This window comes from Cognatundibacterium curvum (assembly GCF_014284235.1).
In the GTDB taxonomy this organism is placed as follows: domain Bacteria; phylum Pseudomonadota; class Gammaproteobacteria; order Burkholderiales; family Burkholderiaceae_D; genus Undibacterium; species Undibacterium curvum.
This window is the reverse complement of sequence record NZ_JACOGD010000003.1, coordinates 346,030-403,700: the sequence shown is the minus strand read 5'-3', so window position 1 is coordinate 403,700 and position 57,671 is coordinate 346,030. Positions and strand designations below refer to the sequence as shown.

Here is a 57,671-nt window from a genome sequence, read left to right as displayed (position 1 = left end):
TACTGGCCACAGTCACGCTATTGCCGATAGGTGTGTTGAGCTCATGCGCAACCCCGGCCACCAGTGAGCCCAATGAAGCCAGTTTTTCCTGACGTATCAGTTCGGTCTGCATCAGACGCAAGGATTGCAAGGCAGCTTCCAGCTCCTGATTTGAGCGCTCCAGATTCTCGGTACGACGCGCCACCCTTTGCTCCAGCTCTTCGTTGAGCTCACGCAGTGCCGCTTCGGCTGCATTCTGGCGCGTGACATCCTGTGGTGTAATGATGAAGCGCTGCTCGCCATCGGCTTCATAGCGGCGCGCTGACAACAGACAATCATGAATATGGCCGTTTGCATCGCGTAGCCGTGCCGGAAAAGAATCGACTTGCGGCTGATTACGCAGCATGTCATTGAAGGCCGTCAATTGCTGGCTATCGACCCAGATATGCGTACTGCTGTTGAACGAGTGATCCAGCACCTGCTCACGCCGGTAAGCAAATAAATCCAGCCAGGCATCATTCACCGCTTCGATTTTCCTGCCATGCAAATTCAGCAAAGACAGCGGCAGCGGTGAACGCTCAAAGATTTCTGAAAACTTATATTCAGCCGTTCTGAGGGTCGCTTCCGACTGTCGCAATTTGCGCATCTGAACCGAGAGTATCCACATCACAAAACTCAGAATACTGACCACCAGTACAGTCAATGCGACCCGCGTTTCCATACGCTGATTCCATTGTGCGAGCATGCTGTCAAAGTCGCGTCCATAGACTATAGTGAGCGGAAAATTCTCTACTTTACGATAGGCATATAAGCGCGAAAATTCATCATCGAGCCATTCTGCATCCTCAAAACTGCCTTCAATATCTGACTGACTGAGCTTTTTAGTTGCGTTGGCCTGGCTGACATCACGGTCAGCAAAACGGGCTTCAAACGGCGAGCGTATCACCACATAGCCGGGGTCCAGTATCAGTGCCACCATCGCATTATTTTCACTCGCAACACTGGCATACAATCCGGCAAAATAAGCAATCCGGATATCGGTGCTGATAATGCCTACCTGTTGCTGGTGACGGTCAAAGATATTGCGCGCAATCGGCAACACCAGCTGGCTGTCATACGGCGAGTGATAAGGGCGTCCGATCACGACTTCACTGTAATCAGGCGCATTCAGCAAAAACCGGACATCCTGGCGGTCTGCCACATTCGTGCTATGCGCTGGAAAATCCGGCGAACTGACCCAGCTATTGCCGCCCAAATCGATATAGCGCAGGGATTTGATGTAACGGTTATCCTGGATGTCATAGGACGCGATGATTTTCTGTATCGCGCCTTGATCATGCGCAACAGCCGACACAGCCGCCGCGACTGCATCCAGTTTCTGCACCCCATCCTGCATGGTTTGCGCCACATGCTCTTCCAGTATCCGCACGGCGACATGCGCATTGGTGCGTTCTGCATCCAATGTCAGTGTTCGGTCTTCACGCATACTCAGGTAAGTTTGCGTCACTATCACAGCGACAATCAACAGGGTGACCGCCAGCAGATTGATGTGCTGAAAACGGGAAAATACTTGCTTCATCTTGAACTGCATTGGGTCACCTGGTTACGGAAAAACCTGTTTTTTTTGACTGACACTGCGTAGAAACTGCTTAAACCTGACTTATCTGACCCGACCTTCGCGCCAGGCCTGCAACAATTTTTCATAGGCGATGGTTTCGCCCTGATTTTTCTCCTGTGGAATTTTCTTCCAGGGTGCACCTTTATCGCTCAGATAACGTGACTCATCCGACTTAGGATTCAGGCGCGGCGCGCAATGCTGCATGCCTTGCGCCTGTAGTTCACCCAACTGTTTATCCATCTGCGCCGCCAGAGTATCGAGCGCCTCTTTGGGACTGGCTTCACCATTGATGGCCGCAGCGACATTGGTCCACCATAAAGTTGCCAATTGCGGATAATCCGGCACATTACTGCCGGTCGGGGTCCAGGCGATGCGCGCCGGGCTGCGGTAAAACTCGATCAAGCCACCGTAACGGTCGGCATTGCGGGTGAAATATTCGTGCCGGATATCGGACTCGCGGATGAAGGTCAGCCCGGTGATCGACTTTTTCAGGGATACGGTTTTCGAGGTGACGAACTGCGCATACAACCAGGCCGCTGCTTTCCTGTGCACTGGCGTGGACTTAAAAAATGTCCAGGACCCGACATCCTGGTAACCATTCTGCATACCGTTTTTCCAATACACACCATGCGGCGAAGGTGCCATGCGCCACTTAGGTGTGCCGTCAGCATTCATCACCGGCAGGCCCGGCTTAGTCAGCGCTGCGGTAAACGCGGTATACCAAAAAATTTGTTGCGCAATCTGTCCCTGCCCGGCTACCGGACCGGCTTCCGAAAAATTCAGCGCCTTTGCCTGACGCGGCGCATAGTCATTCATCCATTGCAGGTATTTACTCAAGGCATACACAGCGGCCGGTGAATTGGTGGCACCGCCACGCGCCACACTCGCACCAACCGGTGTGCATTGATCGCTGGCGACCCGTATACCCCATTCATCGACTGGCAAGCCATTCGGCAAGCCCTTATCTGCCACCCCGGCCATAGACAACCAGGCATCGGTAAAGCGCCAGCCCAGCGAGGGATCACGCTTGCCATAATCCATGTGCCCATACACAGGCTGGCCATCGATTTCACGCACATGTTTGGAAAAAAATTCGGCGATATCTTCATAAGCCGACCAGTTCAGTGGCACCCCAAGCTCATAGCCGTAGCGCGCTTTGAAACGTTGCTGCAGATCTGGCCGCGCAAACCAGTCGGCACGAAACCAGTACAGGTTTGCGAACTGCTGATCAGGCAACTGATATAGCTTGCCATTGGGTGCAGTAATGAAGCGCAAGCCGATAAAATCCTTCAGATCGAGGCCAGGATTGGTATAGTCCTTACCCGCCCCTTTCATGAAATCGGACAGTGCTTCAATCACGCCGTAGCGGTAATGGGTACCGATCAGATCAGAATCTGATATCCAGCCATCATACGGACTGTTATTACTGTAAATGGCTTTTTGCAGGCGCTGCACCAGATCGCCTTCCGGCATGATTTCATGCACTACCCGGATACCGGTGATGTCAAAAAAAGCCTGGCTCAGCACATTGGCTTCATAGACATGGGTATCGATGACTTCTGATACAACCCGGATTTCTTGTACGCCCCGCGCTTTGAGTCGCTGCGCCGTTTGCGTGAACCACTTCAGTTCATCGCGCTGCTGCTCGCGCGTCAGGCTGGATGGCTGAAACTCCTTATCTATCCAGCGTTCTGCCGCTGCGGGATGCGCGGCAAGCTGCAAAGGTAAGCTTGAAACACCCATTAAATACAGCAATGCGCACAACCGGACTGACTTCATAAGCACTCCAGAGCGGAACAGCAAACAATCATGCAATCGTTGAAAGATAAACAGGACGGACAGTAAGCCTGTGCTGCGGTCTGATCCATGCCAGGAAAATTCCTGCCTCTTTTTTCAAAAAAGAAATTTTTCCTGGAAGGAAAATATGCATCCGATTATAAAGCGCGTATTTACGGGTGACAAATTTATGCAATCTGGAAACAACGCATCAAAACAAAAGCACAAATGAAAACGCGGAACCTGAGTACAGGTCCCGCGCCGGAATTGGATCGGTGGCTTGCCCACCAGAGTGGGCCCGCACACCTTGCTACCGTCATACATATCGGTTGTATGTACAGCAGCTGAGTTGAATCATAGCAAAGAATTATGACATTGACATGACTAAAATCAAATAAATGTGCTTTTTTGCAAACAAACAACAGTAGCAGACTCAGTTAAACGGGTAAGCCGGAGTCTTTCCCTCTATATCCATCCAGATTCCTGTCTCTACCTGATTTCCTTTACCCGGAGCCAGCGCATACAGGCTCAGCGGCGCCACGTCCAGCTTCAGATCAGCGACAGAATCCAGCGATTTCTGGTCGAGCGGCAAACCATAGGCAAAGAAATAGTTACGCATATCCTTACCGATAATTTTAGAACTCAGTACATACACCAGATCATGGTTAGTGATGGTGTTGTTGGAATAGCGTCCCATGCCGTACTTGGCTGCATTTGCCACAGTCCAGTCTTTTGCCACCAGACGATCACCCTTGGTCAGCAAGGTCAGATATTCGATGGTGGTATGCGGTGTGGGTTTGGCCATCCCGAGACGGTAGCGGGTGTATAAAAAGCCGAGCTGGAAATGCATGGCGCGCATCGCATTCTGATCATCGCTGTCCCACAATTTCTTTTGCATGATGGCACGCAGTGCTTCACTTGTGGCGCCGCTAGCGCGGCTATCGACCATAAACTGATACAATCCCTTATGGTTGATACGATCACCACTCACGTCGATACCTGTCAATCCAAACTGGCGTATCGCTGAAGCGGTAGACAGAATATTGTTATCGCATTCCACCACACAACCAGCGCTGCCAGGCGGCACGATGTGATGTACGCGCTGCACGGTGTTGTGACCGAGCTCATGCCACCAGCCCCAGCCAGCGGAAATTCCGGCGAAACCATCAGAAGGATTACCTGAACACAAGAATCCGCAGGTGGCGATCCAGCCGATGAAATGTTGTACGCCGGGTGCGCGATGCAGATCACCGTCACAAGTCCAGCCCAGGGTATCGCATACCGATTTAACGTTATCCGACATCGCCATATTGCTGTAACCATTCGCGATATGATTGGAATCGAAAATACGTGCACGCAGATTATTGAGAATGTAGTCACGTGGATCCGTATTACCAATCACGCTGAGTGCATAGGCATTGGTCTGATGCACTTCACCGCCAACAAACTTCGATGTCTGCCAGCCAAATACTTTGGACTTGATGACGGCAGATGCCGCATCAATCTCAGCCTGGGACATATCCTTAGTGAAATCAAAGTGACCATATTTAGCGGCACCTTTGACACGCAAACGCACGACTTTTCCTGCTGCCAGGCCACTGTAGTTTAGATAGATCGGACCACCAAAAGGCGTGGTGAATACATTGTCGCTAGCCACACGCAAAGGAACTGAGAATGACACCGGACGACGCGGGCGACCATACTTGGTATTATCATTCACCGGGTCACCCCAGGTTCTGGCGTATCCAGTCTGCATACCCAGTGTACCGCCTGCTGCATCGGCCACCTGTATGGTGACGGTTTTACCCGGGATCGCAGCGCGGCCTATTGCGGTGGTACCACTACCCTGTGCAATCGTGACATCGATATCCTCAAAGTCTGCACTGACTGGCATCGTTAATGCCTCTTTCGGCATGTAATCACCATAACCGGCTGGTGCTACCGTGGTGTTGGCACGGTTATACACCACCCAGGAATCCGCCGCATAAGTACGCAAGAAATCACTGGCTGTCGCCTTCTGATCTGGCGGCAACTGACCATACTTGACTGCATTCGGCCGCCACAAATCTGCCCACAATACCAGCAACTTATGCAAGTCCATACCTGCCTGCTGAAACAGATTCGCGCCACGTCCATGCTGGCCGGCCAATTCATTCATTAACTGAGTGACTGGCGTAAGTGGCGTTGAGTCAGCTTTAAAATCCCAGCTCAGTTTTTCATCCTGCAGCTTTTGTAAAGTCGGAATTAAGGCACCCATTTTATCTGCACGTGCAATACTGTCTGCAACAGTGCGGCCAGCAGAAATACCCAGATCTGCGGCAGAACCGAAGTAATTCCCCGGATAACCACCCACATTCATGCCCATGGCATTCGCCACCTGACGACCACCGGCAGATTCTATCCAGCTAGGCGCGAAATACATCACATGCTTACCGGCTTTCATATAGGTTTGTACCTGGGAAGTCAGCGTAGCACTGTCTTTGGTACCGCCACCGAACACTAGTAAATCCGCACTCTGCCAGCAGGTATTGGCTGCATCGCTAAGGGCGCAGCTGATTTCCTGACCTTGAACACCAATCTTTTTCAGATAAGCGTTGACGTTAGCTGCGCCATACCCCGTCACCACAAATTTCACCGTAGCAGGTAATGCCGTATCCGGGTCACCTGTCAGCACCCAGTTGAAAGCACGCAAAAACATAGGCTGATGCTGCTGCTGTGTGGTTGTGCCTGCCATCCACGATAATACGTCCGCACCATAGGCCATGCCACGGCCAGAGCCCAGGGTACTCAGTGCAGCCATGCCATTACCACTGTCAGACGACAGGTAACTGATGCCTGAAGTGGAGTTGAGCAATCCTATCTCTATAGAATTACCGGTGTAGGTCAGCGTCTGATCCAGCTCCGCGCCATTTTTGCGAAAAATCTTACCCAGAGTACCGACCTGACTGAGTTGGATCGCAGCTGCATTGGCCTGCGCTTTTTGCAATAAAGTGAGTTGCAAGCTGCTATCCAGACCCGATACATCACCAGACTGCATCGCGGCCGCAATCTTTTCATCCGCTGTGGGAACACGCGGAGGCTGCACCACCCCTTCGCCGCCTGAGGATGAAGTAGAACTGGTGCTGCCGCCGCTGCCGCCACCGCAAGCGGCCAGCACCAGCAAGAGGGGGAGCAGTCTGAGATAGGGTAAATTTCGCATATTCGTGTACAGATTCCAGGTGTTTGAAAAAGCATAGGCGCAATCGCCGATTGATGACAAAGTTTACTAATGGAAATATCTGCCGTCTATTGCACCTTAGTGCAAACCTGCGGCAAATCTAGTCTTGCTTTTGCGCCAAATCATGGGTTTTCCAGCAGCCCCGCAGCAAAGTCTTGGTAAAATACGGATCCGCGCAGACTGCTGTGCCTCAGAATTCCAGCCCTCCCCTTTTCGCAATGCAAACACTCACCTCAAACGCAGGCCCAGTTGCAGTAAGCCACAACAAATCTCGCGACTTCAGCGAACTGTGCTCACTCGCCAGTCAACACATCGCAGGTATCCTGGAGCATGCTTTTTGCCATACCAGTCAACAGCAAGCGCTGATTGTCTTTGATACCCAGTCCGCACTGGCCAGCATACTCAGTCAGGCTTATCAGCACTGCCTGCCCCAGGCGAAGTGTCTGCATTTCGGCACGGTGCCGGCACAAGAAATACTGGATGCGATTGCGGCATTACAGAAATCTGATCTTGTGATCCTGGTGCAGTCCACTAATTTCAGACTGGAAGCCTACAGGCTGCGGGTGGAACTGTTTAAGCGTGGTTTAAAAGTGATAGAGCATCCGCACCTGGGTCGCATGGATGGAGAGGAAATCAGCTACTACATAGACGCACTGCAGTATGACCCCGGCTATTACCGGGAAACTGGCAAAGCGATCAAGCGCATCATTGATCAGGCCAGCCAGGCTGTGATTGATAGTGGCGATGGTGCGCAGCTGGTGTTTGGCGGTGGCTTGGAACCTGCCAAGCTGAACGTCGGTGATTACAGCGGGATGGCCAATGTCGGTGGCCAGTTCCCTATCGGTGAAGTGTTCACCGAATCTGTCCGGCTGGAAGATGTGAATGGCAAAGTTCGTATTTTTATTTTCGGCGATACCAGCTTCCGTATCAACGAACCGCCCCTGCCCATCACGCTGATTGTGCAACAGGGTCAGGTCGTTGACACGGAAAACAGCACCGAAGAATTTGATCGCGTACTCGCCAACATCCGTGCTGACGATGGTGTAGTCTGGGTACGCGAGCTGGGCTTTGGCCTGAATCGCGCGTTTTCTCAGGACAGAAAAGTCATGGACATAGGCACCTACGAACGTATGTGCGGCATCCATTTATCGCTGGGTTCCAAACATGGCAGTTACGCCAAGCCCCATATCAAACGTGGCGAAGGCAGACACCATGTCGATGTATTCGCTATCACCTGCTCAGTACGCCTGGATGGACAGGAGCTTTACCAGGATGGCCGCTGGTCAGTCTGACTCACACAGCGTAGCGTGCAGATTGAACTGCGGCTTTACGGTATCGTCACGCATCAGATCCAGATTGCGCCAGCCGCCATGCTGCAGCAAAGACTCTATTTTTTTCAAGGCGCGCAGCAAATCCATCTGGCGTTCAACGATAGGGGCGAATCCATATTGAATGATGTTACGGATCGCAAAGTCACTGCTCAGCCCCAGCGGCAACAGAGCCTGTACGATCAGATAAGCTTCCGGATGCAACAGCGCCAGCCTGGCTTCTGCCGGCTTATCTGCCGACTCAATAAAGGCCATATCAAAGCCAGCATTGGGCAGCATTTCATTAATTTTTTTGGCCAGATAAAAACGCATCGCCGGGGTTGCTTCACTCCCCTCAAATACCAACACGAATTCATGCGCCGGAATGGAGGTAATTGCGTTGCCGGAATGGGCAAGCACACCAGGACGGCCATCTGAAGTTGACAGTAAATAATTAATTAATTCAGCATCGACAGACATGTTGGTCTTTTTCATGATAGAGGCAGATCAGGGTTGATCAGAGTTTCCAGCCAGAGTCTAACGACTCACAGGCACGAAAACTATTGCACTTTGGTGCAATCCAGAAAAAAAACCAAACTTGGGACAGGCTGCGAAAGAAATGACTGAAGTGCCCATTTCTTTCGCATACACTTTGATGAATCAGGATAGCGGGTTAAGCATCACACCACCGAAGCTGGCTGGCGTCTAAGCTGTACCTAACCGAGATCAATCTGAAAAGCGGATTGAAGAAGCAAAATTAAAGTCGCGTCATTTTCCAGGTGCCGGTATAGCCATTGCTCAGTTTGAGCGTGCCACTGCCACTCACAAGCGTATCGAGCTTGCCGGTAAAAGTACCATTGATCCCATTGGCAGCCGGTGTGCTGAGTGTGAAGCTCAGATCACCTTCATTGCTCACGCTGGCGTTTAACAACCGCGTCGTGAAATCTGTGGTCAAACCACCGGCACTGAGTTCAAATAATTTGCTGACAACACCGTTGTGATCAATTTCAATAAAATTAGTGCGGGTATCAGTCCCTATCGTCAGATTCCAGCGACCGGCAAATCGCGGTAAAACCTTGACACCCGCATTGCTGATACTTAGCCGGCCTATCAGTTCAGAGCTCATGCTCAGATTTTTACTGCCGCCCGGGATTCCAGATTGAAAGTCAGCATCAAAGCCTGTCGCCACGCATTTAACATACTGACCGCTGACCGTATCGCGCCAGCAGGTACGGCTCAGGTCTTTACTCGTCTCAGCGAAACTCTCGCTTGGCGTAGTACGGTTAGTCACTTCCTTTAGCGTCGCCACTTCCTTTAGTGCAGTGAACTTACCAGCAGCGACCGTCACATCTTCTACCGCTGCCACACTTCCGGTATCGCGGACTGTTTTGTAAGTACTGACAGCAGAACCGGAATTGCAAGCTAACACGGCATTGACATCCCAGTTCTGCCCAACAGCATAGGGGGATTGCACGGTTTGATAAGGCTGCGCAAACGAACAAGGCAATACAGACGCTGAGCGCGGGGAAAACAGGAGCTCTGCGCCATTTGCATCGTAATAACTGGCGTAGGAAAAGGTGGCAGAGGTGTTCGTACCAGCAAAGAAGTATCCGGTTTTGGGTAACTTATCGTTGAGTATGCTCGCGCTGCCAGTCGCATTACGATACGGATTCCAATATACTTCGGTCGAATAATAAGTCCAGCTCGAACCCTTATCATCTTTCACCTGGTGTTGATAAGTAAAGCTATCGCCCGCGAGCGGTACCTGTCTCTGGAACGTCTTTTGTTGTACTGGCGGCTCGGTCGCACTACCGCTACCACTGCCAGTAGCTCCACCACCTCCGCCACAAGCTGTCAGCACTAATCCGGAAACAATAAAACCCAACAGGCCACTGACAGATTGCAATTTTTGCTGATACACGATTTCTGACTCCAAGTTGTTTATATAATAAATTTTTAATGATTATATAATTTTAAACCCGGCAAGCAAAGCCAGACCCGGCAACTCCAACTTGCAGAACTTTCGCTGCCGCTGAAACATATGCAGAACAATCTCAGGTAATTTCAGATTCCAGCCAGCAGCGTATTGCCTGCCGTATGGAGCGCAGCAGCACGTCCTTCTGTACCGGGCGGATTAATAAAGAAATGTGATCAGACTCAAGCGCAGCAGCAAGCTGGGGATAGCAAACCTGGTCGACTAATAACAGTACTGGCATATGCAAGCTCAACTGCCGGATTTGCTGCAATATCGCACCAGTCTCCACCTCGCGCCGGCTCAAAGCCAGCAAGGCGCAAGTGCCACCCGCTTCGGGTCGTGGCAATCCAAAATCATCAAGGCTGCTGAAACTACGCACACGATACTCTCTGGCGCCCAGCACCAGGCCAAGCACCGCGCGCTCATAATCATCACTGCCAATGATATTGACATGAGTAAGCTCAGACGGATTCAACATAAATACCTGCAATACAGCATAGACACGCCTATCTGGGAGGCCCAGTACCTGAAAGGCGCCAGTGTAGGCAGCCTGAGCAAACCGGTCTATCGTACTTTGGTGCAAAATCAGGAATATTTATTTGAAACTAACGCCCTGGCATGTTCTACCTTGAGCAGGTCGCTACTCAGGTTTTATCCATATCAAAAACCCCCAGCTGGGTTGCGCGCAATACCAGCTCCGCCAGGGTCTCTACCTGCATTTTTTCCATCACGCTGCTACGCTGCGCCTTGATAGTGCGCTCGGAATTGCCGAGTTCATAGGCGATCTGCTTATTGAGCTTGCCGCGTACGACCAGATGAAATACTTCGAGTTCGCGTTCAGTGAGCAAAGAATAGCGATAGCGCAGCTCTTCCAGCTGCACTCTGGACTGATGCGCTTCTTCGTAACGCTGATGCGCGGCATTGACTGCCTTGAGTAAATCTTCTTTCTGCACAGGCTTACTCAAAAAATCCTCGGCACCTGCCTTAATGGCGCGCACACTCATGGAAATATCACCGTAAGCAGTCAGGAAAATCACCGGAACCGGACATTGCCGCTTATTCAGGAATTCCTGTACCTCCAGACCGCTCAGGCCAGGCATATTCACATCCAGCAAAATGCAACTGACTTCAGCAGGCAAATCTGCCTGAAAAAAATGGGCACCCGACTCATAGGTAAATACCCGAAAACCGCAAGCCTGCAGCAATATGCCCAGCGCGGAGCGCACTGAGGAATCATCATCGACCACATGTACAATAGGCGGTAAGCTGGCTTGCATTATTCGCTCCTGATCAATGGCAATTTGAAACGCATGATGCCACCGTTTAAGCGATTCTCTGCCCAGATATGGCCGCCATGCGCCTGCACAATAGAAGCACTGATCCATAATCCCAAACCCACACCTTCAGGCTTGGTAGTAAAAAACGATTCGAATACCCGTTCCACGCCCTCGTCAAAGCCAGTGCCGCTGTCCAGAATAGAAATCCTGACGTGATCGCTTCCATACAACATGGTCTCAACCGTGATACTGCGTTCACGCCCTTTTTTGCGGTCTATCGCGTCCATACTATTGAGCAGCAAGTTAACCAGTACCTGTTGCATCTGCACGATGTTGAGCGAGACGATCATGCCATCTGCACCTAATTTTTCCTTGATACTGATACGCCGCACTTTGGCTTCTATCGATAAGAAATGCAGCACTTTACGCACCAGCCAGTTCACATCTGCCGGCACCAGTTCAGTATCGGATTTCGTCAGCAAACCCTGCATGTTTTTAATCAACTCATCCGCCCGCAAATTATCGCGCCGTATATTCTGTAACGTTTCCTGCACCAGATCGAGCGTGGGCGGCTCACGCTTCAGAAATATCTGTGCAGCCTCCACATTACTCAGGATCGCAGCCAGCGGCTGCATCAGTTCATGGCCGATGGCTTCATTGTAGATAGAGGCCGTCATCTTGCGGTTCATTTGGGTAATCTGCCCCAAGACCTGACGCGAGGCATCAACTGCGTGCGCATGTAAGCGCCGCTCTATGACCAGTGCAACGACCGCAATCAGCAAGACCAGCACCAGAGCAAAGGTAAAAATGAGTTGCCAGCGATAGGCTTCCCATATGGTAGGTGTATAAAAACGCAGCTCACTGCCGCTGGGATATTGCCCGGGCTGAACCTGCCAGCGCAGCACTTGATTTTTATCGAGCAGCGGTGTGAATCCGGAACTGAGTATCTCCTGCCGTAAAGGCTTGCCAGCCAAAATAGACGTTGCCAGTTCAGCGGTTTCCCTGCCTTGTTCAGCATAGGCAAAGCTCAGCGCGGCCAGCGGCCCCGTTCCGAGTACGGCTGCATCGTCAACCAGCACCGGACGCATAGACGACGTAATCACTTGTGCCAAAAACTCGCTGCCTGAGGAGCGCCCGGTCGCAATATCCGCGCTCAGCAAACCCTGATACACCACAGCATCCGGCGCTAAATTGCTGAGCACTTCCTTTACAACATCAACAGACTGGCCACGCAAATCCTGTACATTCAGCTTGTCAGCCATACCATTCAAACGCGAAGGCAGGAAGGTTTTATTGGTTTCAGGACCAGGCGCATTGCCGATCAAAACCAGCTGTTGCGCATCAGGAAACAAGGCTTTCGCGACACTGACCACATTCGAAAAATTTGCCCGCAATACTTTGCCGGTAAAATTCGACGGCAGATTCATCTGTACCACATCAATATCACTGGTCAGTGCAAACACCACCGGCGTGCCAGGCCACAGATTTTTTTCATATTGCAGCAGGTAGCGCAATGCCTGCTGACCAAACACCAAAATCATGTCCGGATTTTGCGTACGGTATTTTTCTTTGAGCCATTTGCTCAGGTTTTGCTTATATGTTTCCTGCGGAAACTGGGAGATATCCAGATTTTCATGAAAAATCGTGTGCGGCCCGGATTTGCGTAACTCCGTCTTTAAGGCACCGTAAAATTCCTGCAAAGAAGCGCTGGACCCCATGTCTGGACTCAACAGCAAAACCCGCTTACCCTCCGCAGACTGCGCCTGTACTGACACAGCCAGACTGGACAGGATAAAGAGCAGTAAAAACAAGACTTTTTTCATGAGCAGGCAAAATAATGAAGCACTGGTTTGAGCGATTGCGCCATGTGCGCTGATCAGCCAAACCAGAAATTAATGTTATTGCAATATGCGAAGCTATTATCAGCAGCAACATTAAGAATGATGACAAATAATTTCCATTGGGAAATTGTGGTCAGGCATTATCAGGGATTTTCCAAACCCAGGCAAAACAGCTGTTGTTTTCGCTCCATCTGTGCGCGCGCCTCAGCCATCAAGGCTGAGCTGGTTTTCAATTCGTCGCAACAAAAGCGAGATTTAAATATCAACAATGCCAGCCCCTAATTCTTTGCCTGCACGAAAAAAGCCAGCTATTCGCTGTTAGAATATCGCCCTTGTTCCTTACATTCAAAAGTGCATCAACATGACCCGTAAGCTGTTCGTTACTACCGCCCTCCCCTACGCTAACGCGCCTTTCCACCTCGGTCACATCATGGAATACATCCAGGCTGATATCTGGGTACGCCATCAGCGAATGTCGGGTAACGAAGTGCATTTCGTCGGCGCCGACGACGCACACGGCGCACCGATCATGATTGCAGCAGAAAAAGCTGGCCTCACGCCTCAGGCTTTTGTAGCCGGTATTGCGGCTGGCCGTAAGCAATATCTGGATGGCTTCCATATTCAGTTTGATAACTGGCATTCGACCGATGGCGAAGAAAACCATGCGTTGTCGCAGGATATCTACCGTAAATTAAAAGCAGCCGGCTTCATCACCAGCAAAACCATAGAACAGTTTTATGATCCGGTAAAAAACATGTTCCTGCCGGACCGCTATATCAAAGGCGAATGTCCGAAATGTGGCGCTAAAGATCAGTATGGCGATTCCTGCGAAGTTTGCAGTGCGGTCTATGCGCCGACTGAAGTCGTGAATCCGTATTCTGTGCTGACCGGCGCGACACCGGTGATGAAATCCTCAGAACACTTCTTCTTCAAATTATCTGACCAACAATGCGTGGATTTCCTGCGCAACTGGGCCTTACAAGACAATCGCCTGCAATCCGAAGTGGCGAACAAGTGCCGTGAATGGCTGGAAGGCGAAGATGGACTGGGCGACTGGGACATCAGCCGCGATGCGCCGTATTTTGGGATTGAAATTCCGGATCAGCCGGGCAAGTACTTCTATGTATGGCTGGATGCACCAGTGGGTTATCTGGCCTCATTGAAAAATTATTTCGGCAAAACCGGCCGTGATTTCGATGCATTCATGGCTGACCCCAGCACCGAACAGATACACTTTATCGGTAAAGACATCACCTACTTCCATACGCTGTTCTGGCCTGCGATGCTGAAATTCTCCGGTTACAAAACACCGGACAATGTGTATGCACACGGCTTTGTCACCGTATCCGGCGAAAAAATGTCTAAGTCGCGTGGCACCGGCATTTCGCCCTTGCGCTATCTGGACATAGGCATGAACCCGGAATGGCTGCGCTACTACTTTGCGGCCAAATTGAACGCCAAAGTCGAAGATCTGGATATGAACCCGGAAGATTTTGTCGCCCGCGTCAATTCTGACCTGATCGGCAAATACATCAACATCGCGTCGCGCGCAGCGGGCTTCATCACCAAGCGCTTCAACGGCGTCATCAGCACCGACTGGGCAACGCCAGACGATGCCTTCCTGGGCAATCTGCGCAAAGCTGCACCTGAGATTCAAGCCTTGTTTGAAGCCCGTGAATACGGCAAGGCACTGCGTCTGGCCATGGAACAGGCCGACCTGGTGAATGCCTATGTGGATGCCAACAAGCCTTGGGAGTTAGCGAAGAAACCGGAAAACGATGCCAGACTGCAGGAAGTCTGCAGCCGTCTGTTAGAAGCTTTCCGCATCCTGACCATCTTCCTGAAACCGGTCTTGCCACAACTGGCAAGCCAGGTTGAAGCCCAGTTAAATATCGCTGCGCTGCAATGGTCAGATGTCGCGACACCACTGCCACATCTGCATACCATTCATCCGTATGCGCATTTGATGCAACGCGTTGATCCTAAGATTTTTGATCAGTTGTTTGATGCGCCAACCGCACCTGCAACTGCCGCAACTGCAGAAGCCGCAACAACGACTGCAGCTGTCACAACTGCTACAGGCACAGCGAGTGACATAGAACCGGTTGCAGCAGAAATCAACATTGCTGATTTCGCCAAGATCGATTTGCGGATTGCGAAAATCGTCAATTGTGAACACGTAGAAGGCTCAGACAAATTACTGCGCTTAACGCTGGATGTTGGTGAAGGCCGCACCCGCAATGTGTTTTCCGGTATCAAATCTGCCTATCAGCCAGAACAGCTGATCGGTAAGCTGACGGTGATGGTCGCGAATCTGGCACCACGTAAAATGAAATTCGGCCTGTCCGAAGGCATGGTGCTGGCTGCCTCTGCCGCAGATGAAAAGAATAATCCTGGTTTGTACATCATGGAACCGTGGCCAGGTGCGCAGCCTGGTATGCGGGTTGGCTGATCTGTATGGAACTGGTGATACGCGAAGCCAGTCCGGACGATGCGCAATTGATTGCGCATCTGACCCGGAGTTGCTGGGCCGATAAAGTGGCGCCTACGTCGAGTGGGCATCGCGAAGCAACTGAACAGGTTCAGCACGAGTTATTGCAGGGTGGCGGCTTTATCCTGTATATCAACGATGAACCAGCAGGCTCAGTGCGCTGGCTGCCGGTAGATATGGATGCCGGCATCTGGGAAATGCGTCGCATGGGTGTGTTACCAGCCTTCCGTGGTCAGACCCTGTCACAACATTTGCTCGAAGCCGTCATCCTTGCGGCGCAAACTGCAGGCGTGGAAGAACTGCGATTAGGCGTGCGCACCGATCAGCCAAGATTACTCGATTTGTATGCGGCCTATGAATTCGAGCTGGCACCGGAACTTGACTATGCGCATGCGAATCCAAACGAACCTAAACCTAATGTGATGCGGCGCTTTTTAAGAAACTGAGTGCATTGTAGTAGCCACTCAGCCGCAGCAATTTCCTCACTCTGATGCCAACCAGCTATGCCGATGAACACTATTCCTGAACGCTTGCAGGCGCTGCGCCTGGCGATGCAACAGCAGCAGATCGACGCCTGCCTGATCCCTTCTGCTGACCCCCATTTATCTGAATACCTGCCAGACCGCTGGCAAGGCCGCAGCTATTTTTCCGGTTTCACCGGTTCGGTCGGAAATCTGGTAGTCACCCATGATTTTGCCGGACTATGGGTAGACAGTCGCTACTGGAGTCAGGCCGAGCAGGAATTAGCTGGCACCGGCATCAGCATGATGAAAACCATGTCTGCCGCCGCGACCCTGCACATAGACTGGCTGGCACAGCACATGAAAGCAGGTCAGGTAGTGGCAGCCGATGGCATGGTGCTGGCCTTAGCCACCGCACGCCACTTGCAACACAGCCTGGCGGCGCAAGGCATCACCCTGAAAACTGACACGGATTTACTGGAACAAGTCTGGACTGCGCGGCCAGGCTTGCCGGACGCCGCTGTATTTGAGCATCAGGCGCCGTTTGCGGCGGTGAGCCGCGCTGACAAACTGGCGCAACTGCGTACAGATATGCATAAGCTGGGTGCCGATCACCATTTCGTGTCTACCGTCGATGATCTGGCGTGGATACTGAATCTGCGCGGTGCCGATGTCAGTTATAACCCGGTATTTGTAGCACATGCCCTGATCAGCCAGAACCAGGTGCAGCTGTTTATCGCACCCGGTAAAGTTCCCTCAGATTTAGCAGAGCAACTGCGCGCAGAACACATCCATCTGCGTGACTATGCAGAAGCTGCCAGCGCCTTAAGCCAACTACCCGCCGCTAGCCGCGTACTGATCGATCCACGCCGCATTACCTTTGGCTTCCGTCAGGCGATAGCGACCAGCTGCAGCGTGATCGAAGCCATCAACCCTTCGGTGTTCAGCAAATCGCGCAAAACAGCGGCTGAAGCGCAGTTCGTACGCGAAGCGATGGAGCAGGATGGTGCCGCGCTGTGTGAATTTTTCAGCTGGCTGGAACAGGCACTGAAAAATCAGGAGACGATTACTGAACTAACGATTGATGAGCAGATTTGCGCGGCGCGCGCACGTCAGCCACATTTTATTTCACCTAGCTTCGGCACGATCGCTGGTTACAATGCCAATGGCGCGATGCCACACTACCGTGCCACGCCAGCTTCACATGCAAGGATTCAGGGCGATGGTTTGCTGCTGATCGACTCTGGTGGCCAATACCTGAACGGCACCACCGATATCACACGCGTGGTAGCGATAGGCAAGGTGTCAGAGGCACAGAAACGCGATTTCACGCTGGTGTTGAAAGGCATGATCAATCTGTCGCGCGCACACTTCCCGCGCGGCACGCTGTCACCTATGCTGGACAGCCTGGCACGTGCACCGCTGTGGGCTGAGAATATCAATTTCGGTCACGGCACCGGCCATGGCGTTGGCTATTTCCTCAATGTGCACGAGGGCCCGCAAAGCATTTCCGGTGCGCAGCCGGAAGCACATATGGCGATGCAGGAAGGGATGATCACCTCGAATGAACCTGGCATTTACCGGCCTGGAAAATGGGGTGTGCGGATCGAGAACCTGTTACTGAATATCGCGGCGGAAGCCAATGAATTCGGGGATTTCCTGCAATTTGAAACCCTGACTTTGTGCCCGATCGATGTACGCTGCATCCTGCCTGAATTGCTGAACCATGAAGAGCTGCAATGGCTCAATCAGTACCACCAGCAAGTGTGGCAACGCCTGTCACCACGCCTCTCTGGCGCAGCCAGCGACTGGCTACGCCAGGCGACACAAGCAATCTAAGCTGTTCAGTTTGCGGCACCGGCTTCGCCTGGTGTCGCAGTCTGCAAGCAGGATGACCAGCCACGCACCAGCCGCAGAAAATGGCCAAGCTGAGCCGAAGCCGATTTATGGGCATGGTAAATCAGCGAAAAACGCCGCTCACAGGGCGCGAATTCAGGATGCAATTGGATTAAGCGCCCAGCCGCCAGCAATTCCTGCACCACCGCCACCGACAGGCAACTCAATCCCAAACCAGCCGCCACGGCATACTTAATCGCCTCAGAATTCCCCAACTCACCGGCACAGCGGAAAGATTGCAACTGCTGCGACAAATACTGCTCCACCGTTTCGCGGGTACCGGAACCGGCTTCACGCAATAACCAGGCTTCTTTTTGCAAGTCGGATACCGAGCAGCGCTGCCCTGCAGTCTGTGCCAATGCGTGTTGCGGATGGCAGACCACGATCAATTGCTCCTGCAGCCAGGGCTCGACCACAATACCAGCCTGATGACATTCGCCTTCAATAAAACCTATGTCTGCTGCGTAATTCTCTATGCGCTGCACCACATCGCCAGTATTACCAATGAATAAGGATGGCAGACCAGAGGTCTTACTGGCGGCTACCGTAGATTGCAAATGCGCGAACAGATCAGGTAAGTAATAATTCCCTATAGTGGTACTTGCCGCGATACGCAAGCCCGGCCAGGCTGCGTCGGGCTGCGCAAACTGCGCCTCCATCGAGCGCACCGCATCCAGCACCAGATGGGCCTGTGGCAACAGCAACCTGCCGTTTTCATTCAACAGCAGTCCCTTACCGACCCGGTCAAACAATTGCACCTGCAAGGCAGCTTCCAATTCATTTAAAGCAGCACTGGTGGCAGATTGTGACAGAGCGATTTTCTGACCCGCAGCACTGGTCGTGCCCGTTTCTGCAATCCCTAGAAATACCTGTAACTGACGCAGGCTTAAACGCATTATCAACCTCTTTTTTAGCTTAATAAAAGCAAATTAATTTGTTTTATTAATTTTATCGCTTTCTATATGATGTTTGTGAACCAAACAGCTTGTTTTTAGAACTTGATATGCGAAAAATGATACAAACCCATGCCAGCGGCCTGTTGCTGAGTCTGCTGATGGCAGCTCTTAGCCTGACGCTGGCGCAAAGCGAGCAATTACAAAGCTGGGGATTGGGCAGCCTGACACTGGCGATATTGCTGGGCTTAATACTGGGTAATTTACCCTTGGCGGCCAGCCGTGCCCAGCACTGGAACGCCGGTTTGCAATTCAGCAAACAGCAATTGCTGCGCGCTGGCATCGTGCTGTATGGCTTACGTTTAAGCCTGCGCGACATTGGCAATGTCGGCCTTCCTGGCTTACTGGTCGACCTGGTCATGCTGATCAGCACGCTGTGGCTGGCGGCTTTCCTGGGCAGGCGCGTGTTTCGTCTGCCGCGTGAACTCACTTTGCTGATCGGTGCAGGTAGCGCCATTTGTGGCGCAGCGGCGATACTGGCTGCCGCACCGGTGTTGCGTAGTAAGGAGGAGGACACCGGCATTGCGATTTCCGGCGTGGTGTTTTTCGGCACCTGCAGCATGCTGCTCTATCCCTTATTCTTTCAATCGGAACTGCTGCTGAGCTGGTCTGGTCTGACGCCCGCTGGCATCGGTATCTACACCGGTGCCACGCTGCATGAGGTCGCACAAGTGGTGGTCGCAGGCAAAGCAATGACGCCGCAAATCGCCGATGTCGCCATCGTGACCAAGATGATGCGGGTGATGCTGCTCGCACCGGCATTGTGTGTGCTGGCATTACTGGTCAGCCCTGCACGGCAAACCGGCGCGGCTGACAATACGAACTGGCGCGTGCGTCTGGCCGATATCAGCATTCCCTGGTTTGCAGTCCTGTTTGTTGTGGTGATCCTGATGCAGTCCGTGCTGAGCATACCCTCTGCGCTGCGCCAGTCGTTCGTGCAGCTGGATCAGATCCTGCTGTCAGCCGCCATGTTTGCACTGGGGTTCAGTACCCGCCTCGCCAGTTTGCGCAAAGCTGGCTGGAAACCATTGCTGCTCGCAGGCAGTATCTGGTGCTGGTTAATGCTGGGTGGTCTGCTCATCAGTCAACTGATCTTGTGATGAACCCTGACTAAACCTAACCCCACTTTATTCAGGCGGCATGTCAGCGATAAACTGACGTAAAGCCTGATTCATTTTTTCCAGTTCGCTCACAAACTGACGAAACAGCTCAGGCGTCTGACTAAAATCGGCCTGTTTGCCTTTTTGCTCCAGTGCATAAGCGATATTCTCTGGCGGTTCGGCACAGAAATTTGCGACCAATCCTTTCAAAGTATGGGCGGCTCTGTGCAATAGCTCCGCATCCTGAGTCGCAATTGCTGTACGTATTTCCTCTACATGTTGCTGGTAAGTCTGCAAAAAAGAATTGGCAATAATCTGCACAATTTCACGATCAGCGCGCAGCAATGCCGCGTGATAGTCAAAGTCTGACCGTTCACCTGCAAACGCAGCTTCATTATGAGTATCAGATCTCCGGTCGGGAATCGTCATCATTGCCCCTTGAATTACTTGTAATTGATATTGATCGAGCAGTTCTTTGAGTGAAGCTGCTTTGATCGGTTTGCTTAAGTAGTGGTCCATGCCAGCTTCCAGGCATTTTTCCCAATCGCCAGGCATGGCATTGGCTGTCATGGCGATGATAGGGATACGGGCAGTCCGTTTTGCATCCCGTTCCAGCTGGCGTATGTACATCGTCGCTTCGACGCCGCCCATCAGGGGCATCTGCATGTCCATCAATACCAGATCAAAATGCTGGTGCGAAATCTGGTCTATCGCGATTAATCCATTTTCAGCGATGGTGCTGCTATGCCCCCACTTCTCCAACAGTGAGATCACCAGCTTTTGGTTGACCGAATTATCTTCCACGACCAGTATCCGTAATGGCTGTAACGGCGTGATGCCAGGCTCCGCCGGCAACGACAGTGGCAATACATGCCGGTCTATACCAGCCATCACTGCAGCTACCGCATGGAACAGTTCAGACTGACTGACCGGCTTACTCACATAATCGTGTATGCCCACCTCGCGGCAAAGGCAGGCATGTTCATACGCCCCGGCTGACGAGAGCATGATGATTTTCTGCTCATAACTACCATCAGGCTGACGCAGGCGTTCTGCCAGCTCAAAGCCGCCTGTCTCTGGCATACAGATATCGAGCAAAATCAGATCTAAAGGATGCTGCTGCTCTGCGGCGTCAGCCAGTTGCCGCAGCGCCTCTTCTGCGCTTTCCGCAGACTGAGGCAGCATGCCCCAGGCAATCAGCGTATCTTCAAAAAAATGCCGGTTGATGGCGTTGTCGTCGACAATTAACACGCGCAAACCATGTAAACTGGCCGGCGCCACTGTCGTCTCTAAGTTGCTACCCACGCCCAGAGTCAGTGTAAAAAAGAAACTGCTGCCCTGGCCAGGTTCGCTGAGCACTTCCAGCTTGCCATGCATGCGCTGCACCAGCCGCGAAGAAATGGTCAAGCCTAAACCGGTACCGCCATATTTGCGGGTAGTTGACGCATCCGCCTGACTGAAGGCCTGGAAAATACTGGCTTGCTTATCGTATGGGATCCCGATGCCGTGATCCCTGACGGCGAAAAATATGTCGACCTTGTTGACATGACTGGCGACCAGGCGGACTTCCAGCACCACTTCTCCGGCCTCACTGAATTTGATGGCATTACCCACCAGATTGGTAATGATCTGTCGTATCCGGCCCGGATCACCGATCAGTATTTCAGGAATGCCAGGGTCTATCTGATACACCAGCTCCAGTTTTTTCTCATTCGCCTTCAGCGCCAGTGCCTTGAGCGATGAGGCAAGCAAATCGCGGATAGAGAAGTCGATTTTTTCCAGAATAATTTTTTCGGATTCGATTTTGGAAAAATCCAGTATATCGTTAATGATAGCCAGCAAAGCGTCGGAAGACAGCTTCACTAATTCCAGGTATTCGCGCTGCTGCGGTTGTAAAGGTGTGTCCAGCGCCAGCTCAGTCATCCCTATGATGCCATTCATAGGCGTACGTATTTCGTGACTCATGGTCGCGAGAAACTGGCTCTTGGCTTTATTGGCCGCTTCCGCTCCTTCTTTAGCCTTAATCAGTGCTGATTCAAATTCGAGACGCTCGGTAATATCCCTGCAAGAACAGTAGATACTGCCATCAGGCAGCAAGGCGGCATTCAGCTCGACCGGCACGGCACTGCCATCTTTAGTTACCAACCGAACTTCTGCGCGCAAACGCTGACTTTGCATCAGCTGACACATAAACCTCAGCTCCGAGGGATCGGCGCGCTCATCCACAAACAGATCATGAATTGAACTGCCTATCAATTCCTCACGTTGATAACCAAGTAAAGTCAGCACCAGATCGTTGGCGTAAGTACACTTCTCATCGGCACCCGCAACGAATACAGCATCAGCTGCATTGTCCAGCAACATACGTTGCTTCATCTCGCTTTCGCGCAAAGCCTGATCAGTCGCGAGACGTGCCGAGATATTCTGGAAAGCACCAACAGCACCGACTATTTTCCCCTCTTCAAAAATCGGCGACACCACAATCGCAGCAGGAAAGCTCTTACCGGTTTTATGCCGCAAAAAAGTCAGATCGGAACGGAAGGCTTTTCCTGCAGCGATATACAAACGTATTTGCTCAGAAATGTCCATCACTGCTCCATCCACAGGTAACTCTGGCTGCAGCAGCTTATGCAATTTCTGCCCCATAATTTCATCTAACTGCCAGCCAAGTAACTTCTCAGCCTCAGGATTAATGAAAGTGCAGAGCCCCGCCGCATCAACGGTATAGACGCCCTCGCCCAGTGTGTTCATCACATTCTGCAATAAGGTCTGACTCGACTCTATCTTTTCACGTAGCGCAAACTCTTCTGTTATATCAGTACGGATGGAAATAAACTGATAAGGTCGCTGATCCTCATCCAGTAAGGGAACGATAGTTGCGTTGGTCCAGTAAAAACTACCATCTTTCGCGATATTTCTGATTTGACCGTGCCAGACTTTGCCAGACAAAATCGTAGCCCACATCTTATGAAAGAACTCTTTGCTATGCAGGCCAGAATTCACGATACGGTGGTTTTTCCCCATCAGCTCCTGCGAACTGTATTGACTGATGGTACAGAATTTTTCATTGGCATAAATCAGCGTACCTTTGGCATCGGTAATGCTGACGATCGCATGCTGATCCAGTGCGAACTGCTGCTTGCCCAGGTCAGCCATCGCTTCCTGTAATTCGTTGCGCGTGGTTAGCAGTTCATTCACCAGGATAGATAATTGTTGCGATAAGCCTTCCAGACTCGCATCATCATCGCTGAGTTGACGGCCAAGCTGGCCCAGCGCCTCATTCGCGGTCTGGCGCAAAGCGCTCAACAATTGACGGCGCTGATCCGCATCTGCCCTTAAAGTTTCATTAGCGTGTCCCAGTTCCTGCGAGCTCAGCTCCAGACTGCGCTTACCCAGCTCCAGATCACGATCCGACTGTACATAGGCTTCGTCTACCTGCGTAAAAAATTGCCGCATCCCTTGCAATGCACGCCCAGCCAAAGGCGGACAATCAGCCGATGTCGAGAGCGCTTCAAACTCTTGTAGCAGTTGCTGAAGCTGCGCCTCATCCGCAATCCCCAATAAGCGTTTGTATTGACGCTGAGAGAGCTTATGCGCCATCACATACGCTCAGCCATATAGCTGATGGTCATGGTCTGATTGTGCAGGCTGCAGACTTGCAATTGATAGCCTGGACAAATCTCTCCATTGGAATAAAAGCCGCATATCACTGTATGCTGGCCCATCAGGTCCTGCACGACTTCCACTTCCTCATCCACCCGACCGCCCATCACCAGTTTTCTGCCTACGCAGCTGACCAGCATCGCCAGCGCCTGACCGGAATACGGCGCATCTTTGGGCAAAGCCGCGCTGGCAGCAGTTTCTGCCCCATCCACCAATTCATTGGTTTGCGCATGCATGAGGCGCAAATAACCATCGGGATTAATCGAGCCAGCCAATATCAGGCTACCATCCTGCTCATTGATGCCGAGTATGGTACGTATCTGCCCCAAAGATTCACGCAAATGGCCAAGCATCTCAAACGGAAATAACAAACCTGAACCGGGTAAGTCAGCCGCATAGTCACCCAGATATTTTTTATAGATATCGAGCGCGGGGGCACCGTCCAGTTCGTACAGTATATTGTCTTCGCAACGCGTTACCTTGCGTACCGGCCCAAACGGACGCCAGCCGCCATAACTGCCATGCGTAAAAGTCAGACTCTCGCCATACAGACCGAGCGCCACAATCTGCGCATCAGAAACTCCGGCGGGACCCAGCGTATAGGTGCGCGAAAAACTGCCATTATCACCCGCCAGGCCACCCGTGACAGGCAAGTCCTGCCCCAACTCTGCCACGATGCCATCGATCAGTGCGCTGCCATTGATACCAACTCCCTGACCAAATACGCTGACCGCACGCAAGCCATCTTTATTCAATTGCGCGGCCAACGCGCGTCCGGCCTGCGCACTGTGCTCCATGTCGGGCAAGCTGGCAGTAACGATCTGAAACCGCGCGCTATCGAAATGTATGCCAGTCACCACAACACTTTGTGCACTCACACCCTGAGCAGAAATCTCACCGGCAGTCGAACAGCCCAGCAAGTGGGCATGCGGCAGGCAAAGTCGCAAACGAGGGAAAAAATCGGGATTTTCGAAATGTGCTATCGAGGCAAATATCAGCACCAGCTGTGGTGAAATGGCAGCCACATCCTCCAGCTTCCATTCCGCACCGGGTGTACCATATAAAATTTCCTGAGCAATTTTCATAGCAACCTCATTGTAAAAAACGGGGATGATCAGCGCATTTCAAGTGGTGTTTGATGCCAGCCTGTATCTGCATCAGGTCTGTATCAGGTCTGTATACCCCACTCTGCACCAAAGGCTTTTTGCTGCGATAAATCTTCCTGATACTGATTTTTAATTGTCATTATCTCGCTCAAGCCCGCCATAAACGCATCCACGCAGGCAGGGTCGAAATGCTGCCCTGAACCTTCACGCAAAAATTCCAAAGCGCGCTCAGTTTCCCATGCCGCCTTATAAGGGCGTTCAGAAGTCAGCGCATCAAACACATCGGACACCGCAACGATGCGGGCAAACAGAGGAATATCTTCACCCACTAAGCCTTGTGGATAGCCGCTGCCATCAAATTTTTCATGGTGCGCCAGCGCGATGACGGCACCGGCATTCAACATTTCAGACGAGCTGCCAGCGAGAATTTCATATCCCAGACGCGAATGGCGCTTCATGATCGTGAACTCTTCCGGCGTTAACCGGCCAGGCTTGAGCAAAATACTGTCCGGAATGCCGACCTTGCCTATGTCATGCATGGGTGCGGCTTCGAGTATCAGTTGCTGATCATCGGTGGACAGTCCCAGACGGGCTGCAATGATTTTGGAATAATTTGCCATACGGATGATGTGCGCACCGGTTTCAGGATCGCGCGAATCCGCTGCGCGCGATAAGCGCAATATGGTCTCTCTCTCGCGGGCACGAATTTCTGCAGTGGCTTTCTGCACCTCGACATTCAGCCAGCTGGCCCTGTCTTCCAGAAAGCGCTGGCTGCGCCGCAAGGCCAGCATATTCTTTGTTCTGGCCAGGAATTCGATGCGGTCTATCGGTTTGATCAGGAAGTCGGTGGCGCCGACATCCAGTGCCTGGTAGCGCAGTTCCAACTCGCTGTTGGCAGTGATCATGAGCACGGGAATATCGGCGCAGCCTGGCAACTGGCGAAAATGACTGATGAAGGCCACACCATCCATCTCAGGCATCATATAGTCCACCAGCACCAGGTCGGGCACTTGACTAGCGCACCAGCTCAGTGCTTTGGCAGGCTGAGTGAAACTGATGGAACGGCAACCGTCCAGTTTTTGTAGCAAATGACACAGCAGGGTCACGTTAATCTGCGCGTCATCCAGCACCAAAACATTCATTTCCATCGAACATTCCTCAAAAAAGAATTCCAGATGTCTGGATGACACTGATTTTACTACCAGGAATCTTTTTTGAGTGTACCGTATTTACTCAGACTAAATATTTACGACAAGAAATTTAAACTAAATCAAGCCAAATGACGCTAAAGCTGGCTGTTGCCAGCGCATGCGTACTCAGTGCTGCTGATGTAAGACTGTGCCGGGAAACTGGACTGCAAAGACACTGCCAACTTCGGGCGTCGATTCAATAAACAATTGTGCATTGTGGCGCAATAACACATGTTTCACGATAGCCAGGCCGAGACCGGTTCCCTGGGTCTCACGCGAACGGCTCTTGTCGACCCGGTAAAAGCGCTCAGTCAGCCTGGAAATATGCTCTGAACTGATGCCGATACCATTGTCACGCACGCTGAACTTCGCTCCCTGCTCCACATTCTCCCAGCTGATTTCAATCCGTCCACCCTGTGGTGTGTAGCGAATCGCATTGGTGACCAGATTGGTCAGTGCACTGCGAATTTCATCGGTACTGCCTTTGACATCCGGCCCATCAACACTGAGGCTGAGCTGATGACGTCCGGCTGATAAGGCTTCTGCTTCCTGCAAAATCTGCTCCAGCAGGCCACGCATATTCACAATTTCCGAGCGTAACAAGTGATCGACTGACTCCAGACGGGTCAAAGTCAGCATATCCTCGACCAGACGCTGCATGCGCTCACCCTGCTCGGACATCAGCCTCAGATGCGCGTTACGGGTCGGTATATCGAGGTCTGGCTGCAAAGATGCAATTTCCAGAAAACCGTTAATCACTGTCAGCGGGGTACGTAATTCATGCGAGGCATTGGCGATAAAGTCACGTCGCATCATGTCGATACGCTGGGATTCAGTCACATCGTGGGTCACCAGAATCTGACGCCGGTTTTCAAACGGGATGATATGCGCGATCAGCTTTCTGTCGCGGAAAGACAGGGTCAGCGGGGTTTCGTAGCGACCCAGGATAATGTAATCCATGAACTCAGGGCTGCGCACCAGATTGGTGACGCGCATACCCTTATCCTGGCTCAGGCTCAAGCCCAGATGATGCTCAGCAGCCGGGTTACACCATTCCAGGAATAACACATCATCCATAATAACGACGCCATCCGGCAGCAGCGTCATCGCCTGGCGGAAGCGCGCCAGCCATTCAGTCAGCTCGGCCTGATTTTTTTCATCGCCACGACGCAGTTTGTACAAACGAGAAAACACATCAGTCCAGGCACCTGAGCCATCGGGCAAGCGGGAGCTGCTGGGATTATCGAGCCAGTCGCCGAGTCGCTGTAAATAAACCAGCTGTATCAGAAACATGGTGAGCAAGATCAGAAAGCCCAGAATCAAACCGGGAACCAGACCCCAGAAATAAGCCGCCAGCGCAGTTCCAGCCAGCACCAGGAAAATTCTGACGACATTAGAAATCCAGAAAATCAGACGAGGAGACATAAGGGATCCAGATATTATTATGGAATGAGGATAGTAGAGATCACTTGCTGATCCTGGCCTGAATTGATCAGCCTGCTGTGCCTGCAGTGGAGAGAGCTGGATCCGGAGCGATGAAGGCACCCGCTCCGGCAACCGGATTTATTTCTCAGACAGCATATAGCCTACACTACGTACCGTCTTAATTAAAGATTCGGCTGATTTTAAGACTTTACGCAAACGTAATACATGCACGTCCACAGTGCGTTCTTCGATCACGACATGATCACCCCACACCTTGTCGAGCAACTGGCTGCGCGAAAATACACGTTCAGGATGGGCCATGAAGAACTTCAGCAGCTTGTATTCCGCATGTCCGATATCGACTTTCTGGTCAGAGATTTTGACGGTACAGCTGACCGGATCGAGTACCACGGAACCAGCGGTCAGCGCAGTCTGCGCGTGCTCAGGGCTCTTACGGCGTAACAAAGCCTTAATGCGCGCTGTCAGTTCACGCGGTGAAAATGGCTTGGTGATGTAATCATCCGCACCATGATCCAATCCCGCAATTTTGTCCTCTTCCATGCTCTTTGCTGTGAGCATGATGATGGGAATTTCATTAAACTGGCGATCACCACGAATCTTGGATAACAAACGCAAGCCGCTTTGATCCGGCAACATCCAGTCCAGTAAAATCAGTTGCGGCGTGCGGCGTTGAATAAACTCCCACGCCTCGGCTGTATTGTTCACAGCGAAGGTATTCCAGCCAGCGGCACGCAGGGTAAAGCTGACCAGCTCAACGATAGCCGGTTCATCCTCAACGATCAGAATAGTGGTGTCAGCTGCCATATCTCAATTAGCTCTTTTGCTCTTGTTTGGTTGCGACATAATCAGAATGCCGGATATCTTTACCTTCAACGATGTATATCGTATGTTCCGCAATATTTTTCGCGTGATCACCGATACGTTCTATCGCTTTCGCTACCCACAAAGCATTGAGAGAAGATGAAATCGTGCTTGGATCTTCCATCATGAAGGTGATGAGGTTACGCATAATCGAGCGGAAGTCATTATCAATGATCGCATCCTGTGCGATCAGCTGCACCGCTTTTGCATCATCCAGACGCGCAAATGCGTCCAGCGAGTGATGCAGCATATCAGCTACATTGGCTGCCAGTACACGCACAGTTTCATAGCCGCTGAACATAGGCAGGCTGCGGCGGTTAACTGCCGCATCTTTTGCAATACGTGCAATTTTAGTCGATTCGTCACCAATCCGCTCTAAATCAGTAATCACTTTACCGGTCGCCATCACGGTACGCAGATCGTTCGCGGCCGGCTGACGCTTGACGATCAGATGGCTGCACATATCATCCAGGCTAACTTCCAGCCGGTTCACTTCCAGATCCGATTGAATCACGGCCTCAGCCTGTTGCTCATTACCAGTTCTGAAGCAAGACATCGCATCATGGAAATGGCTTTCTACCAGACCGCCCATCAGTAACACTTTAGAACGGATCGTTTCCAGATCCATGTCGTACTGCTTTGAAGAATGTTCACCTGTCACTTTTTTCTCCTGTATTCCGTATCACTGGGTGTTATTAACCGAAACGACCGGTAATATAGTCCTGGGTTTCTTTTTTGACTGGGTTCATGAAAATATGATCGGTCTCGCCAAATTCGACCAGCTCACCCAGATACATGTAAGCAGTATAGTCAGAGCAACGTGCAGCTTGCTGCATGTTATGCGTCACGATAGCGATCGTATATTCTTCTTTGAGCTCATTAATCAGCTCTTCAATTTTGACGGTAGAGATAGGATCGAGCGCAGACGTTGGTTCATCCAGCAATAACACATCCGGTCTGACCGACACACCGCGTGCGATACACAGACGTTGTTGCTGACCGCCAGACAAACTCAGACCACTCTTATTGAGTTTATCTTTGACCTCGGTCCAGATCGCCGCTTTTTTCAGTGCCCATTCCACGCGCTCATCCATCTCGCCTTTGGACAGGTTCTCATACAGACGCACACCAAACGCGATATTGTCATACACCGACATCGGGAATGGAGTCGGCTTCTGAAACACCATACCGACCTTAGCACGCAGCAAATTGATATCCTGATCCGTATCCAGAATGTTTTTACCGTTATAAATGATACGGCCTTCTGCGCGCTGACCTGGATACAGATCATACATACGGTTCAGGGTGCGCAGCAAAGTGGATTTACCGCAGCCCGAAGGGCCGATAAAAGCAGTCACTTTTTTGTCGAAAATATTCAGATTGATATCGCGCAGGCTACGGGTCGCACCGTAGTAAAAATTCAGCCCGTCGATCTCGATTGCTTTCTTTTGGGTATTTGCTTGAGTAGTTGTCATATCGATGCTCGGATTAATGCTGTGTCTTTTGGTTAAACAAGGTACGCGATAAAATATTCAGGCCCAAAACACTGAAAGTAATCAGCAAGGCACCAGCCCAAGCCAGATCACGCCAGTTTTCATAAGGACTCATAGCAAACTGGTAAATTACCACAGGCAAGTTCGCCATTGGTTTATTCATATTGCCGTTAAAGAACTGGTTGCTCAGCGCGGTGAACAGCAAAGGCGCGGTTTCACCGGAAATACGTGCCACAGCCAGCAAAATACCGGTGACCACACCTGCTTTTACCGCACGCAGACGTACCAGCAAAGCGACTTTCCAACGCGGCGCACCGAGCGCAAATGCCGCCTCACGCAAACTGGCAGGCACCAGGCCCAGCATATTGTCAGTGGTACGCACCACAACCGGAATCGCAATCAGGGAAATCGCGATACTGCCAGCCCAACCGGAAAAATGCTTCACGTTAGCGACATAGATTGCATACACAAACAAACCAACCACGATAGACGGCGCGGACAACATGATGTCAGTCACGAAGCGGGTCAGGCCACCAAACCAGCTTTTATCACCATATTCCGCCAGGTAGATACCAGCCAGAATACCGATAGGTGTGGAGATCAGGGTAGCTGCACCAACCATCATAAAACTACCGACAATGGCATTCATCAAACCGCCACCCTCGCTGCCTGGTGCAGGAGTCGACTCAGTGAACATCGCCAGATTAACTGCCGAAAAACCTTTCACGATCAGCGTGAACAAAATCCACATCAGGAACACCAGGCCGAACGCCATCGCGATCGAGGATAGAAAAATCCCCACTCTGTGCATGAACAGGCGCTTACGGTAGACCGGATTGCGCGCCGTGATTACTTGTTGATCACTCATTATTTTGATCCCTCTTTTTTGCTCAGACCGAGCAACAATAATTTAGCTGCAGATAACACAAAAAACGTAATCACAAACAGTATCAGACCCAGCAGGAACAACGAGGAGGTATGCAGCACCGACTCTGCTTCTGCAAATTCATTCGCGAGTGTAGAGGCGATACTGTTACCGGCTGCGAACAAGGACCAGGACAATTTGTGTGCATTACCAATCATGAAGGTCACTGCCATGGTTTCACCCAGCGCACGTCCCAGACCCAGCATCACGCCACCAACCACACCGATTTTGGTGTAAGGCAGCACAATCTTTCTGACCACTTCCCATTTAGTGCAACCGAGACCATAGGCCGACTCTTTCAGTACAGGCGGCACCACTTCAAACACATCGCGCATCACGGAAGAGATAAACGGGATAATCATGATCGCGAGGATAATGCCAGCCGACAGAATACCCAGACCTATCATAGGGCCGGAAAACAAAGCACCAATCACTGGCAATTTACCCAGGGTGGCAGCCAGCGCAGGCTGTACATATTCAGAAAACAGCGGAGCAAATACAAACAGACCCCACATGCCGTAGATGATACTTGGCACACCTGCCAGCAATTCTATCGCTGTACCTAAAGGGCGTTTGAGCCAGGCCGGGCAGATTTCAGTCAGGAACAGAGCGATACCAAAACTGACTGGAAACGCAATCAGCAACGCAATGACAGAAGTAGCAAGCGTGCCCACAATCGCAATCAGGCCACCAAACTTATCGTTGACCGGATCCCACTCTATGGTGGTGATAAATGCCAGTCCGAATTCCTGCATCGCAGGCAAGGCACGGACAAACAAAGAGAAAATAATACCGAGCAATACGATCAGCACAAATGCTGCGAAGCTCAAGGTGAGTTTATGAAAGAAGAAATCCTGCCAACGCTGACGACGCATAATGACCGCCATGCGCGCATCACTAAGTGGCAAGTTTGCTTGCGGCGAGGAAGAGGTTGCAGATGTAACGGAGGGTGCGTTCATGTTGACGGTAGACGTTGGTAGTGTCATGGGTGTGTTTTTTTTCACCGGGAGGCGAACCACCGCAGTGGTTCGCCTGATACGACAATCTCTGAGTTGCAGAGAGGCTCACATCGGAATTACAAGTTACTCAGCCTGTGATTACCACAGTGCTTTGCCAGATCCATCTTTGATTTTAGCTTTCCAGCCTTCTTCAATCTGCTTCACAACCGGAGTTGGCATGGATACATATTCCAGTTCAGTTGCCATTGCGCCGCCGTTTTTGAATGCCCAGTCAAAGAATTTCAACACTTCTTTGCCTTTTTCAGCGTCCGCCTGGGATTTGTGCATCAGAATGAAAGAAGCGCCAGTCACTGGCCAGGAAGCTTTACCTGGCTGGTTAGTCAACACCAGATACATACCAGGTGCTTTCGCCCAGTCAGCATGAGACGCTGCTGCTTTAAAGTTTTCATCATCAGGTGCAACAAAAACGCCATCCAGATTCTTCAATTGAGTATGGATCATTTTGTTACGCTTCACGAAAGCGTACTCAACATAACCGATAGAATTCTTGATACGCTGCACGTTTGCTGCAACGCCTTCATTACCTTTGCCGCCCATACCGACCGGCCACTTCACTGCTGTCGCAGAACCAACTGCAGTTTTGAATTCTGCGCTGACTTTGCTCAGGTAGTCTGTCCACAGGAAAGTGGTACCGGAACCGTCAGAACGATGTACTACAGTGATTTCTTCAGCAGGCAATTTCACGCCAGGATTCAGTGCAACGATTTCAGCTGCATTCCATTTCGTGATTTTACCCATGTAAATACCAGCCAACACTTCGCCAGTCATTTTCATTGCGCCAGGTGCCACGCCATCCAGATTCACAACCGGAACCACGCCACCAATCACAGCTGGGAACTGGGTCAGACCTTCAGCGTCTAACTCTTCGAGCTTCAAAGGCATATCGGATGCACCGAAATCGACTGTCTTTGCCTTAATCTGTTTAATACCACCACCGGAGCCGATGGACTGATAGTTCAGGCCTGTGCCAGTTGCTTTTTTATAAGCTTCAGCCCATTTCGCGTAAATCGGGAATGGGAAAGTCGCGCCAGCACCAGTAATATCAGCTGCGTGTGCAACAGAGAAAGATGCTGCCACACCGACTGCAGCGATCAGGGATTTCACGACATGATTCATTTGCATGTTGACCTCTAGGTTAAATTACATGTTTTGCTACTGCGAGGCGAACTTTAACGACGAAATATGACAAGAACATGACAAGCAGAAATAATTATGAAATATTTCTTTTAAAGCAATTTTATTTGTCATAAACTTGTCATGTTTTACACCTACAATAGGCATTGCCATATATATGCCAGCTGATGACAGCCTTGATGACATGCGAAAAACTATGCACACACCAGAAGTGACAGCCCCCCCCACAGAACAGACCATAGATCCAGCCCCTACGACCGCTCCGGATATAGAAAAAACAGAAAAGTCCAAACCGGCAGCGAGAAATGTGACAGCTGCGAATAAGGCAGAAACCTCGAGGAGTGTCATTTTTCTGGACCGGGAGATGTCACAAATCGCGTTTAACTGGCGCGTGCTGGCTCAGGCCGAAGACCGCACTATTCCTTTATTAGAAAGACTCAAGTACCTGTGCATCGTCGGTAGCAATCTGGATGAGTTTTTTGAAGTCAGGGTAGCCAGCCTGCTGGCGCAAAATACGATAGATGGCGAACTGGCGCAACACCCTGCTTTCCAGTTTATGCTGAAGCGGGTATCGACCGAATGCCATCAATTGGCACAAAAGCAATATGAGTTACTCAACCAGGAAATCCTGCCGCAACTCTCCAGAAAAGGTATTCATTTATTACGCCACTCAGAGCGCAATGAAGCCCAGCGTGCCTGGGTCAAGCAATATTTTGAGCGCGAAGTCCGCCCGCTGCTGACCCCGATAGGTCTCGATCCGGCCCACCCGTTTCCACAAGTTGTCAATAAGAGTCTCAACTTCATCGTTTCTTTAGCAGGCAAAGATGCTTTTGGTCGCGGCACTGGCATCGCCATCGTTAAAGCCCCGCGTGTATTGCCGCGCGTGATTAAGCTGCCGGATGAATTGTCGGATAAGGGCGCATCTTTCTGCCTGCTTTCCTCGATTATTCACTCCCACATCGAAGATTTGTTTAATGGCCGTGAAGTCCTGAGCTACTCTCAGTTCCGCGTCACCCGCGACAGTGATCTGTGGGTGGACGAAGAAGAAGTCAAAAACCTGCGCCAGGCTTTGCAGGGGGAATTGCAAACCCGTCAGTTCGGTGCAGCAGTTCGACTGGAAGTCGCCAAAAACTGCCCGGAAGATCTGGCCAAATTCCTGCTGGAACAGTTTTCCCTGAGCCCGGACCGCCTGTACCCGGTCGATGGCCCGGTCAATATGGTCAGGCTCAGTGAATTGATAGATCATGTAAAGCAGCCTAATCTGCGCTTTCCACCTTTCTCTCCAAGAGCGATCAGCAAATACCACCACGCAGATATTTTCACCTTACTGCGCAAGCAGGATATCTTGCTGCATCACCCATTCCAGCCCTTCCAGACCGTGATTGATTTCATTCGCTCTGCCGCGCAGGATCCGAATGTGGTCGCGATCAAGCAGACCATTTATCGCACCGGCATGAATTCCGATTTAATGGAATCCCTGATTACCGCCGCACGTCTGGGCAAGGAAGTCACCGTCGTAGTGGAGTTGATGGCGCGTTTTGATGAAGAAGCGAACATCAATTGGGCCGACAAATTGCAGCGCGCCGGTGCTCAGGTGGTGTATGGCGTGGTTGGCTTGAAGACCCATGCCAAACTGGCGCTGGTGATACGGCGCGAAGAAGGCGGTCATCTGCGCCACTATGCCCATCTGGGCACAGGCAACTACCATCCATCGACTACCCGTTTTTACACTGACTTTGGTTTGTTGACGGCTCACCCTGGCATTGCGGCAGAAGTGAATGAAGTGTTTATTCATCTGACCGGCCTGAATAAACCGAAAAAGCTGGAATATTTGTGGTTAGCACCGTTTGCACTGCAACCACAAATTATCAAGGCAATCCGTAACGAAGCACGCATTGCACGTGAAGGCCGTCCGGGCCGCATCATCGCTAAGATGAATGCCTTACTGGATGAGTCGGTAATACGCGCACTGTATGCAGCGTCTGCCGATGGCGTTAAGATTGATCTGATCGTACGCGGTGCCTGCGCACTGCGCCCCGGCGTGCCTGGACTGTCAGAAAACATCCGGGTCAGATCGGTGATCGGTCGCTTCCTGGAACATAGCCGGATTTACTACTTCCGTAATGATCTGGCGCATGACGTGTATCTGGCCAGCGCAGACTGGATGAACCGCAATCTGTTCCGACGCATTGAAGTCGCCTTCCCGGTACTCGAAAAATCTCTTAAAAAGCGCGTCATTTCAGAGGGCCTGGATCCCTACCTGAAAGACAATGTGAATGCCTGGGTACTCGATAGCGAAGGTCATTACGAGCGCAAGAAAGCACGCAGCAAACAAGCTTCTTTCTGCGCACAACAATACCTGATGCAACAACTGGGCTCTTTATCTGAACGAAACGAGGAATAATGGACTTAATCCTGTGGCGTCACGCCGAAGCCGAACTCGCCAGCGGAGATATCACTGATGAGTTTCGTAAGCTGACCAGTAAAGGCCTGAAGCAGGCCAGTAAGATGGCCTACTGGTTAGACAGCACCTTGCCAGACACCTGCAAAATTCTGGTCAGCCCGGCGATTCGTACCCGGGATACGGCAGAGGCTTTGGCAACTTGCGGCAGGAAATTCAAGATTTGCCCGGAACTTGGCACGGCCGCCACCGTACAGGACGTACTGTTGGCCGCAAACTGGCCCCACAGCCGCGAACCGGTACTGATCATAGGTCATCAACCCTACCTGGGTCAGGTAGTCGGCGAATTACTCGGCCACCCTTTGCATGATTACCCTGTCAGAAAGGCGAATGTCTGGTGGATCTCGCAGAAACAAAGAGATGCAGAAGAGATGCAAACCTATCTGAAGGCCATCATGACGCCGGACCTGGTGGTGCGTTAATCACAGACCTGGTACAAATGTAAAAAAGCTGTGTCGCTACACAGCTTTTTTATTTCTACGGTGCCTCAGAATGAATCAGGCCAGAAATCAAGAACAGAATTTCAGATTCTGACTCAGCCCGCAATCGCTGCCACATCCGCCTCGACCGCAGTTTGCTCCGACACAGGATGACCATGCTGAACCACATCATGCCAGGTAATCAGGCGCAGCTTGCCATCGGGTTCCTCGACCAGCGCGGATAAACTTTCCACCCAGTCGCCATCATTGCAATACAGGATGCCGTTGATATCACGGATTTCAGGTTTGTGAATATGACCGCAAATCACTCCGTCCAAACCTTTACGGCGCGCCTCTTCAGCCAATGCATCTTCAAACTGCGTGATATAACTCACGGCATTTTTGACTTTAAGTTTCAGATACTGGGACAAAGACCAGTAAGGCAAACCGGCACGGGCGCGCCAGTTATTGAATACCTGATTGAATTTCAGGATCACGGTGTACAGATTATCACCCACATAAGCCAGCCACTTTGCGCAGGCAATCACACCATCGAAACGGTCCCCGTGCAGGACCAGCAGACGCTTACCTTCTGCGGTCGTGTGCACCAGTTCATCGCGTATCTGTATGCCACCAAAGTTCAGATCGATGAACTGCCGCACCGACTCATCATGATTACCCGGAACAAAAATCACATTCGTTCCTTTTTTGGCTTTTTTCAACACCGTCTGCACCACATTGTTGTGAGTCTGATCCCAATACCAACGACGCTTCAACTGCCAGCCGTCGATGATATCGCCAACCAGGTACAGAGTTTCCGACTCGGTCGCACGCAGAAACTCCAGTAATTTTGCTGCCTGACACCCGCTGGTTCCCAAATGCAGATCCGAAATCCAGATCGTTTTAAACCGCGTTACTTCTTTTTTTGCGGCTTTATGCAGTTTTTTATTCAGGAACTGATCAGCGGGTTTCATCTTTTACTCCCCTGTTCCGTAGTGCTTGGCGTAGCGATTATCCAGATTCGACAAAGGCAGCATCACAAACAAATCGGCACTGTGGAAATCCGGATCCCAGGCCGGATCACCACACACCCAGGCACCGGCACGCAGATAGCCTTTCAGCAAAGGCGGAATACGCGCTTCGGTATTGCTGGTATCAATTTCATCGAGCGGGAATGGCAGATGGGGGGACACGCGGTATTCCAGCGGGCAGAAATCATTTTCTGTCAAACTGCGGTAAATTGCGGCTGCATTCTGACCACCATCGGTCAGACTGATGCTGGCGCAACCAATCAGGTGACTGCAACGCTCACGGCGCATGTAAGCTGCCAGACCTGCCCACAACATCATGATGACAGCACCACTGCGGTAATCCGGATGAATACAGGCACGGCCAGCCTCAGCAATGCCGGAACGAATATGCTGCAGACGGGACAGATCAAACTCTGTCTCAGAATAGTATCGGCCCATTTCACGCGCCGCATTCGGACCAAGGATACGATAAGTCCCGACTACCTTGAGTGTTTTAGTGTCACGTACGATCAGATGATCGCAATACGCATCAAAATCATCTTTATCCAGTCCATCCGGATTAGATAAAGCAGACAAACCCATACTTTCGATAAACACTTTATAGCGTAAGCGCTGTACTTCTTTGACCTCTTCCGGCGTCGTCGCCAGACTCAGACTGAGCTTGGAAAAGCTGGGATTGGCATCGGCAGGTATGGTGAGTAATCGCATTCGTCGTCCTTGTAAAGTCGCATGATTGAAACGCTGACGGACGAAGAATAAAGAGCGAATACTTCAGCAAGATGACAGCCACATGTCGGTTTGATGACAGCAGCATTAGCAGATAAAAAAACAACAGCCTGCAGGATTTTCATCGCTGCAGGCTGTTGTTTTTATTCGAATTTCACTTCTCTTTTTTAGGGCGACCAGCTTTTAAAGGCGCCAGTTCAGCAATCAGTTTTTTGAGTTCCGGTGTTCCGCTGCGGCTCAGCAAAACCAGGCCTATGCGCAGCAACTGGCTCTTTTTCACTTCAACACCCGCTTTCAGGCAAGCCTTCTTTACTTGCCCGAGTACCGCATATTCATCCTCTGGCATGGTAAAGCTATCCCTGACCAGCTTAGTTTTGCGGGGTTTTTCCTGCACCTCTGCTTTGACAGCGAAAGCGCGCTCAGTAACAGCTTTGACCGCTGTCGCTGTTTTTTGCGCACGAGCTGTGCTGGCGGCTTTCACTGCTGGCACCTTAGCCGCCACCGGCTTACGTCCAGCAACAAGCTTTGCGACAGCAACTTCCTTCTTACTTCCGACTGCAGCCATGTCAATCTCCCAGGTTAAAACGGCAAATGATATAAACAATTTATGCAAAACGCTTAACTCTAAGCATAACGCCTTGACATGACAAGCAAATTACGAGCCTCTTCACAAAAAAAACGCTTGTGGGATAATCGCGCCGGCTTTTATTTTTCCATACATCAACAATCATGATACGCAAAGTACTACTCATCAGCCTGATTTCGCTGACATCCGCCTATGCTGGCGCAAATGAAATTAAAGGTGCCGGATCTTCCGCTGCCGCCCCACTGTACCAGACCTGGGCCGATGCCTACGCGAAAACAACTGCATCAAAAATTGATTATCAAGCCATAGGCTCATCCGCTGGCATACGCAAAATCAAAAACAATGAACTGGATTTTGGTGCAAGTGATGTTGCCTTGCCATCCGCGGAATTAAAAAAAGCAAAACTGATACAGTTCCCGTCTGCCGTCTCCGGTGTCGCGATTATTTACCATGTTCCCGGCCTGCGTTCCGGCGAATTAAAGCTCAATAGCGCTCTGTTGTCGCAGATATTTTCCAAAAAAATCCAGCTTTGGAATGATCAGGCAATTCAAAGTCTGAATCCTGGCTTACGCTTACCCGCCCATACCATCGAAGTGATCGCGCGTCAGGATGGATCAGGCAGCACCTATAATTTCAGCGATTATCTGAGCAAAACCAATCCGGACTGGCAAAATCAGTACGGAAAAAATTTCACCATACCGTGGAATGAAAATGTACAGCAAGTGAAAGGAAGCAGTCTGCTGGCTGCCAAACTGAAAAAAACGCCGTATGCGATCAGCTATGTAGACTACAACTACGTGGTACAGGAAAAACTCGATGTCGCACAACTGCAAAACCGGGAAGGCAAATTTGTACTGCCAAATGCAGAATCTTTTTCCAGCGCACTGAGTAATAGCAGTTGGAAAGCCAGCGGTAATTTCGAAGAAGCGCTAACCGACAAAGCTGGCACCAAGTCCTGGCCGATTACCATGGGAACTTTCGTCATTATGCCGCAGGCTGCAGTCAATACTGAACAGGCGAAAGCGACACTCAGATACTTCAACTGGGCCTTCCTCAATGGTGACCGCCTGGTCAACAGCGTCGACTTTGTACGCCTGCCTGACGCATTGCAAGCAAGGGTATTCAGGGAAATGACGACAGTCACAGATCAGAAAGGCGTGCCTCTGAATTGGTCAGTCTGAGTCACCATCTGAATGGCCACCTGAATTGATGGCCCAGCTCAGCCGCTTCATTGAGTACCCGCGTGAATTGAAACGGCTGAGCATACACACCAAAAAAATGCAGCAGTAAGCCCTAAGCATCAGCACAAAATTCGCATTAATTGTTTATTCTATATGCTGCGTATCCAGAGCGGATTTTGCCTGATTCTGATACCCCTACCCCTTGAAAGCCTTATCAGACCTAGCGCTCCCACGAGCACACAAAAAATCGCTACAATTGCGCACTTTTAAAAATCCAGGAAATTACAGACAAAACTTGTCAAGAAGAGCTAAGCCGAGGATAATTCTGCCCTCGCGTCTCTTCAGAGATCCAGTTTGAGCAAGATGAATCCGCTTTCATCAGCGTAGCCCGCTACTACAGCGGGCTTTTTCGTCCGTGTCTGCCGTTGATCTACAACACATGATCGTCAGCAGCCTATCGCCATTGCCATACACTATTGACAAGCCTTTGTTGTCGCATTCGATTTTGTTACATGAAAAACAGCTTAACTGACTCAACGATTTCTATTTCTAAAACAGGCTCCACACTCACCCTGGGAAAGAAAACATTACAGTTGAATCGCCCGACCCTGTCCAGCTCCAGCAATGAAGTGACGACAGAGGCTACGGTCGCTGAATCTGCTGAAAATGTCGCCGCTCCCGCTGCTCCTGTGACAGTGATAACCAAGCGCCGCTCGCGCATGCAGGCGGTGTCTGCGGCTGCGATCGTCACACCTAAGGCATTGACTGCTGAGGATATCGAAGCGATGAGTTCGCTTCCTGTCGAGGACATCCCTGCCGAGACCGCAGCTTCAAGCCTGAGTGAAGAGCCTCTATCCAATCAGGACATCAGCGCTATCAATCATGAGGTGGAAGCACTTGCTGCAGTTGCAGAAGCGGACATCACCCCTGAGCCTAAGGTGGAAGTCAAAACCGAAATCCGTGCCGACTTGAAAGCTGAGTTACTGACACTGACCGGTGCCGACATTGCCAAACCACGTGCCGCCGTTATCCGTAAAACCAGCGTCAAGCCAGCTAAGAAGCTGCTGCTGTCGGATCAATTGGGTAGCAAACCGGTCACGGTCAGCGTGAAACGCGAAAGCCGCATCAGCAACACCAAATTCGCTGCACCCGCTCCAGTCACTACGCTGAAGCCGGTAGCGCCAGTTGCACCAGTTGTAGCGGTTGCGCCTGCCATCAGTCGCCCGGCAGCACCAGTGGCGAGTCACACAGAACCACGGGTACCAACTCCAGCCTTTACCGCTCCGGTCATCGCGGAAGTGTCTATGCCGCGCGTAGCCGCCAGCAGCGTGCTGAGCGCCAAGCCTGCCACGGAAGTCAGACCTGTGGCAACTGCCGCGCCGGAACTGCTGTCCAAGACTGCGGACATCGATACCTCTGCCTATGTCATGCCCGGCAGTAAAGAGCCTGCCAAGCGCGGCCGCAAATCGTCCGAGAGCTTCTTCGACAACGATGAAATTCAGGCGCTGAATGCTGCGGAATCTGCAGAATTGAAACGGGCAGCGCGTGCCAAGAGTAAAAAAACCGGCACCAACGAAGAACAACTCGAACACTACCGCAAGCAATTATCCAAGCTGATACGCCTGGGTAAAGAGCGTACTTACCTGACCCACGCTGAAATCAATGATCATCTGCCAGAAGAAATCGCTGATGCAGAAATGATTCAGGAAGTGATCAGCACACTCAATGACATGGGTATCGCAGTTTATGATCAGGCGCCGGACGCAGCAATGATGCTGCTGACCGACAACGTGGTCACCGCTGTCAGCGATGATGAAGCGGAGTCGGTAGCCGCCTCTGCACTGGCCACTGTGGACTCTGACTTTGGCCGTACAACTGATCCGGTCCGCATGTATATGCGTGAAATGGGTGGCGTGGAATTGCTGACGCGCAGCGGCGAAATCGAAATCGCCAAGCGCATCGAAGAAGGTCTGAAAGACATGGTGCAGGCGATTTCAGCCTGCCCGGGCACTATCCAGGAAATCCTGGTCATCGCTGAAAAAATCGCCCAGGACGAAGTGCGGGTGGATGACATTATCGATGGCCTGATTGCACCGGAAGAAGCCGACAATTCAGCCCTGCTGCTGAACGACAGCGACGATGCCGATGAAGATGAAGACGATGACGAATCAGTTGCCGATAACGTCGGCATCAGCGATGAGCAATTACAACAGCTGAAAACAGCCAGCCTGCAAAAATTTGCCGTAGTCGCTAAACGCTTTGAAGAAATGCAGGCAGCACGTGAACGTGACGGTTACCAGTCTGCAGCTTATGTAGCGGCACAACAGGCAATCTCACGCGAATTGCAAAGCATGCGCTTCACCGTCAAGACAGCTGAAAAGCTGTGCGACACCCTGCGTAAGCAAATGAAGGACCTGCGCCAGACTGAAAAACAGTTGATGGAATTGCTGGTGAATAAATGCGCAATGCCGCGTAACTACTTCATCGATATGCTGAAAGTCCACGCGACCAATGCCGCCTGGTTTGAGCATGAAACGCAATCGAACCAGCCCTATGCAGCGACCCTGTCACGCCACATCCACGCTGCGCGGGAATTGCAGAACAAGCTGATACAACTGGAAGAACGCGTGCAATTGCCATTGAGCGCACTGCGCGACATCAACAAGCAAATGATCGCTGGAGAAAAGCGTTCCAGCGAAGCCAAGCGCGCAATGACAGAGGCGAACTTACGTCTGGTCATTTCGATTGCGAAAAAATATGTAAACCGTGGCTTGCAATTCCTGGATCTGATCCAGGAAGGTAATATTGGCTTGCTCAAAGCGGTGGATAAATTCGAATACCGTCGCGGCTATAAGTTTTCTACCTATGCTACCTGGTGGATACGTCAGGCAATCGCACGTGCCATCGCGGATCAGGCCAGAACCATCCGCGTTCCGGTACATATGATAGAAACCATCAATAAGATGAACCGGGTACGCCGTCAGTTGCTGCAAATGACGGGACTGGAACCTGAACCGGTTGCCATCGCTGAAAAAATGGGTCTGCCTGAAGTCAAAGTACGTGAAATCCTGAAGATTGCAAAAGAACCGGTATCACTGGACGTACCTATCGGTGATGATGGTGACTCGCAATTGGGTGACTTCATTGAAGACAATGCGACCTTGTCGCCGATGGCAGCTGCGATGCAGGCATCGGTACAGGAAAAACTGAAAGAAGCATTGGATGGACTGAGCCCGCGCGAAGCCAAGGTATTGCGTATGCGCTTCGGCCTCGACACCACCACTGAATTCACACTGGAAGAAGTTGGTAAGCAGTTTGAGGTCACGCGTGAACGTATTCGTCAGATCGAAGCCAAGGCCATGAAGAAGCTGCGTCATCCTGGCAAATCCGAGCATCTGCGCAGCCTGATGGAAAACCAGTAATCCCGGCTAGTCGCAGAAGTAAAAAACCTCAGTGTTGATGCACTGAGGTTTTTTTATGGCTGCACAAAGCTGCAGGAAGCTGCACGAAGCTATAGGAAGCTGAATACCTGAATCACTCCATCAGAAATTCCAGCGCAAACCCAACTTGCTCCAGCCGCTGCTCAGGACTGCCTTCTATCAGCAAATGGGGAATATCACGCGCTTCCAGTTCGCTCAATAAACGCTCATGGATGCGCTGGCGCACAGCGGGCGACTCACGCTGCAAGCCATCTGGCGTCCACGGAAAATCGGGCGCAGTCACCAGCGTGAAATCGTAGTCATGCTCATCGGCCAGTGCCGTCAATGCCTCATCCGCAAAACGGAAGTAATGATCACTGTAAATCCAGGTCATCAGCGGGGAAGTATCACAGAACAGATACTGATTTGCCTGCGTCAGCATGACTGCCTCACGTCGCAGCTGTTCCTGTGCTATCCCAGTCTGCTCCTGCTCCTTAGGAACGCGTGCCTGGGTATCGACAAACTCACGTAAATACTCCGGCACCCAGACGGTCTGATAGCGCTTTGCGAGCATTTCAGCCAGCGCTGATTTGCCGGAAGATTCTGCACCAAGAATCGCAATCTTCTGCGCTTGTTTTATACCCGGCATGCTGCACTCCATTGTTTTAAGCCTATCGCGGCCAATACGACAAAAATCCCATACAGTATGGCCGTCAGCACCAGTCCCTTACTCAGATACAGACCGACATACAGTACATCCACAGCTATCCAGATCAGCCAGTTCTCTATTTTTTTCCTCGATAAAAGCAATTGCCCAACCAGACTGCCAGCGGTCAGAAAACCATCCATATACGGTACATCGGTATCGGTGTAGGTTTTGAGAAACAGAGACAGGATAACAAAACCGCTTAACCAGGCCAGGATGGCAGCAAAGCGTTGCATCAGGTTCAGGCTGGTAACCGGCATTTCCTGACTTTGTTTCCCCCCTTGCAGCCAGCAATACCAGCCATATACCGACACCACCACAAACACCATTTGCAAACCACTGTCACCATACAATCTGGATGAGAAAAAAACGATGCCGTACAGTGCAGACGACAGGATAGAAAATAACCAGGCCCAATGTATCTGGCGGATATTCAGCAGTACAGTCAGCACCGACAGCACAAAGCTTAACAGTTCAAGCGGTGTGGTTTGCCAGGCAAAAAAGGGAATTGAGTCGTTCATGGCAGGCGCAGAATTCAGAATGCAGCATTATCAACTATCGCAGACACAAAGTCATGTACCTGCAATGCCAAACCGCGCTGGCCGTCTGCCAAGAACCAAGGCTCAGCGTACAGGCGGCTGACCGGGAGCTGCCTTTGCGCGAGCAAACCAAATCTGGCGATAATGCTCTTTAAAATTGGACAGCGTATCGATGTCTGCGCCCTTAAGCTGATTCAGCAAGCGGCTGGTCACCACAACCGGACTACTCACGTAGCCACTCGGTGCAGCGCCGGAAAATGCACGATTCAATTCATCTGCCAGTTGCCAGCCCTGTATTCCCAGCGGCTCAGCAATAGTCGCCAATTGTTGCGATTTCCCGGACTTGATGCGATTGAGCGCAATATAGGAGCCATCACCTGCTGCGATATTGACGATATCGCGCCGCCCTTCCGACGCCAGAGGAATATTCATCGCATCAAAATAAGCATCATTGATCGCCAGCGTGTGGGTCCAACGTGGTCCAAATTGTTGGTTCCATCGCTTTACTGCTGCAGGAATTTCCTGGTTCACATTCCCTATCGCCATATTTTCCACCGCCAGCAAAGTGCATAGTCGGCAATGTGCGATGATATCTTTCATGACTGCGGTTTTCGCATTGGCGATCCTGAAGCGCTTGTCATTGAGAATAATGATGCCTTTTTCGGCGCTGTCAGCCTCTACCAGCAACTCCGCAGCCTTGCGCGCCACCTGCTCATAGTGGGTGGTGATATTCACGAACAATTGTTTGCTGGCTCCCGGCGTTGCAGCAGCATGCCAACCCACCAGGACGATTGCTTTTTGCTGTGCCAGCATCACAATATCCTGGAATTCTTCATCGATATCGATACCCGCCAGGACTACGCCATCCAAATGCTGACTCAATCCATCCTTCAATAAGGACCGGAACAGTCTGACATCACCCTTACCATCGTAGACATCCAGCGTCCATCCCAGCTCAAGAGCAGCGAGGTAAAGACTGCGATAGACCGAAGAGATGCCGCCATTACGCATATCCTGGCCAATGAAGCTGATTCTCTTTCCACGTAGTGCCAGTGGCCCATCGCGCGGACCGTCCCATGCAAACGCAGCAGCGGTGGCGGTGGCGGTGGCAGCAGAATCACGCGCCCAAACAGAAACGCTCACGCAATTCAGCATTAGCAGCAAAAGTAAAACAGATATCCGGCTTACAAAAGGCATATTTATTTCCTGTTCTATCGTTACGATCCTGCAATCTTCACTGCCGCATCATCAACCAGATCAACTATGAGGAAACACCATTTTTCAACCAACACCATCTGTCACTCTAAGATCCGCTGATATAGCGGAGTAAAAAAACTGGCAAGATGCGCTCTGCTTTATCGCATTTTACTGAAAGTCCCCCGGTACAGACAGAAGATTACTTTTTGCAGCACGACAAAACCACAGCACCACAAAACTTAGAGGTGCAACCCCGTAACAAGAAGGTCCGGTATCACACGTCAACCACACCTGTCGTCGCGAACCGCTCACGGTATAGTTTTGGCGTAATACCCAGCTTTTTCAGGAACACCCGGCGCATCTGGGCTTCATCACTGAAGCCAGCCATAGCGGAAATAGTTTTAATCGGCAACTGCAAATCAGACAGTAGCTGCGTGGCGCGCTCGAAACGGCATAGTTCGATGAATTGCTGAGCGCTCAAGCCAGTTTCCTGATGAAACACCCGGGAAAAATTCCTTTCACTCATCATCGCTTTTTCCGCCAGCTGACTCACCGTCAGACGCGACTGCAAATGCTCCTGCACCCAGGCCTGAATGTCACGGATACCAGGTTTAACCGTGCGTTCAGTCAGCAAGTGAGAACTGAACTGCGACTGACCGCCGGGGCGCTTCAGGTATACCACCATCTCGGTAGCGACCTCCAGCGCCAGCTCACGGCCATAGTCTTCCTCAACCAATGCAAGTGCCAGATCTATGCCTGCGGTGACACCGGCTGAGGTCCAGATGTGGCCACAGCGCACAAAGATCGCATCGCTGTCGACCTGCACCAGCGGATATTGTTGCTGCAATGTTGCGGCCACACTCCAGTGGGTGGTCGCACGCTGACCATCCAGCACGCCGGCCGCTGCAAGAAAAAAAGCGCCGGAACACAAAGCGGCCAGGCGCGGGATACGCGCGTTCACTGCGGCGACCCATGGCACGATCGCGGTATCCTGATCCAGCACATGCTGAATATGCCTGGCACCAATGATGAGTGCCGTATCCGGCAATGCCAGCGTGTTCAAAGACTTGGTCGCTGTCAGTGACATCAGGGTATCAGAGGCCACATTGCCAGCTTGTGGCGCTGCGATGCGCACATCGTAGGCAGCGGGCTCACCGCGTCTTTGCAAATGCAGGTTGGCATACTCGAACACTGACATAGGCCCGACCGCTTCCATGGCTTTAAAACCGGGATAGACGATGATATCGACGGTGTGTATCTGACGCACAGAGCGGGTAGCAGGCAGTTTTCTCATTATCTCAGAGCTGAAAGCGTGAAAAGTCTGCCATTATGGCAGCATTTTCAGCCATTCCCGGCATACGGCCGAACGTCCAGCCTCAGACCTGGTCACAATAGGCCATCTGAATGAATACGAAGGAGCAAACACATGAAAACCAAAGCTGCAGTTGCATGGCGTGCAGGCGCACCACTGACTATCGAAGAAGTAGACTTGCAAGGCCCTAAACAGGGTGAAGTCCTGGTTGAGCTGAAGGCCACCGGCATCTGCCATACCGATTATTACACCTTGTCGGGTGCCGACCCGGAAGGCCTGTTCCCTGCAATTCTGGGGCACGAAGGTGCGGGCATCGTGGTCGATGTCGGGCCCGGCGTCAAAAGCCTGAAAAAAGATGACCATGTCATTCCGCTCTACACGCCGGAATGCCGCGAGTGTAAATTCTGCCTCTCACGCAAAACCAATCTGTGTCAGGCGATCCGCAGTACCCAGGGTAAGGGCTTGATGCCGGATGCCACTTCACGCTTTTCGCTGAACGGAAATCCGCTGTTTCACTACATGGGAACCTCGACCTTTTCCAATTACATTGTGGTTCCTGAAATCGCTCTGGCAAAAATCCGCGAAGATGCGCCGTTTGATAAAGTCTGCTACATAGGCTGCGGCGTCACCACTGGCGTCGGCGCAGTCCTGTTTTCCGCCAAGGTCGAAGCCGGTGCTAACGTCGCGGTATTCGGTCTGGGTGGCATAGGTCTGAATGTGATACAGGCTGCGCGCATGGTCGGTGCAGATAAAATCATCGGCGTGGACATCAATTCGGCGCGGCAGGAAATGGCACGCAAATTCGGCATGACGCATTTCATCAACCCAAATGAGGTCGAGAACGTGGTTGATGCGATCACGCAAATTACCGATGGCGGTGCCGACTACAGCTTTGAATGCGTAGGCAACACCACCACCATGCGTCAGGCCTTGGAATGCACGCATAAAGGCTGGGGCAAATCCTTCATCATCGGCGTGGCCGCTGCCGGTCAGGAAATCTCTACCCGCCCGTTCCAACTGGTAACTGGCCGTGAATGGCGCGGCTCTGCCTTCGGTGGTGCGCGTGGCCGTACCGATGTACCTAAAATCGTAGACTGGTATATGGAAGGCAAACTTAATATCGATGACCTGATCACGCACCGCTTATCACTGGAGCAGATTAACGATGGTTTCGATCTGATGAAACGCGGGGAATCGATACGCTCGGTCGTGATTTACTAAGGATGATGCGATGCCTGAACTAATCAGTGAACACCTTTGCTTTGGCGGTGTGCAGCAGTTTTACCGCCACACATCGCAGGCTATAGACTTGCCTATGCGGTTTTCGGTCTACCTGCCGCCGCAGGCACAGACCGCAGCCGTGCCTGCCCTGTTCTATCTGGCGGGACTGACCTGTACAGAAGAGACTTTCATGATCAAGGCTGGTGCGCAGCGTATCGCCGCTCAGTTGGGACTGGCGCTGATTTGCCCCGACACCAGCCCACGCGGCGCCGGTGTCGCAGGTGAAGCCGAGCATTGGGATCTGGGTGTGGGTGCGGGTTTTTATCTGGATGCCAGTCAGCAGCCTTGGGCCACGCACTATCGCATGCAAAGCTATCTGACCGAGTTGCACGCATTGGTCAGCCAGCACTTACCGGTTATCGGCACACAAACCGGCATCATGGGTCACTCCATGGGCGGTCACGGCGCACTGGTGACTGCCCTGCGCCAGCCTGTGCTGTTCCGCTCAGTGTCCGCGATTGCACCGATTTGTGCACCCGTCGATTGCCCGTGGGGGGAAAAAGCGTTTCAGGCTTATCTGGGTCCAGAGCGCACGAGCTGGGAACAATATGATGCAAGCTGTCTGATGCGCGCAAGGCAAACGCCCTTCCCTGCAGGCATACTGATCGATCAGGGTTTATCGGATCAGTTCCTGGCGACGCAACTGCATCCCGAACGTTTCGAGCAAGCCTGCCTGCAAGCCGATCAACCACTGAATTTGCGGCGACACACGGGCTATGATCATGGCTATTACTTCATCGCCAGCGTGATCGAAGATCATCTGCGCTTTCATCACGAACGCCTCAGCACTTAAGTCATCGCGCCATCAACCGAGAGCGGTACTCAAGCGCAGGAAACCATAACGGTTTCTTGCGCTTTTTTGCTAAGAACTCAATCGCGTGTCAAGTATCCACATCAAGCAATAATATAAAGAATACTGCGATAATACGGGTCTATCGTCTAACAAGGTCGTTCTATGCTTAAGATTCAAGCCATCTCACCGGAAGTGCAGGCCCTGAAAACCCTTCCCGAGTTATTACAATGGCGAGTACAGAAAACACCAGGCGCAGATGCCTATCGTCAATTTGACACACAAACCGCAACATGGCTGACCTATAGCTGGGCCGATGCAGGCCGCCTGGTCAGCCAGTTCAGCCGCGCGATGGCTGCCATGCAGTTCAGCAAAGGTGCCCGTATCGGCATTTTGCTGCCTAATGGTCTGGATACCGTCTGCGCAGATCAGGCCACGCTGGCTCTGGGCCATGTACCGGTACCTATGCATGCGCTGGACAATCCTGAGAGTATCGCGTTTATTCTGGCCGACAGTGCCGCCAGCATGCTGATTGCCGAATCCCAAAAGCAATGGGAAGCAATCCGTGATGCAGGCTATGCGCTGCCCGACTTAAAGCAGGTGGTGATCACAGCTGCGTCAGTCAGCAGCAGTCCAGCGGATGCGCAGACACGTATCAGCACACTGGCAGACTGGCTGCAAGCGGCGGAGCAATTCCCTGCTACCAGTTGGCCCTTCCCGGATGAAGAAGATCTGGCCGGATTGGTGTATACCTCAGGCACAACCGGCAAACCGAAAGGCGTAATGCTGACTCATCGCAATGTAATGGCTAACGTCAAAGCGGTGCTGCAGCGTGTGACCCCGTTTGAAAGCGATGTATTTCTGTCCTTCCTGCCGCTGTCGCATACTTTCGAACGTACCGCTGGCTATTACACACCGATTGCCGGTGGCTGCTGCGTTGCATTCGCACGTTCAGTCAAAGACTTGCCAGAAGATATGCGCACCATGCAGCCGACTATCCTGGTATCAGTGCCGCGTATTTATGAACGGGTACTGGCTAAAATTGAAGGCGATGTCAGCGCCTCTGCACTGAAATCCTGGTTATTCCGTCAGGCTTGCGCCATAGGCTGGAAACGCTACAGCCAGCAGCACGATGGCGTGCAAGAAAGCAATCGCCTGAGCCTGGCCGAGCGCTGCCTGTGGCCACTGCTGGACAAGCTGATAGCCGGTAAACTGCGCACCCAGTTTGGTGGCAGATTGCGACTGGCCGTGAGTGGCGGCGCCGCGCTGTCGCAACATGTGGCACAGACTTTTTTGGGACTGGGCATACCGGTTGCGCAAGGCTATGGCATGACAGAAACCTCGCCAGTGATTGCTGCCAACATCCCGCTCAATACCGATCCAACCAGCGTGGGTGCGGCCTTAGAAGGCGTGGAAGTGCGCATCGGTGACAACAAAGAATTACAGGTACGCGGCCCCAGCATCATGCGTGGCTACTGGAACCGCCCTGAGGATACCGCCAAAGTGTTCGATGATGGCTGGCTCAAAACCGGCGATCAGGCAGCAGTGGAAGCCAGTGGCCGCATCCGCATCCTGGGTCGCGTGAAAGAAATCATCGTGACCTCCACCGGTGAAAAAATCGCGCCGGTCGATCTGGAACAGGCCATCCTGGCTGATGCAGGCTATGAACAGGTGTATGTGTTTGGCGATAACCGTCCTTTCATCGCCTGCTCTGTCGTCGTCACTCAGGCTTATTGGCAACAAATGCAGGCCAAAGCCGGTATCAGTGTCTGTGCACCGGACAGCGAAGAAGCTGCCAAGGCACGTGCATTGATACTCAAGCGTATCCGTGAACTGACCACCAGCTTCCCGTATTACGCGCAACCACGCGGGGTAATCGTGACGCTAACCCCTTGGTCGGTTGAGAACTCTCTGCTTACACCAACGCTGAAGCTCAAGCGCAATAACCTCGCCGCACATTTCGCTGCGCAGGTTGAAGCGCTGTACAAAGGCCGCTAAGCCCACAGAAATGCCGGGTGCCATCAGCTGCACCCGGTTTCATCATGCTTACGTTACGGACTTGACTGCCGGTACCGCAGAACCGTCCGGCGCCACGGCCAGATCCGCATTCTGCTTTGGCTTCAGCCTCGCGACACCCACGATGACCAGCGCCAACCCGGCAATCTGCCACAGCGAAACGGCTTCACCCAACATCAGCCAGGAAGCAAACAAGGTCAGCACTGGCCCCAGACTGCCTATCGCGGCAGCTTGGGTCGCGCCTAACTGACGAATTGCAAGCGCCATCCAGTACACCGGCAACGCGGTTGAAAACAGCGCCATCAGTGCGCCATATCCCCACACCGCAGCAGGCAACTGTAATACCGTCGCAGACTGGCCAGTCCCGACAAAATGTAGCAACACCAGCACGCAGGAAGCGCAGCCCGCCAGTCCGGTCAGACGCATAGAACCTATGCGCTGCACCACTTGCCCGGTACCGATGTAATACATGGCATAAGTAACCGCACTGGCAAACACCCACAGCGAACCAGTCACTACCTCACGTCCATAAGCACTCTGCAGCAAATCGTGTACGAAGGCGACCATCAAACCAACATAACAGATCAGCATGGCCTGCACTGTAGTGCGCTGCGGCCAGCGGCGTAACAGCAGCGCCTGGAACACCAATACCAGTGTTGGATAGACATACAAAATCACACGTTCCAGATTGGAACTGATGGTCTGCAAGCCATAGAAATCAAACAGGCTGGACAAGTAGTAGCCCAGCAAAGCCAGTATCCAGATCCGTCCACAATCAGCCAGCGTGAGCCTGACTTGCCCCGGTTCACGGCTCATCACCCATAACAGCAAAAACAAAGGCAAGGCAAAGCCCATACGCAGCGCCAGCAAGCTGATTGCATCATGTGCACCGGCGGCGTAGCCGAGTTTGACGAAGATGGCTTTCAGTGCAAAACCTGCGGCTGACAACACTGCATACAATCGGCCGTCACGGCTGATGCGGGTCCAGAATGGAAAAAAAACTGACATAGTTGCGAAAGAAAAAAAGGAAGAAATGTAGATTCAGACTTATTCTGCCACGAAGGAAAACAAGGTAAAATTCCTCATTTAAGCAGGATTACTTCGCCTACGGAGAAGGCATGCAACTCAACCTGATCGATCTGCGCCTGATACTTGCGATCGCGGACAGCGGCAGCCTGAGTCGTGCGGCGGCAGAGTTTCCACTCGCTTTGTCGGCCGCCAGCAATCGACTGCGCCAGTTTGAAGAGCGTCACGCGGTGATCCTGTTCAAGCGCGACAGTGCCGGCATGATTGCGACGCCTGCCGGGAAAATCGTGCTTGAGCAAGCGAGGCGAATACTGGCCGAAACCGAGCAACTGCAACACACGCTGCAAGACCTGTCAGGCCAGCGCAGGATCAAGCTGCGACTGGCGGCGACTACGGTTGCCAACAATACCTATCTGCCCGCCGCACTCGGCCCATTTCTGGCCGACTACCCGGAAATCGATTTGCAGCTGGAAGAGAAAAGCAGCCGTCAGATTCTGGCAGCGGTACAGGATAAAGAAGCCGACATCGGTGTCCTGGATGGCAACCTGGTGCCGGAAACCCTGTACTCAGTTCCGTTTCGCCATTTTCGTCTGGTGTTACTGGTCTCGGCAAAGCACCCGCTGTCCAGTCGCCAGCATTGCCTGCTACGCGATGCGCTGAGCTACTATTTCATCGGACTTCCCAAGGAAAGGGCAATACAGGGATTTATCGAGGGAATAGCGATGCAACACGGCAGACCACTCAAAATCCGGGTCCGGGCCCCCAGCTTCTACGCTCAGGCGCAGTTGGTTGCACAGGAAGCCGGCATTGCCATATTGCCGGAAATCACGGCACAAAGACACGCTAAAGAACTCAATGCCAGACTGATTTATCTCGACGATCCCTGGGCCAACCGCGAATTATGCTTATGTGTTTCTAATCTGGGAACGCTATCGCCGCAGGCCGCTCAGCTGTTAGATTATCTGAGCCAAAGTGTCAGCGAAGAGCGTGATACAGCCTGAACGTTTTCCTGGACTTAGTTGGCACAGCGCGGGATTTTGCTTATATTGGAGCCGGCTTATTTTTTACCATGCAGAAAAAAACGGTACGGTACAGAGAACAAACTTCATCTCAATCTATGAAAAAAAATACTGGCTTTTCCTTACTTGAATTGATGGCGGTGGTCGCCATCATCGCCATTCTGGGTGCGATGGCATTACCGTCTTATCTGTACAAAGTAGTTCGTGAGCAGGTAGACAGTTCTGTCCCGCTGGCAGATATCGCCAAAAAACCCAGTGAGCTGGCATGGCTCAGCGAAAAGGACTTCCCGGCCGACAATGCAGCGGCAGGATTACCGACAGCCGACAAGATCGTGAATAATTTCATCAGCAGCGTCACGGTGGAGAATGGCGCAATACACATCATGTTCGGCAATCGCGCCAGCAATGCCATCAAGGGCAGAATATTGAGTCTGCGTCCGGCAGTGGTCAATGACACCCATCAGGTACCAGTGACCTGGGTATGCGGTAAAGCTGAAGCACCCGCAAAAATGAGCATTTACGGCACCGATAAAACCTCGATTCCATCCGAATATCTGCCAGCCATCTGTCGCAGGAAAATGCCATAGTCACAGATGCAGAAATAAAAAACGCCGGAACATACAGTCCGGCGTTTTTTGTGTGACCCGAGCCCGGGCCGCGTCAGAATTTGTGCTCAAACATCGCACGTGCCACGACTGTGGTTGGATTGAGCGTAGTCTGCACTATCGTGCCGCCTTGTGGCGCAATGTAGGAATTGGATGAGACATTATCCTGATGCAGCACATTCGACAGCGAAATCCGCAAGCTGGTCTTCGCATCAAACTTCCACAAACCATACACGTCGACCACGCGTTTCGGTGTCGAATAACGGCTCTGTACCGCGGACACCTGAACCGGACCTGCGCCCTGATAACCATAGTTCAGACCAAGGGTCAGCGGCAGTTTATCCAACTTATAATCTGCGCCTACGTTAGCACTGACTGGCGTCTGCGAATCCAGACGATTATTCGGGCCAGGCACGGAATTCAGATCCGACCAGTTGAATGAGACATTGGCGCGGAAATCCAACGATGGTGCATTATCCATCACCGAACGCAGTGGGAATTTCGCTTCCAGCTCTACACCCTTAGTCGTTGCAGCACCCTGATTAACCGGCATGGATACCCAGCGTCCATCCAGGAAATCCAGCTTAGTGATGACGATGTCGTTGATCTTACGCATATACACCGAGGCACTCAGCATACCGCCTTCAGGCAGGTAATGCTCGAACGAAAAGTCCAGTCCCCATGCGAGTTCAGGCTTCAGCGCCGGATTACCAGTGGTATCCGGATTGGTTTGTTTATTATCGGTGGAAATGAAGCGGCGCGGCACCAGCTGGCTGGTATCCGGGGCTTTATAAGTTCTGGTCAGACCGAGCCTGACCTGATCATTTTTACTGCCCGGCAGCTTCCATAAAGTCTGCAAAATTGGACTCCAGACGCTGGAACGGTTACTCACCTCTGCATAGGTACTGCCTACACTTTTGGTGTCCAGCCCTTCCCAGCGCAAACCCGCATACAGCGACCACTGCTTGCTGATACTCCATTCGTCCTGCGCAAACAAAGCCAGACGACTGACAGTCGCGTTATAGTCTTCGTTCAGATTAATCGGCTTCAACGCGATATTAGTGACCGGATCTGCACTCACGATATCGGTTTGCTGCCGATTCTCGCTGCGCTTGCTATATTCCGCATCCCAGCCCAATACAAAGGCGTGATCTTCAACGAAAGGAGCAGAGTATTTACCACTTGTCGTCAAGCCCTTACCGATACCATCGAATAATGACCGGCGGTCCAATATCTGAGTCTGATTAGAACCATAGCCGATCAAATCCACATCCGACGATCGTTTGTTATAGTTCAGTCCAAATTTCACATCCAGCTTGGCGCTGTCAGCCAGCTTATGTATCCAGTTCAGATTGGTACGCAGCATGGCAAAATCAGAGTTCACGGTCTGCATATCGCTCTGGTAAGAAGGCGGCAAACCAACTGATGTAGCGGTCACTTCCTTATTATGTCCGGAAAAGCGATTGGCATTAATAAAGCTCTGGGTCGTGATGGTATCGCCGTTTTCCAGACTCCAGTTCACACGCGGTGAAAAACCGATACCGTTAAAAGTGCCCCAACCCAGTAAATCAGTATGCTGCTGCCCGGTGATTTTTCCGTTTGCATCGCGTACTACATAATCGGTCACGGTAGGACGTTCATATTGGCCATGCGTCACATTGCCAGATATCGAATACGACATACGACCGGCTTTATCGGAAGTCTGGAAATTCAGATTTTCGCCATACTTACCGCCATCCACCTGACCACCAAACTTGATTTCACGCTGTGCAGTCTGCACTGCGCGTTTCAATACGATGTTGATCGCACCAGCGATTGCCTGAGTGCTGAGTTCTGCAGTCGCTGCCCGGATAATTTCTATTCTTTCGATCAGATCCGGCGAGATAGAATCCAGTGAAAACCCTGGTGGGCTGGGTTCACCATTCAACAGAATCTGGGTATAGCCAGAACCTAGCCCACGCATACGGATATCACCGCCACGCCCCTGCACACCGCCTATGGTTACGCCGGGCAAACGCTTGAGCACATCACCCACAGTGGTATCGCCATAGCGCACGATGTCTTCCTGGGTAACCACGATCTTGGTTGCCGTATCCTGACGCCGCTCGTCATATTGGCGTGCGCCCTGCACTTCGACCTTTTGCACACCGCCGGCACTGTCTTTGGGTGCAGCTTTTTTCACTTCGGGCTTCTTGGTCTCTTCACTGACCACGGTTTGCGGCGGCTGCGTGGTTTGTTGTGCATAGGCCTGAGCCTGAACGGCCAGTAATACCGACATGGTCAATACGCGCAGGGGAAAACCTGGCAAGACATCTTTAGATTTCATGGAATGATGAGTGTTGAAAATTGGAAAAATTTCAGCAGACAGGCTGAGCGGACTACCGATCCACACATGCCACTTGCTGTAAGCTGCAACTCAGACTTGTGCTCTGCAATAAAGTTCAGCCTGTAAGCGTCATTTCGCAGGGGATTTGTATCATTATGTTATTAGCCCGGCTAATCAGCCTGCCGCCTGATTCTCCTGAGCCATGGCCAAATCCGGAGCAACGCGCGGTAGCCTCAGCGTAAATAGCACGCCTTGCCCGGGCTGACTGCTGAGCTCAATTTCTCCACCCAGTACCTGGGTAACGAGGTTGTAGACGATGTGCATACCCAAGCCGGAGCCGCCGTGTCCAAGCTTAGTCGTGAAAAATGGGTCAAATACTTTCCTCTGCACTGACTCAGTCATGCCTACCCCATCATCGCTGAACTGAATTTCGACAAACTCCGCATCGATTTCGTTGCAACGTACAGTCATCCTGCCTGTGGTTTTTCCTTCAAATCCATGTAATAAGGAATTCGTCACAAAATTCGTCAAGATCTGACCCAGCGGTCCAGGATAGCTATCCATAGAAATGCCAGGCTGCAGTGTGCAGTCAAGATGAAATCCGGTTTTTTTATAGAGCGGTGTGAGCGTCACCACCACCTCTTCGAGTACCCGTGACAATTCAAACTGCCGTCTTTGATTACTGGACTGATCCGCTGCGACTTGTTTGAAACTACCGATGAGATCACGCGCAATCTCTAAATTGCGCATTAACAGGTCTAAACCTTCCAGGTAGGAATCCATAAACAGTTTCATGCCCGAACGTTTCAAATTGCCAGTATCCAGCTGCAGCATTAATTCATGCACTTTATCCTGCAGGGTACTGGCTACGGTCACACTATTCCCCAGTGGCGTGTTCAATTCATGCGCAACACCTGCAACCAAAGACCCCAATGCCGCCATTTTTTCAGAGCGCACCAGATCAGCCTGGGTATGGCGCAGATTTTCCATGGCTTTCGCGAGCTCCTGATTCGCCTGCTCCAGCTTACGGGTGCGCAGCGCCACCCGCCGCTCCAGTTGCGCACTGAGTTCACGAATTTCTTTTTCCACCTTCACCTGCTGAGTCACATCCATGAGTGCCACAATCAGCAATGACGCTTCGGGATCCAGAAAGCGTGCAGACAGTCGGCAAATTCTTTGTGTAGCCCCCAGACCGGTAACAGAAACCTCAGTCTGCTCTATGTTGCGTTGTTGACTCAACTGCTCCAACAGCAGCAACATAGGTGCGAAATCTGCCTTGAACTGCTGCCGCCATGCACTACTTAAACCATCCATGGCCGTGTCGGCATAAAACTCTCTGTGCCAGGCATCATTGAGTTTCTGGACTTGCCAACTACTCACCTTCAGCAAGACTAAAGGTATCGGTGACATTTGAAACAAATCTGCGTACTGACGCTCGCTTTCACGCAATAACTGTTCTGCCTCCTGCCGCGCACCTTCTACACGTAACTCGGCATCGATACTACGCGAACTCAGCAACAGGTAAGCACTTCCATCCATTTCAAAGCGTGACCCTGACACCAGGCATTGCGCAATGCGTCCATCTTTATGGCGGAACCCAATTTGCATATTGCGCGCCTCTCCATCACGGTTTATACGTTGAATCAGCTGATCGCGCTGTGAAAAATCCTGCCATAAATTTAAATCTGCAGAACTGCGTCCTATCGCTTCTTCCCTGGTGTATCCGGACAAAGGTTCCCAGTTACGGTTGACATCCATGTACTGCCCATTTTCCATGCGTGTAATGGTCAGCGTGTCTGGCACCAGTTGAAAAACCGTGGACAGTACTTTCTCGCGTTGCGCTAATTCCTTAACGACCTTGTCACGCTCGGTTTCCGCCTGTATCAATGCCCGGCGATCACGCAAAGTGAGCAGAAAATATCGTCGCCCTTTACTCTCGACCTGACGCAGTGTCACACCCACCGGTATCACTTCGCCAGCATGATTCTTCATCTCCAGATTGCAGGACGCAGAAGGCAAGCCATCTTGTAGCAAGTCCATCTGCGCAAGGTATTGGGCGCCGTCCACCCATATATTGAAAATAGCAGCCTCATCCTGCAAGGTGGTCGCGGAACCAGCATTAAGCTGCTCCCAGCGCGCGTTCCAGTCTACGCAACGGCCATCCTGCAGATGTACCAGTAATGCATCCGGCGCTGAATAAAACATGGAGCGATAGATTTCATCGGAAGAATTGATAACAGATACCACTTGCGGGAACTGATCTTGTCTAAACAAATCACGCGCCAACACACCCTGCAAGGCAG

The 57,671-nt window shown here is 51.7% G+C and carries 43 protein-coding genes (2 of these 43 only partly in view); 14 read left to right on the top strand and 29 right to left on the bottom strand.

Annotated elements, in window-relative coordinates:
- The 3 genes from H8K43_RS07910 to H8K43_RS07900 form a co-directional block, all read right to left on the bottom strand.
- Positions 1 to 1,558, bottom strand: the 5' portion of a protein-coding gene (locus tag H8K43_RS07910; RefSeq protein ID WP_186903314.1) for an ATP-binding protein. It extends 668 nt beyond the left edge of the window; 1,558 of the gene's 2,226 nt are visible here — the first part of the coding sequence; its start codon is at positions 1,556 to 1,558; the stop codon falls past the left edge of the window.
- 81 nt (positions 1,559 to 1,639) lie between these two features.
- Positions 1,640 to 3,340: an ABC transporter substrate-binding protein gene (locus H8K43_RS07905; RefSeq protein ID WP_186903389.1), complete on the bottom strand. Its 1,701-nt coding sequence runs from the start codon at positions 3,338 to 3,340 to the stop codon at positions 1,640 to 1,642.
- A gap of 466 nt (positions 3,341 to 3,806) precedes the next feature.
- A complete protein-coding gene (locus H8K43_RS07900; protein ID WP_186903313.1) occupies positions 3,807 to 6,572 on the bottom strand; it encodes an ImpA family metalloprotease in 2,766 nt (921 codons plus the stop codon).
- Between the two features lie 236 nt (positions 6,573 to 6,808).
- Here H8K43_RS07900 and H8K43_RS07895 point away from each other — a divergent pair, with 236 nt between their 5' ends.
- Positions 6,809 to 7,882 carry a M29 family metallopeptidase gene (locus H8K43_RS07895; RefSeq protein ID WP_230403743.1) on the top strand — a complete coding sequence of 358 codons (1,074 nt, stop codon included), beginning with the start codon at positions 6,809 to 6,811 and terminating at the stop codon, positions 7,880 to 7,882.
- Here H8K43_RS07895 and H8K43_RS07890 read toward each other — a convergent pair.
- The 5 genes from H8K43_RS07890 to H8K43_RS07870 form a co-directional block, all read right to left on the bottom strand.
- Positions 7,874 to 8,392 carry a hypothetical protein gene (locus tag H8K43_RS07890; protein ID WP_186903312.1) on the bottom strand — a complete coding sequence of 173 codons (519 nt, stop codon included), beginning with the start codon at positions 8,390 to 8,392 and terminating at the stop codon, positions 7,874 to 7,876. The genes H8K43_RS07895 and H8K43_RS07890 overlap by 9 nt on opposite strands.
- 262 nt (positions 8,393 to 8,654) lie before the next feature.
- Complete coding sequence (locus H8K43_RS07885; RefSeq protein WP_186903311.1) at positions 8,655 to 9,818, bottom strand: hypothetical protein; 1,164 nt, start codon at positions 9,816 to 9,818, stop codon at positions 8,655 to 8,657.
- 133 nt (positions 9,819 to 9,951) lie between these two features.
- On the bottom strand, positions 9,952 to 10,350 hold the full coding sequence (locus H8K43_RS07880) for a response regulator transcription factor (protein ID WP_186903310.1): 399 nt from the start codon (positions 10,348 to 10,350) through the stop codon (positions 9,952 to 9,954).
- A gap of 166 nt (positions 10,351 to 10,516) precedes the next feature.
- Positions 10,517 to 11,149, bottom strand: coding sequence for a response regulator transcription factor (locus H8K43_RS07875; RefSeq protein ID WP_186903309.1), 633 nt, complete (start codon positions 11,147 to 11,149; stop codon positions 10,517 to 10,519).
- Entirely contained in the window at positions 11,149 to 12,960 is a 1,812-nt protein-coding gene (locus H8K43_RS07870; RefSeq protein WP_186903308.1) for a sensor histidine kinase, read from the bottom strand. The genes H8K43_RS07875 and H8K43_RS07870 overlap by 1 nt, the downstream gene beginning before the upstream one ends.
- A 391-nt stretch (positions 12,961 to 13,351) precedes the next feature.
- On the opposite strand from H8K43_RS07870, the gene metG reads away from it, so the two are divergent.
- The 3 genes from metG (at position 13,352) to H8K43_RS07855 (ending at position 17,781) form a co-directional block, all read left to right on the top strand.
- Positions 13,352 to 15,442 (top strand): methionine--tRNA ligase, encoded by a 2,091-nt coding sequence (gene metG, locus H8K43_RS07865; RefSeq protein ID WP_186903307.1) that lies wholly within the window; start codon positions 13,352 to 13,354, stop codon positions 15,440 to 15,442.
- A 5-nt stretch (positions 15,443 to 15,447) separates the two neighbouring features.
- Positions 15,448 to 15,927 carry a GNAT family N-acetyltransferase gene (locus H8K43_RS07860; protein ID WP_186903306.1) on the top strand — a complete coding sequence of 160 codons (480 nt, stop codon included), beginning with the start codon at positions 15,448 to 15,450 and terminating at the stop codon, positions 15,925 to 15,927.
- Positions 15,928 to 15,990: 63 nt separating this feature from the next.
- Positions 15,991 to 17,781 carry an aminopeptidase P family protein gene (locus tag H8K43_RS07855; RefSeq protein WP_186903305.1) on the top strand — a complete coding sequence of 597 codons (1,791 nt, stop codon included), beginning with the start codon at positions 15,991 to 15,993 and terminating at the stop codon, positions 17,779 to 17,781.
- 5 nt (positions 17,782 to 17,786) lie between these two features.
- On the opposite strand, the gene H8K43_RS07850 is transcribed toward H8K43_RS07855, so the two are convergent.
- A complete protein-coding gene (locus H8K43_RS07850; protein WP_186903304.1) occupies positions 17,787 to 18,734 on the bottom strand; it encodes a LysR family transcriptional regulator in 948 nt (315 codons plus the stop codon).
- A gap of 107 nt (positions 18,735 to 18,841) precedes the next feature.
- Here H8K43_RS07850 and H8K43_RS07845 point away from each other — a divergent pair, with 107 nt between their 5' ends.
- Positions 18,842 to 19,891, top strand: coding sequence for a YeiH family protein (locus H8K43_RS07845; protein WP_222610986.1), 1,050 nt, complete (start codon positions 18,842 to 18,844; stop codon positions 19,889 to 19,891).
- A gap of 27 nt (positions 19,892 to 19,918) precedes the next feature.
- Here the strand turns inward: H8K43_RS07845 and H8K43_RS07840 are convergent, their stop codons facing one another.
- The 10 genes from H8K43_RS07840 to pstS (H8K43_RS07795) all read right to left on the bottom strand — a co-directional run bounded on the left by H8K43_RS07840 (position 19,919) and on the right by pstS (H8K43_RS07795) (position 32,716).
- A complete protein-coding gene (locus tag H8K43_RS07840) occupies positions 19,919 to 23,491 on the bottom strand; it encodes a PAS domain S-box protein (protein ID WP_186903303.1) in 3,573 nt (1,190 codons plus the stop codon).
- Positions 23,491 to 24,639: an FIST signal transduction protein gene (locus H8K43_RS07835; protein WP_186903302.1), complete on the bottom strand. Its 1,149-nt coding sequence runs from the start codon at positions 24,637 to 24,639 to the stop codon at positions 23,491 to 23,493. The genes H8K43_RS07840 and H8K43_RS07835 overlap by 1 nt, the downstream gene beginning before the upstream one ends.
- A gap of 83 nt (positions 24,640 to 24,722) precedes the next feature.
- Entirely contained in the window at positions 24,723 to 25,808 is a 1,086-nt protein-coding gene (locus H8K43_RS07830) for an HD domain-containing phosphohydrolase (protein WP_329604491.1), read from the bottom strand.
- 168 nt (positions 25,809 to 25,976) lie between these two features.
- Entirely contained in the window at positions 25,977 to 27,275 is a 1,299-nt protein-coding gene (gene phoR / locus H8K43_RS07825; protein ID WP_186903301.1) for a phosphate regulon sensor histidine kinase PhoR, read from the bottom strand.
- A 138-nt stretch (positions 27,276 to 27,413) separates the two neighbouring features.
- Positions 27,414 to 28,100, bottom strand: a complete 687-nt coding sequence (gene phoB, locus H8K43_RS07820) for a phosphate regulon transcriptional regulator PhoB (RefSeq protein ID WP_162020243.1) — start codon at positions 28,098 to 28,100, stop codon at positions 27,414 to 27,416.
- 7 nt (positions 28,101 to 28,107) lie between these two features.
- Positions 28,108 to 28,818 (bottom strand): phosphate signaling complex protein PhoU, encoded by a 711-nt coding sequence (gene phoU / locus H8K43_RS07815; protein WP_162020242.1) that lies wholly within the window; start codon positions 28,816 to 28,818, stop codon positions 28,108 to 28,110.
- A 34-nt stretch (positions 28,819 to 28,852) separates the two neighbouring features.
- Positions 28,853 to 29,632, bottom strand: a complete 780-nt coding sequence (gene pstB, locus H8K43_RS07810) for a phosphate ABC transporter ATP-binding protein PstB (RefSeq protein WP_186903300.1) — start codon at positions 29,630 to 29,632, stop codon at positions 28,853 to 28,855.
- Positions 29,633 to 29,645: 13 nt separating this feature from the next.
- Positions 29,646 to 30,518 (bottom strand): phosphate ABC transporter permease PstA, encoded by an 873-nt coding sequence (pstA, locus tag H8K43_RS07805; protein WP_186903299.1) that lies wholly within the window; start codon positions 30,516 to 30,518, stop codon positions 29,646 to 29,648.
- Positions 30,518 to 31,462, bottom strand: a complete 945-nt coding sequence (gene pstC / locus H8K43_RS07800) for a phosphate ABC transporter permease subunit PstC (protein WP_230403765.1) — start codon at positions 31,460 to 31,462, stop codon at positions 30,518 to 30,520. The genes pstA and pstC overlap by 1 nt, the downstream gene beginning before the upstream one ends.
- 210 nt (positions 31,463 to 31,672) lie before the next feature.
- Positions 31,673 to 32,716, bottom strand: coding sequence for a phosphate ABC transporter substrate-binding protein PstS (pstS, locus tag H8K43_RS07795; protein ID WP_186903298.1), 1,044 nt, complete (start codon positions 32,714 to 32,716; stop codon positions 31,673 to 31,675).
- A 376-nt stretch (positions 32,717 to 33,092) separates the two neighbouring features.
- On the opposite strand from pstS (H8K43_RS07795), the gene ppk1 reads away from it, so the two are divergent.
- Both ppk1 and H8K43_RS07785 read left to right on the top strand, forming a co-directional pair.
- Positions 33,093 to 35,132, top strand: a complete 2,040-nt coding sequence (ppk1, locus tag H8K43_RS07790) for a polyphosphate kinase 1 (protein ID WP_230403764.1) — start codon at positions 33,093 to 33,095, stop codon at positions 35,130 to 35,132.
- Entirely contained in the window at positions 35,132 to 35,611 is a 480-nt protein-coding gene (locus H8K43_RS07785; RefSeq protein WP_186903296.1) for a SixA phosphatase family protein, read from the top strand. The genes ppk1 and H8K43_RS07785 overlap by 1 nt, the downstream gene beginning before the upstream one ends.
- Before the next feature lie 113 nt (positions 35,612 to 35,724).
- Here the strand turns inward: H8K43_RS07785 and H8K43_RS07780 are convergent, their stop codons facing one another.
- The 3 genes from H8K43_RS07780 to H8K43_RS07770 all read right to left on the bottom strand — a co-directional run bounded on the left by H8K43_RS07780 (position 35,725) and on the right by H8K43_RS07770 (position 37,930).
- Positions 35,725 to 36,582: a UDP-2,3-diacylglucosamine diphosphatase gene (locus tag H8K43_RS07780; RefSeq protein ID WP_186903295.1), complete on the bottom strand. Its 858-nt coding sequence runs from the start codon at positions 36,580 to 36,582 to the stop codon at positions 35,725 to 35,727.
- Between the two features lie 3 nt (positions 36,583 to 36,585).
- Positions 36,586 to 37,347 (bottom strand): GNAT family N-acetyltransferase, encoded by a 762-nt coding sequence (locus H8K43_RS07775; RefSeq protein ID WP_186903294.1) that lies wholly within the window; start codon positions 37,345 to 37,347, stop codon positions 36,586 to 36,588.
- Positions 37,348 to 37,519: 172 nt separating this feature from the next.
- Positions 37,520 to 37,930, bottom strand: a complete 411-nt coding sequence (locus tag H8K43_RS07770; protein WP_222610985.1) for a hypothetical protein — start codon at positions 37,928 to 37,930, stop codon at positions 37,520 to 37,522.
- A 164-nt stretch (positions 37,931 to 38,094) separates the two neighbouring features.
- Between H8K43_RS07770 and pstS (H8K43_RS07765) the strand changes: the two genes are divergently transcribed.
- Entirely contained in the window at positions 38,095 to 39,132 is a 1,038-nt protein-coding gene (gene pstS, locus H8K43_RS07765) for a phosphate ABC transporter substrate-binding protein PstS (protein ID WP_186903293.1), read from the top strand.
- A gap of 512 nt (positions 39,133 to 39,644) precedes the next feature.
- Positions 39,645 to 42,554, top strand: a complete 2,910-nt coding sequence (rpoD, locus tag H8K43_RS07760) for an RNA polymerase sigma factor RpoD (RefSeq protein WP_230403741.1) — start codon at positions 39,645 to 39,647, stop codon at positions 42,552 to 42,554.
- Positions 42,555 to 42,666: 112 nt separating this feature from the next.
- Here the strand turns inward: rpoD and H8K43_RS07755 are convergent, their stop codons facing one another.
- From H8K43_RS07755 to H8K43_RS07740, 4 genes are all read right to left on the bottom strand, one after another.
- Positions 42,667 to 43,200, bottom strand: a complete 534-nt coding sequence (locus tag H8K43_RS07755; RefSeq protein WP_186903292.1) for an AAA family ATPase — start codon at positions 43,198 to 43,200, stop codon at positions 42,667 to 42,669.
- On the bottom strand, positions 43,188 to 43,778 hold the full coding sequence (gene pnuC / locus H8K43_RS07750) for a nicotinamide riboside transporter PnuC (protein WP_186903291.1): 591 nt from the start codon (positions 43,776 to 43,778) through the stop codon (positions 43,188 to 43,190). The genes H8K43_RS07755 and pnuC overlap by 13 nt, the downstream gene beginning before the upstream one ends.
- A 102-nt stretch (positions 43,779 to 43,880) precedes the next feature.
- On the bottom strand, positions 43,881 to 44,939 hold the full coding sequence (locus tag H8K43_RS07745; RefSeq protein WP_186903290.1) for a substrate-binding domain-containing protein: 1,059 nt from the start codon (positions 44,937 to 44,939) through the stop codon (positions 43,881 to 43,883).
- Positions 44,940 to 45,267: 328 nt separating this feature from the next.
- Positions 45,268 to 46,287 (bottom strand): GlxA family transcriptional regulator, encoded by a 1,020-nt coding sequence (locus H8K43_RS07740; RefSeq protein WP_186903289.1) that lies wholly within the window; start codon positions 46,285 to 46,287, stop codon positions 45,268 to 45,270.
- 132 nt (positions 46,288 to 46,419) lie between these two features.
- Between H8K43_RS07740 and H8K43_RS07735 the strand changes: the two genes are divergently transcribed.
- The 3 genes from H8K43_RS07735 (at position 46,420) to H8K43_RS07725 (ending at position 50,374) form a co-directional block, all read left to right on the top strand.
- Complete coding sequence (locus tag H8K43_RS07735) at positions 46,420 to 47,526, top strand: S-(hydroxymethyl)glutathione dehydrogenase/class III alcohol dehydrogenase (RefSeq protein WP_186903288.1); 1,107 nt, start codon at positions 46,420 to 46,422, stop codon at positions 47,524 to 47,526.
- A gap of 10 nt (positions 47,527 to 47,536) precedes the next feature.
- Positions 47,537 to 48,379, top strand: coding sequence for an S-formylglutathione hydrolase (gene fghA, locus H8K43_RS07730; protein ID WP_186903287.1), 843 nt, complete (start codon positions 47,537 to 47,539; stop codon positions 48,377 to 48,379).
- Between the two features lie 162 nt (positions 48,380 to 48,541).
- Positions 48,542 to 50,374, top strand: coding sequence for an AMP-dependent synthetase/ligase (locus H8K43_RS07725; protein WP_186903286.1), 1,833 nt, complete (start codon positions 48,542 to 48,544; stop codon positions 50,372 to 50,374).
- A 48-nt stretch (positions 50,375 to 50,422) separates the two neighbouring features.
- On the opposite strand, the gene H8K43_RS07720 is transcribed toward H8K43_RS07725, so the two are convergent.
- Positions 50,423 to 51,400, bottom strand: coding sequence for a DMT family transporter (locus tag H8K43_RS07720; RefSeq protein ID WP_186903285.1), 978 nt, complete (start codon positions 51,398 to 51,400; stop codon positions 50,423 to 50,425).
- A 110-nt stretch (positions 51,401 to 51,510) separates the two neighbouring features.
- Here H8K43_RS07720 and H8K43_RS07715 point away from each other — a divergent pair, with 110 nt between their 5' ends.
- Together H8K43_RS07715 and H8K43_RS07710 are read left to right on the top strand one after the other, a co-directional pair.
- Positions 51,511 to 52,419, top strand: a complete 909-nt coding sequence (locus H8K43_RS07715; protein WP_186903284.1) for a LysR substrate-binding domain-containing protein — start codon at positions 51,511 to 51,513, stop codon at positions 52,417 to 52,419.
- A 116-nt stretch (positions 52,420 to 52,535) separates the two neighbouring features.
- A complete protein-coding gene (locus H8K43_RS07710; protein ID WP_186903283.1) occupies positions 52,536 to 53,024 on the top strand; it encodes a pilin in 489 nt (162 codons plus the stop codon).
- Between the two features lie 73 nt (positions 53,025 to 53,097).
- Here the strand turns inward: H8K43_RS07710 and H8K43_RS07705 are convergent, their stop codons facing one another.
- A complete protein-coding gene (locus H8K43_RS07705) occupies positions 53,098 to 55,368 on the bottom strand; it encodes a TonB-dependent receptor plug domain-containing protein (RefSeq protein ID WP_186903282.1) in 2,271 nt (756 codons plus the stop codon).
- Between the two features lie 174 nt (positions 55,369 to 55,542).
- Positions 55,543 to 57,671, bottom strand: partial view of a PAS domain S-box protein gene (locus H8K43_RS07700; RefSeq protein ID WP_186903281.1) — the 3' portion only. 133 nt of this gene lie beyond the right edge of the window; only the last 2,129 of its 2,262 coding nucleotides appear in the window; its start codon lies off the right edge, out of view; its stop codon occupies positions 55,543 to 55,545.

Coding starts and splice junctions, on each gene's coding strand:
- H8K43_RS07720 (WP_186903285.1), bottom strand. CDS start 51,400: ATGTCAGTTTTTTTTCCATTCTGGACCCGCATCAGCCGTGACGGCCGA.
- metG (WP_186903307.1), top strand. CDS start 13,352: ATGACCCGTAAGCTGTTCGTTACTACCGCCCTCCCCTACGCTAACGCG.
- pstC (WP_230403765.1), bottom strand. CDS start 31,462: ATGGCGGTCATTATGCGTCGTCAGCGTTGGCAGGATTTCTTCTTTCAT.
- H8K43_RS07875 (WP_186903309.1), bottom strand. CDS start 11,149: ATGCAAGCCAGCTTACCGCCTATTGTACATGTGGTCGATGATGATTCC.
- pnuC (WP_186903291.1), bottom strand. CDS start 43,778: ATGAACGACTCAATTCCCTTTTTTGCCTGGCAAACCACACCGCTTGAA.
- H8K43_RS07855 (WP_186903305.1), top strand. CDS start 15,991: ATGAACACTATTCCTGAACGCTTGCAGGCGCTGCGCCTGGCGATGCAA.
- H8K43_RS07880 (WP_186903310.1), bottom strand. CDS start 10,350: ATGTTGAATCCGTCTGAGCTTACTCATGTCAATATCATTGGCAGTGAT.
- H8K43_RS07735 (WP_186903288.1), top strand. CDS start 46,420: ATGAAAACCAAAGCTGCAGTTGCATGGCGTGCAGGCGCACCACTGACT.
- H8K43_RS07755 (WP_186903292.1), bottom strand. CDS start 43,200: ATGCCGGGTATAAAACAAGCGCAGAAGATTGCGATTCTTGGTGCAGAA.
- H8K43_RS07740 (WP_186903289.1), bottom strand. CDS start 46,287: ATGAGAAAACTGCCTGCTACCCGCTCTGTGCGTCAGATACACACCGTC.
- H8K43_RS07900 (WP_186903313.1), bottom strand. CDS start 6,572: ATGCGAAATTTACCCTATCTCAGACTGCTCCCCCTCTTGCTGGTGCTG.
- pstA (WP_186903299.1), bottom strand. CDS start 30,518: ATGAGTGATCAACAAGTAATCACGGCGCGCAATCCGGTCTACCGTAAG.
- H8K43_RS07775 (WP_186903294.1), bottom strand. CDS start 37,347: ATGCGATTACTCACCATACCTGCCGATGCCAATCCCAGCTTTTCCAAG.
- H8K43_RS07860 (WP_186903306.1), top strand. CDS start 15,448: ATGGAACTGGTGATACGCGAAGCCAGTCCGGACGATGCGCAATTGATT.
- phoB (WP_162020243.1), bottom strand. CDS start 28,100: ATGGCAGCTGACACCACTATTCTGATCGTTGAGGATGAACCGGCTATC.
- H8K43_RS07785 (WP_186903296.1), top strand. CDS start 35,132: ATGGACTTAATCCTGTGGCGTCACGCCGAAGCCGAACTCGCCAGCGGA.
- H8K43_RS07725 (WP_186903286.1), top strand. CDS start 48,542: ATGCTTAAGATTCAAGCCATCTCACCGGAAGTGCAGGCCCTGAAAACC.
- H8K43_RS07890 (WP_186903312.1), bottom strand. CDS start 8,392: ATGAAAAAGACCAACATGTCTGTCGATGCTGAATTAATTAATTATTTA.
- pstS (WP_186903293.1), top strand. CDS start 38,095: ATGATACGCAAAGTACTACTCATCAGCCTGATTTCGCTGACATCCGCC.
- pstB (WP_186903300.1), bottom strand. CDS start 29,632: ATGACAACTACTCAAGCAAATACCCAAAAGAAAGCAATCGAGATCGAC.
- H8K43_RS07845 (WP_222610986.1), top strand. CDS start 18,842: ATGCGAAAAATGATACAAACCCATGCCAGCGGCCTGTTGCTGAGTCTG.
- fghA (WP_186903287.1), top strand. CDS start 47,537: ATGCCTGAACTAATCAGTGAACACCTTTGCTTTGGCGGTGTGCAGCAG.
- H8K43_RS07830 (WP_329604491.1), bottom strand. CDS start 25,808: ATGGAAATGAATGTTTTGGTGCTGGATGACGCGCAGATTAACGTGACC.
- H8K43_RS07705 (WP_186903282.1), bottom strand. CDS start 55,368: ATGAAATCTAAAGATGTCTTGCCAGGTTTTCCCCTGCGCGTATTGACC.
- H8K43_RS07840 (WP_186903303.1), bottom strand. CDS start 23,491: ATGGCGCATAAGCTCTCTCAGCGTCAATACAAACGCTTATTGGGGATT.
- H8K43_RS07710 (WP_186903283.1), top strand. CDS start 52,536: ATGAAAAAAAATACTGGCTTTTCCTTACTTGAATTGATGGCGGTGGTC.
- H8K43_RS07850 (WP_186903304.1), bottom strand. CDS start 18,734: ATGCGTTTAAGCCTGCGTCAGTTACAGGTATTTCTAGGGATTGCAGAA.
- phoR (WP_186903301.1), bottom strand. CDS start 27,275: ATGTCTCCTCGTCTGATTTTCTGGATTTCTAATGTCGTCAGAATTTTC.
- ppk1 (WP_230403764.1), top strand. CDS start 33,093: ATGTCACAAATCGCGTTTAACTGGCGCGTGCTGGCTCAGGCCGAAGAC.
- H8K43_RS07895 (WP_230403743.1), top strand. CDS start 6,809: ATGCAAACACTCACCTCAAACGCAGGCCCAGTTGCAGTAAGCCACAAC.
- H8K43_RS07770 (WP_222610985.1), bottom strand. CDS start 37,930: ATGGCTGCAGTCGGAAGTAAGAAGGAAGTTGCTGTCGCAAAGCTTGTT.
- H8K43_RS07780 (WP_186903295.1), bottom strand. CDS start 36,582: ATGAAACCCGCTGATCAGTTCCTGAATAAAAAACTGCATAAAGCCGCA.
- H8K43_RS07835 (WP_186903302.1), bottom strand. CDS start 24,639: ATGAAAATTGCTCAGGAAATTTTATATGGTACACCCGGTGCGGAATGG.
- H8K43_RS07715 (WP_186903284.1), top strand. CDS start 51,511: ATGCAACTCAACCTGATCGATCTGCGCCTGATACTTGCGATCGCGGAC.
- rpoD (WP_230403741.1), top strand. CDS start 39,645: ATGAAAAACAGCTTAACTGACTCAACGATTTCTATTTCTAAAACAGGC.
- pstS (WP_186903298.1), bottom strand. CDS start 32,716: ATGCAAATGAATCATGTCGTGAAATCCCTGATCGCTGCAGTCGGTGTG.
- H8K43_RS07905 (WP_186903389.1), bottom strand. CDS start 3,340: ATGGGTGTTTCAAGCTTACCTTTGCAGCTTGCCGCGCATCCCGCAGCG.